This window comes from Pseudomonas sp., from assembly GCF_046581935.1.
Taxonomy (GTDB): domain Bacteria; phylum Pseudomonadota; class Gammaproteobacteria; order Pseudomonadales; family Pseudomonadaceae; genus Aquipseudomonas.
Genome location: NZ_JAYGFK010000003.1, coordinates 1 through 57,671, shown reverse-complemented (window position 1 = coordinate 57,671; position 57,671 = coordinate 1). Strand labels below are relative to the sequence as shown.

General features: G+C 58.5%; 42 protein-coding genes, 1 tRNA gene, 1 pseudogene and 1 riboswitch (1 of these 45 running past the window's edge). Of the genes and pseudogenes, 25 read left to right on the top strand and 19 right to left on the bottom strand.

Going from position 1 to position 57,671, the window contains the following annotated elements; translation table 11 throughout:
- Nucleotides 1-1,551: the 5' portion of a transketolase gene (gene tkt / locus VCA57_RS02300; protein ID WP_411183345.1), read on the bottom strand. The gene continues 450 nt to the left of window position 1, outside the view; the window shows 1,551 of its 2,001 coding nt (coding positions 1-1,551); it begins with the start codon at nucleotides 1,549-1,551; its stop codon lies off the left edge, out of view.
- 196 nt (nucleotides 1,552-1,747) lie between these two features.
- Here tkt and VCA57_RS02295 point away from each other — a divergent pair, with 196 nt between their 5' ends.
- From VCA57_RS02295 to ligB, 3 genes are all read left to right on the top strand, one after another.
- The gene (locus tag VCA57_RS02295) at nucleotides 1,748-2,779 is read left to right on the top strand and encodes an ArsR/SmtB family transcription factor (RefSeq protein WP_411183344.1); all 1,032 of its coding nucleotides are present in this window, start codon (nucleotides 1,748-1,750) and stop codon (nucleotides 2,777-2,779) included.
- Nucleotides 2,776-3,966 carry a methionine adenosyltransferase gene (gene metK / locus VCA57_RS02290; RefSeq protein WP_411183343.1) on the top strand — a complete coding sequence of 397 codons (1,191 nt, stop codon included), beginning with the start codon at nucleotides 2,776-2,778 and terminating at the stop codon, nucleotides 3,964-3,966. The genes VCA57_RS02295 and metK overlap by 4 nt, the downstream gene beginning before the upstream one ends.
- A 117-nt stretch (nucleotides 3,967-4,083) precedes the next feature.
- Nucleotides 4,084-5,745, top strand: coding sequence for an NAD-dependent DNA ligase LigB (ligB, locus tag VCA57_RS02285; RefSeq protein WP_411183342.1), 1,662 nt, complete (start codon nucleotides 4,084-4,086; stop codon nucleotides 5,743-5,745).
- 28 nt (nucleotides 5,746-5,773) lie between these two features.
- Here the strand turns inward: ligB and VCA57_RS02280 are convergent, their stop codons facing one another.
- The 6 genes and pseudogenes from VCA57_RS02280 to VCA57_RS02255 all read right to left on the bottom strand — a co-directional run bounded on the left by VCA57_RS02280 (nucleotide 5,774) and on the right by VCA57_RS02255 (nucleotide 11,386).
- Nucleotides 5,774-6,223 carry a c-type cytochrome gene (locus VCA57_RS02280; RefSeq protein WP_411183341.1) on the bottom strand — a complete coding sequence of 150 codons (450 nt, stop codon included), beginning with the start codon at nucleotides 6,221-6,223 and terminating at the stop codon, nucleotides 5,774-5,776.
- Between the two features lie 117 nt (nucleotides 6,224-6,340).
- Nucleotides 6,341-7,405, bottom strand: a complete 1,065-nt coding sequence (locus VCA57_RS02275; RefSeq protein ID WP_411183657.1) for a methyl-accepting chemotaxis protein — start codon at nucleotides 7,403-7,405, stop codon at nucleotides 6,341-6,343.
- 102 nt (nucleotides 7,406-7,507) lie between these two features.
- Nucleotides 7,508-7,798 (bottom strand): annotated as a pseudogene (locus VCA57_RS02270) (type IV pili methyl-accepting chemotaxis transducer N-terminal domain-containing protein); the annotation flags it as partial.
- A gap of 245 nt (nucleotides 7,799-8,043) precedes the next feature.
- A complete protein-coding gene (locus VCA57_RS02265; protein ID WP_411183340.1) occupies nucleotides 8,044-8,430 on the bottom strand; it encodes an MAPEG family protein in 387 nt (128 codons plus the stop codon).
- Between the two features lie 97 nt (nucleotides 8,431-8,527).
- Complete coding sequence (locus VCA57_RS02260; protein WP_411183339.1) at nucleotides 8,528-9,811, bottom strand: Zn-dependent hydrolase; 1,284 nt, start codon at nucleotides 9,809-9,811, stop codon at nucleotides 8,528-8,530.
- Nucleotides 9,812-9,898: 87 nt separating this feature from the next.
- The gene (locus VCA57_RS02255; protein WP_411183338.1) at nucleotides 9,899-11,386 is read right to left on the bottom strand and encodes an NCS1 family nucleobase:cation symporter-1; all 1,488 of its coding nucleotides are present in this window, start codon (nucleotides 11,384-11,386) and stop codon (nucleotides 9,899-9,901) included.
- 634 nt (nucleotides 11,387-12,020) lie between these two features.
- Here VCA57_RS02255 and hydA point away from each other — a divergent pair.
- The 3 genes from hydA (at nucleotide 12,021) to preA (ending at nucleotide 16,322) form a co-directional block, all read left to right on the top strand.
- Nucleotides 12,021-13,460 (top strand): dihydropyrimidinase, encoded by a 1,440-nt coding sequence (gene hydA / locus VCA57_RS02250; RefSeq protein WP_411183337.1) that lies wholly within the window; start codon nucleotides 12,021-12,023, stop codon nucleotides 13,458-13,460.
- A 219-nt stretch (nucleotides 13,461-13,679) separates the two neighbouring features.
- Nucleotides 13,680-15,047 carry an NAD(P)-dependent oxidoreductase gene (locus VCA57_RS02245; RefSeq protein ID WP_411183336.1) on the top strand — a complete coding sequence of 456 codons (1,368 nt, stop codon included), beginning with the start codon at nucleotides 13,680-13,682 and terminating at the stop codon, nucleotides 15,045-15,047.
- Entirely contained in the window at nucleotides 15,048-16,322 is a 1,275-nt protein-coding gene (gene preA, locus VCA57_RS02240) for an NAD-dependent dihydropyrimidine dehydrogenase subunit PreA (protein WP_411183335.1), read from the top strand.
- Nucleotides 16,323-16,441: 119 nt separating this feature from the next.
- Here the strand turns inward: preA and VCA57_RS02235 are convergent, their stop codons facing one another.
- The gene (locus VCA57_RS02235; protein WP_411183334.1) at nucleotides 16,442-17,062 is read right to left on the bottom strand and encodes a TetR/AcrR family transcriptional regulator; all 621 of its coding nucleotides are present in this window, start codon (nucleotides 17,060-17,062) and stop codon (nucleotides 16,442-16,444) included.
- Between the two features lie 141 nt (nucleotides 17,063-17,203).
- Nucleotides 17,204-17,299, top strand: a riboswitch (S-adenosyl-L-homocysteine riboswitch).
- A 162-nt stretch (nucleotides 17,300-17,461) separates the two neighbouring features.
- On the opposite strand from VCA57_RS02235, the gene ahcY reads away from it, so the two are divergent.
- The 4 genes from ahcY (at nucleotide 17,462) to VCA57_RS02215 (ending at nucleotide 23,565) form a co-directional block, all read left to right on the top strand.
- Entirely contained in the window at nucleotides 17,462-18,856 is a 1,395-nt protein-coding gene (gene ahcY / locus VCA57_RS02230) for an adenosylhomocysteinase (RefSeq protein WP_411183333.1), read from the top strand.
- Between the two features lie 174 nt (nucleotides 18,857-19,030).
- Complete coding sequence (metF, locus tag VCA57_RS02225; protein ID WP_411183332.1) at nucleotides 19,031-19,876, top strand: methylenetetrahydrofolate reductase [NAD(P)H]; 846 nt, start codon at nucleotides 19,031-19,033, stop codon at nucleotides 19,874-19,876.
- A 215-nt stretch (nucleotides 19,877-20,091) separates the two neighbouring features.
- A complete protein-coding gene (gene ppnN / locus VCA57_RS02220; RefSeq protein WP_411183331.1) occupies nucleotides 20,092-21,465 on the top strand; it encodes a nucleotide 5'-monophosphate nucleosidase PpnN in 1,374 nt (457 codons plus the stop codon).
- Between the two features lie 231 nt (nucleotides 21,466-21,696).
- Entirely contained in the window at nucleotides 21,697-23,565 is a 1,869-nt protein-coding gene (locus tag VCA57_RS02215) for a DEAD/DEAH box helicase (protein ID WP_411183330.1), read from the top strand.
- Between the two features lie 185 nt (nucleotides 23,566-23,750).
- Here the strand turns inward: VCA57_RS02215 and VCA57_RS02210 are convergent, their stop codons facing one another.
- Together VCA57_RS02210 and VCA57_RS02205 are read right to left on the bottom strand one after the other, a co-directional pair.
- Nucleotides 23,751-24,347 carry a YceI family protein gene (locus VCA57_RS02210; RefSeq protein WP_411183329.1) on the bottom strand — a complete coding sequence of 199 codons (597 nt, stop codon included), beginning with the start codon at nucleotides 24,345-24,347 and terminating at the stop codon, nucleotides 23,751-23,753.
- Nucleotides 24,348-24,378: 31 nt separating this feature from the next.
- On the bottom strand, nucleotides 24,379-24,930 hold the full coding sequence (locus VCA57_RS02205; RefSeq protein ID WP_411183328.1) for a cytochrome b: 552 nt from the start codon (nucleotides 24,928-24,930) through the stop codon (nucleotides 24,379-24,381).
- A gap of 282 nt (nucleotides 24,931-25,212) precedes the next feature.
- On the opposite strand from VCA57_RS02205, the gene VCA57_RS02200 reads away from it, so the two are divergent.
- Nucleotides 25,213-26,619: an adenosylmethionine--8-amino-7-oxononanoate transaminase gene (locus VCA57_RS02200; RefSeq protein ID WP_411183327.1), complete on the top strand. Its 1,407-nt coding sequence runs from the start codon at nucleotides 25,213-25,215 to the stop codon at nucleotides 26,617-26,619.
- A gap of 83 nt (nucleotides 26,620-26,702) precedes the next feature.
- On the top strand, nucleotides 26,703-27,422 hold the full coding sequence (locus VCA57_RS02195) for a 16S rRNA (uracil(1498)-N(3))-methyltransferase (protein ID WP_411183326.1): 720 nt from the start codon (nucleotides 26,703-26,705) through the stop codon (nucleotides 27,420-27,422).
- A 58-nt stretch (nucleotides 27,423-27,480) separates the two neighbouring features.
- On the opposite strand, the gene VCA57_RS02190 is transcribed toward VCA57_RS02195, so the two are convergent.
- From VCA57_RS02190 to pilG, 8 genes are all read right to left on the bottom strand, one after another.
- Nucleotides 27,481-27,951 (bottom strand): chemotaxis protein CheW, encoded by a 471-nt coding sequence (locus VCA57_RS02190; RefSeq protein ID WP_411183325.1) that lies wholly within the window; start codon nucleotides 27,949-27,951, stop codon nucleotides 27,481-27,483.
- 31 nt (nucleotides 27,952-27,982) lie between these two features.
- Entirely contained in the window at nucleotides 27,983-29,002 is a 1,020-nt protein-coding gene (locus VCA57_RS02185) for a chemotaxis protein CheB (protein WP_411183324.1), read from the bottom strand.
- Entirely contained in the window at nucleotides 28,999-36,300 is a 7,302-nt protein-coding gene (locus VCA57_RS02180) for an Hpt domain-containing protein (RefSeq protein ID WP_411183656.1), read from the bottom strand. Before VCA57_RS02180 ends, VCA57_RS02185 begins: the two co-directional genes overlap by 4 nt.
- 33 nt (nucleotides 36,301-36,333) lie before the next feature.
- On the bottom strand, nucleotides 36,334-37,191 hold the full coding sequence (locus VCA57_RS02175; RefSeq protein WP_411183655.1) for a protein-glutamate O-methyltransferase: 858 nt from the start codon (nucleotides 37,189-37,191) through the stop codon (nucleotides 36,334-36,336).
- 68 nt (nucleotides 37,192-37,259) lie between these two features.
- The gene (locus tag VCA57_RS02170; RefSeq protein ID WP_411183323.1) at nucleotides 37,260-39,305 is read right to left on the bottom strand and encodes a methyl-accepting chemotaxis protein; all 2,046 of its coding nucleotides are present in this window, start codon (nucleotides 39,303-39,305) and stop codon (nucleotides 37,260-37,262) included.
- 84 nt (nucleotides 39,306-39,389) lie between these two features.
- The gene (locus VCA57_RS02165; protein ID WP_411183322.1) at nucleotides 39,390-39,926 is read right to left on the bottom strand and encodes a chemotaxis protein CheW; all 537 of its coding nucleotides are present in this window, start codon (nucleotides 39,924-39,926) and stop codon (nucleotides 39,390-39,392) included.
- Nucleotides 39,927-39,971: 45 nt separating this feature from the next.
- Nucleotides 39,972-40,337, bottom strand: coding sequence for a twitching motility response regulator PilH (gene pilH, locus VCA57_RS02160; protein WP_411183321.1), 366 nt, complete (start codon nucleotides 40,335-40,337; stop codon nucleotides 39,972-39,974).
- A gap of 47 nt (nucleotides 40,338-40,384) precedes the next feature.
- The gene (gene pilG, locus VCA57_RS02155) at nucleotides 40,385-40,792 is read right to left on the bottom strand and encodes a twitching motility response regulator PilG (protein WP_087515271.1); all 408 of its coding nucleotides are present in this window, start codon (nucleotides 40,790-40,792) and stop codon (nucleotides 40,385-40,387) included.
- Nucleotides 40,793-41,033: 241 nt separating this feature from the next.
- On the opposite strand from pilG, the gene gshB reads away from it, so the two are divergent.
- The 9 genes from gshB to VCA57_RS02110 all read left to right on the top strand — a co-directional run bounded on the left by gshB (nucleotide 41,034) and on the right by VCA57_RS02110 (nucleotide 48,244).
- Complete coding sequence (gene gshB / locus VCA57_RS02150) at nucleotides 41,034-41,996, top strand: glutathione synthase (protein WP_411183320.1); 963 nt, start codon at nucleotides 41,034-41,036, stop codon at nucleotides 41,994-41,996.
- A 56-nt stretch (nucleotides 41,997-42,052) separates the two neighbouring features.
- Nucleotides 42,053-42,949: a TonB family protein gene (locus VCA57_RS02145; protein ID WP_411183319.1), complete on the top strand. Its 897-nt coding sequence runs from the start codon at nucleotides 42,053-42,055 to the stop codon at nucleotides 42,947-42,949.
- Between the two features lie 72 nt (nucleotides 42,950-43,021).
- Nucleotides 43,022-43,591, top strand: a complete 570-nt coding sequence (locus VCA57_RS02140) for a YqgE/AlgH family protein (protein WP_411183318.1) — start codon at nucleotides 43,022-43,024, stop codon at nucleotides 43,589-43,591.
- On the top strand, nucleotides 43,591-44,034 hold the full coding sequence (ruvX, locus tag VCA57_RS02135; RefSeq protein ID WP_411183317.1) for a Holliday junction resolvase RuvX: 444 nt from the start codon (nucleotides 43,591-43,593) through the stop codon (nucleotides 44,032-44,034). The genes VCA57_RS02140 and ruvX overlap by 1 nt, the downstream gene beginning before the upstream one ends.
- A 31-nt stretch (nucleotides 44,035-44,065) precedes the next feature.
- The gene (pyrR, locus tag VCA57_RS02130; protein ID WP_411183316.1) at nucleotides 44,066-44,572 is read left to right on the top strand and encodes a bifunctional pyr operon transcriptional regulator/uracil phosphoribosyltransferase PyrR; all 507 of its coding nucleotides are present in this window, start codon (nucleotides 44,066-44,068) and stop codon (nucleotides 44,570-44,572) included.
- 10 nt (nucleotides 44,573-44,582) lie between these two features.
- A complete protein-coding gene (locus VCA57_RS02125; RefSeq protein WP_411183315.1) occupies nucleotides 44,583-45,593 on the top strand; it encodes an aspartate carbamoyltransferase catalytic subunit in 1,011 nt (336 codons plus the stop codon).
- Nucleotides 45,593-46,864: a dihydroorotase gene (locus VCA57_RS02120; protein ID WP_411183314.1), complete on the top strand. Its 1,272-nt coding sequence runs from the start codon at nucleotides 45,593-45,595 to the stop codon at nucleotides 46,862-46,864. The genes VCA57_RS02125 and VCA57_RS02120 overlap by 1 nt, the downstream gene beginning before the upstream one ends.
- A 257-nt stretch (nucleotides 46,865-47,121) precedes the next feature.
- A tRNA-Ile gene (locus VCA57_RS02115) sits at nucleotides 47,122-47,198 on the top strand.
- A gap of 188 nt (nucleotides 47,199-47,386) precedes the next feature.
- On the top strand, nucleotides 47,387-48,244 hold the full coding sequence (locus tag VCA57_RS02110) for an alpha/beta fold hydrolase (RefSeq protein ID WP_411183313.1): 858 nt from the start codon (nucleotides 47,387-47,389) through the stop codon (nucleotides 48,242-48,244).
- A 144-nt stretch (nucleotides 48,245-48,388) separates the two neighbouring features.
- Here VCA57_RS02110 and VCA57_RS02105 read toward each other — a convergent pair whose 3' ends face one another.
- Nucleotides 48,389-50,935 (bottom strand): autotransporter domain-containing protein, encoded by a 2,547-nt coding sequence (locus tag VCA57_RS02105; protein ID WP_411183312.1) that lies wholly within the window; start codon nucleotides 50,933-50,935, stop codon nucleotides 48,389-48,391.
- Nucleotides 50,936-51,216: 281 nt separating this feature from the next.
- On the opposite strand from VCA57_RS02105, the gene VCA57_RS02100 reads away from it, so the two are divergent.
- From VCA57_RS02100 to VCA57_RS02085, 4 genes are all read left to right on the top strand, one after another.
- Nucleotides 51,217-51,873, top strand: coding sequence for a Fe2+-dependent dioxygenase (locus VCA57_RS02100; protein WP_411183311.1), 657 nt, complete (start codon nucleotides 51,217-51,219; stop codon nucleotides 51,871-51,873).
- A gap of 59 nt (nucleotides 51,874-51,932) precedes the next feature.
- Entirely contained in the window at nucleotides 51,933-53,762 is a 1,830-nt protein-coding gene (locus VCA57_RS02095; protein WP_411183310.1) for a hypothetical protein, read from the top strand.
- A gap of 290 nt (nucleotides 53,763-54,052) precedes the next feature.
- Nucleotides 54,053-54,967: an NERD domain-containing protein gene (locus VCA57_RS02090; RefSeq protein WP_411183654.1), complete on the top strand. Its 915-nt coding sequence runs from the start codon at nucleotides 54,053-54,055 to the stop codon at nucleotides 54,965-54,967.
- A 106-nt stretch (nucleotides 54,968-55,073) separates the two neighbouring features.
- The gene (locus VCA57_RS02085) at nucleotides 55,074-57,422 is read left to right on the top strand and encodes an AAA family ATPase (protein WP_411183309.1); all 2,349 of its coding nucleotides are present in this window, start codon (nucleotides 55,074-55,076) and stop codon (nucleotides 57,420-57,422) included.
- Nucleotides 57,423-57,671 lie beyond the last annotated feature (249 nt).

Genomic DNA, 57,671 nt, shown 5'->3' with positions numbered 1-57,671 from the left:
CAGTGCGCTTGGGCCGTCATTACGCTCAATGGCGTACTTCCAGGCCACCGCCGATTCCACGGCGTCACATGGGCGCCAGGTGTCGAGATTCGGCGTGCCACGCAGGCTGGCCAGTTGCTCGATTGGCTGGTGAGTCGGGCCGTCTTCGCCCAGGCCGATGGAGTCATGCGTGAAGACGAACAGCACGCGCTGCTTCATCAGCGAGGCCATACGCACGGCGTTGCGCGCGTATTCCATAAAGATCAGGAAGGTCGCGCCGTACGGCACGAAGCCGCCATGCAGAGCCACGCCGTTCATGATCGCGCTCATGCCGAACTCACGCACGCCGTAGAACATGTAGTTACCGGAAGCATCCGCAGCCGACACGCCCTTGCAGCCTTTCCACAGGGTCAGGTTGGAGCCGGCGAGGTCGGCAGAGCCACCCAGGAATTCCGGCAGCAACGGACCAAACGCGTTCAGGGTGTTCTGGCTGGCCTTGCGGCTGGCGATAGTTTCGCCTTTGGCGGCCACTTCCTGAATATAGGCAGCGGTTTTCTCGGCGAAGTCGGCTGGCAGCTCACCGGCGACACGGCGCTTGAACTCGCTGGCCAACTCGGGGAAGGCAGCAGCATAGGCAGCGAAACGCTGGTCCCACTCGGCTTCGGCAGCAGCGCCAGCCTGCTTGGCGTCCCACTCGGCGTAGATATCGGCCGGGATTTCAAACGGGCCATGGTTCCAGCCTAGGGTGGCACGGGTCAGGGCGATTTCATCGAGACCCAGCGGAGCACCGTGGCAGTCTTCTTTGCCGCCTTTATTCGGCGAACCAAAACCGATGGTGGTTTTGCAGCAAATCAGAGTCGGACGGTCATCGGTTTTACGTGCGGTTTCGATGGCGATCTTGATCTCTTCAGAGTCATGGCCGTCAACATTGCGGATAACCTGCCAGCCGTATGCCTCGAAGCGCGCCGGGGTATCGTCGGTGAACCAGCCGTCGACTTCGCCGTCGATGGAGATGCCGTTGTCGTCATAAAACGCCACCAGCTTGCCCAGGCCCAAAGTACCGGCCAGCGAGCAGACTTCATGGCTGATGCCTTCCATCATGCAGCCGTCGCCGAGGAAGGCGTAGGTGAAGTGGTCGACGATCTGGTGGCCGTCGCGGTTGAACTGCGCGCCCAGCACCTTCTCGGCGATAGCGAAGCCGACGGCGTTGGCGATGCCCTGGCCGAGCGGGCCGGTGGTGGTTTCCACACCTGGGGTGTAGCCGTATTCCGGGTGGCCCGGAGTGCGGCTGTGCAGCTGGCGGAAGTTTTTCAGGTCGTCGATGGACAGGTCGTAGCCGGTCAGGTGCAGCAGCGAGTAGATCAGCATCGAGCCGTGGCCGTTGGACAGCACAAAGCGGTCACGGTCGGCGAATTTCGGGTTGCTCGGGTTGTGCTTGAGGAAATCGCGCCACAGCACTTCGGCGATATCCGCCATACCCATCGGGGCACCTGGGTGGCCGCTGTTGGCCTTCTGCACGGCATCCATGCTTAGGGCACGAATGGCATTGGCTCGCTCACGACGGCTGGGCATCACTGAATCTCCTACGGGTTGCTTGGGCAACTGGGGGTCGAAAAAGGCGGCCATTTTCGCCCAGCGGGCCGGTCGGGGCAATGACAGATAGTCGTAAGCCTGAGCTTTTCTAGCTTTAAAGCCAGCAAGATCAATATCAAAACTTTTTGATATTGATCTTGCTGGATAAAAAATGACCGACTAGACTGCCCGACTTATGAATATGCGCGCCTCTCATTTGGCCTTTGAGCCTGTCGATGCCCTCGCTGCCCTGTGCAAGGCCAGCGGTGACGCGCTGCGCCTGAACATCCTGCGCGCACTGGCTAACGACTCGTTTGGCGTGCTGGAACTGGCGCAGATTTTTGCCACTGGTCAATCCGGCATCAGCCACCATTTGAAGGTGCTCGCTCAAGCGGGCTTGGTGGCCACCCGCCGCGAAGGCAATGCGATCTTCTACCGTCGCGCCCTGGCGCAAAGCGAACAACTGGGCAGCCAACTGCACAGCGCGCTGCTCGATGAGGTCGACCAGCTGCAGCTGCCGAGCGAAGTGCAGCAGCGCATCAGCGCCGTACACAGCCAGCGCGCGGCCGCCAGCCAGGCCTTCTTCGCCCGCAGCGCAGCGAGCTTTCAGGCGCAGCAGGATCTGATCGCCGGACTGCCGCAATACCGCGACAGCGTGCTGGCGCTGCTCGACTCCCTGGGCTTTAGCGCCAATGCCAGCGCCGTGGAAATCGGCCCCGGCGACGGCGGCTTTCTGCCGGAACTGGCGCGGCGCTTCCAGCACGTACTGGCATTGGATAACAGCGCGGCAATGCTCGAACTGGCTCGCCAACGCTGCGCAGAGGAAGGCCTGGACAATGTTGATCTACAGCTAGCCGATGCCCTGCTCGACGATTACCCGGCTGCCGATTGCCTGGTGCTGAACATGGTGTTGCACCACTTCGCCGCGCCCGCTGAAGCACTCAAACAGCTGGCACAGCGCGTGAAGCCCGGCGGCAGCTTGCTAATCACCGAGCTGTGCAGCCACAACCAAAGCTGGGCCCGCGAGGCCTGCGGCGATCTTTGGCTAGGCTTCGAACAAGAAGACTTGGCCCGCTGGGCCGCCGCCGCCGGACTACACACCTGCGAAAGCCTCTATGTAGGCTTGCGCAACGGCTTTCAGATTCAGGTACGGCACTTCGCCAAACCTTCACTAACTCATGGCCTACGGGCTGCAATTACCGGTAACCAACAGGAACCCGAACGATGAGCGAATACTCCCTCTTTACCTCCGAGTCCGTATCCGAAGGGCATCCAGATAAAATCGCCGACCAGATTTCCGATGCGGTGCTGGACGCCATCATCACCCAGGACAAACACGCCCGCGTGGCGGTGGAAACCCTGGTCAAGACCGGCGTGGCCATCGTTGCCGGCGAAGTCACCACCAGCGCCTGGGTCGACCTGGAACAGATCGTCCGCGATGTGATTTGCGATATCGGCTACACCAGCAGCGACGTTGGCTTCGACGGTGCCACCTGCGGCGTGCTGAACATCATTGGCAAGCAGTCCCCGGACATCAACCAAGGTGTCGACCGCGCCAAGCCGGAAGACCAGGGCGCCGGCGACCAAGGCCTGATGTTCGGCTACGCCAGCAACGAAACTGAAGTACTGATGCCAGCCCCGATCTGCTTCAGCCACCGCTTGGTCGAGCGTCAGGCCGAGGCGCGCAAGTCGGGCCTACTGCCGTGGCTGCGCCCGGACGCGAAATCCCAAGTCACCTGCCGTTATGAAAACGGCAAGGTCGTCGGCATCGACGCGGTGGTGTTGTCCACTCAGCACAACCCAGAAGTGAAGTACGAAGACCTGCGCGAAGGCGTGATGGAGCTGATCGTCAAACACGTGCTGCCGGCTGAGCTGCTGCACAAAGACACCCAGTTCCACATCAATCCAACTGGCCAGTTCATTATTGGTGGCCCAGTGGGCGACTGCGGCCTGACCGGGCGCAAGATCATCGTTGACTCCTACGGCGGCATGGCCCGTCACGGCGGCGGCGCTTTCTCCGGCAAGGACCCATCCAAGGTTGACCGTTCGGCGGCTTACGCCGGTCGTTACGTGGCCAAGAACATCGTCGCTGCGGGTCTGGCCGAGCGTTGCGAAATTCAAGTGTCCTACGCCATTGGCGTGGCCCAGCCGACCTCGATCTCGATCAACACCTTTGGCACCAACAAAGTGGCAGACGAGCTGATCATCAAGCTGGTGCGTGAAGTCTTCGACCTGCGCCCGTACGCCATCACCAAAATGCTCGATCTGCTGCACCCGATGTATCAGGAAACCGCCGCTTACGGCCACTTCGGCCGCCGCCCGGAGCAGAAGACTGTCGGCGATGACACCTTCACCACCTTCACCTGGGAAAAAACCGACAAGGCTGCCGACCTGCGCAGCGCCGCCGGCCTGTAACCCCGGAATAAATACTAGCCCCGCCCATGTGCGGGGCTTTTTATTGCCTGTAATTCAGCCCAATCGAACAAAAGCAGCTAGGCTCAACAAGCCATCTGCCGAGCAAGGACGCTCATGATGAAAGCTGCAATTGCCTGTTTATTGCTGTTCAGCAACCAACTTTGGGCCGCCTGCCCTGACTGGCCAATGGCACGCGCCGAACGGGAAGCCAGCGCACTGGCCGAGCAAATCGCCGCTTGGGACGACGCCTATCACCGCCAAGGACGGAGTTTGGTCGCCGACGAAATCTACGACCAGGCCAACGCCACCCTGCAACACTGGCGCAACTGCTTCCAGACCATCGACTTACCGCTGACAAACGCACTCAGCACCAGCAGCGGGCCGCTTCGTCATCCGATTGCACAAACCGGGCTGCGTAAACTACCTAACCAACGCGCTGTCGCGGCCTGGACTGCCAGCCGCGATGACCTTTGGGTTCAACCCAAGGTCGACGGCGTGGCCGTCAGCCTGATCTACCGGCAAGGTAAGCTGCAGCAAGTGATCAGTCGCGGCGACGGCCGTAGTGGCCAGGACTGGACAGCCCGCGCCCAGCAGTTACCGGCTATTCCCGCGCAACTGCCCAGCCCGCTCGATCTGCTGCTGCAGGGCGAGCTGTATTGGCGGATGCCGGGACATATCCAGCATCAAGCTGGCGGTCAAGGCGCACGCAGTAAGGTCGCCGGCTTGCTGGCCCGAGAAACCCTAACCAACGAAGAAGCCGAAAATATCGGCCTGTTTGTCTGGGACTGGCCCGACGGCCCAACCAGCATGGTCGAACGGTTGCAGCAGCTCAGCGCCATGGGTTTTTCCGATAGCCAGCAGCTCAGCCAGCCGATACGCAGCGCTGACGACGCGGCCCAATGGCGTCAGCGCTGGTACAACAGCGCCCTGCCCTTTGCCAGCGATGGCGTGGTGTTGCGCCAAGCGCAACGCCCACCTGCGGCACGCTGGCAAGCCGAACCACCGCACTGGGCCATAGCCTGGAAATACCCAGCCAGCCAAGCTTTGGCGGTGGTGCAAGCAGTGGACTTTCGCATCGGCCGCAGTGGACGCATCACGCCGGTATTGCGCGTACAACCGGTGAAGCTGGACGACCGCCGCATCGAATACGTCAGCGCCAGCTCGCTGCAACGCTGGCAGAAAATGGATATCCGCCCTGGCGATCAAGTGGTAATCCGCTTATCTGGCTTGACGATCCCGGTACTGGACAGCGTGCTCTGGCGAACTCAGGAGCGCGCCGAGCTGCAGATCCCAGACGCCAACGCTTACCACGCACTGAGTTGCTGGCACGCTACGCCGGCATGCGCCAGCCAGTTCCGCGCCCGCCTGGCGTGGCTCAGCGGTAAACAGGGGTTGGCCTTACCCGGGGTCGGCCCCGGCACTTGGGAGAAACTGCTACAAGCCAAACAGCTCGACGGCCTGCTCGACTGGCTGCACCTCAGCAGCGCCCAACTCAACAGCGTGCCAGGCCTGGGACCACGCAGCGTTGCGGCCTTACAAGAGAGCTTCGAGCTGGCGCGCCAACGACCACAAAACGCCTGGCTACGCGCCTTAGGCATGCCGGCCGATGTGCCGCTAGACGCAGACTGGGACAGCTTGGCGCAACGCAGTGCCGCCGACTGGCAACGCCAGCCCGGCATCGGCCCACAACGCGCCGCGCAACTGCAGGCGTTTTTTCAACACCCGCAGGTACAAGCTCTACGTACGCAACTGCAGCAAGCGCAGATAGCCGGTTTTTAGCGCGCCGGCCGGCACTCAGCAACAGCTATCAGAAGGCGCGAAACTCTTCATGGCACGCCTTGCAGCTGTCCTCGACACGCTGCATCGGCGCCGCCAGCGATTCAGCAGTTACTGGCTGAGCATGCGTCACGGCAACCAGCTCCGCGGTGCTGGCTTCCATCGCCCGAGCCAGCTCCTGGAAGCGTGCCTGACGCTGCCAGACATCGTCCTTGGCGCGGCTTTCACCGCCCTCTTCGCGCACTTGCGGGAAATGCTGCCAAGGCTTGCGCGCCAGCTGATCAAGCTCCGCCGCACCCTCAACAAATGACTGCTCATTAAACGCCAACCGCCCGCGCAGCATGCCGCCCAGGTTCTCGCTGACCTTAAGCATTTGTTTGAAGATGGTCTGTCGCTGACCTTGCGGTGAATTGGGATCTACACCGCCGCACGCAGTCAGGGTCAAGATAAGTAGGGGTAATAACAGGTATCGGCTTTTCATCAACAACGACCGCACAAGCTCGAAAGGAGCGGCAGTATCGCAGATAGGCGTACTTCCGCAGAGCTACAAATAGCCACAGGCTGACGAGTAGTCAGCCATTGACCTCAGACACGACATTCAGGTCTTGAAACGACTCAATTGGGCCGTGAGCCGCTGCATTTCACCATTGATCTCCGTACTGACCTGCATAACGCTTTGCGCGTCATCCCGGCTGCGCTCAGCCAGACCAGAGACCTCAACCACCCGCTGATCAATATCATGCGCAACCTGACTTTGCTGCTCTGCCGCCGTGGCGATCTGCGTATTCATCGAGCTGATGCTATCAACCGCACCAACGATGCTCTCAAGCACCGAACTGGCTTCCTGGATTTGCGCCAAGTTGCGACTCACGAGCGCCGTACTGCCCTCAATCTCACTCACCGCACGCTGCGCACCCGTTTGTAAGCGCTGAATAATCGCCTGAATTTCCCCCGTGGACTGCTGGGTTCGGCTGGCCAGGGTGCGCACTTCGTCAGCAACAACCGCAAACCCTCGCCCTGCCTCACCGGCACGCGCAGCCTCAATGGCCGCATTCAGGGCCAGCAGGTTGGTTTGCTCAGCAATTGCGGTGATCACTTCCAGCACCTTGCCAACCCCGGCCGTTTCCTCACGCAAGGCGACCAAGCCTTTGGCGTTTTGCTCCATCTGCTGCGACAACTCGAGCAACAGCTCAGCGCTGCGCTTAACCGCAACCTGGCCAGATTGAGCACAACCATCGGCACTGCGCGCCGACTCGGCGGCATGACTGGCATGCCGAGCCACTTCAGCTACGGTGGCACTCATTTCGGTCATGGCCGTGGCGACTTGGTCCAGGTTCTCATGCTGCTGGCGTGCCACATCTTGCGCCGCACCGGCTAGCGCGAGCGCCTGCTGTACATGCGCCTGAGTATGCCCGCCGGAGGCCTTGACCTCGCCAAGCAAGGCGCTTACCTCGGCCTGCATACGGTTATAGCCAGAGATAATCCGACCAACCTCATTGTCACTTTGCTCACTCTCCAGCCCCAGAGTGAAATCACCCGCACTCACCCGGGTAAGGCCGCGCTCCACCATCACCAGGTTGCCCATCAACGGTCGCAAACCAAACTGCCGCCCCAAGACCACCAACACAAGAATGCCCAATACGCAGCCGAAGGCCAGCAACATCAATATCCGCTGATGATTCTCGACATAGGCCGCCATCAGTCCTACAGCACTGTTCATTTCACGCAACAGCGTGGTGGACGCAACATCCAGCGCTGCCAGGTCAACCGCCTTATCGCCATTAGCCAACGCATCCAACTGGCCATTGAACGCCTGCCAAAGTGCGCCTACCTGGGCCATCTTGGCTTGAATCTGCGGATCTTCAATCACACTAATATTGCGTTCGAGGTTGCCCTTGAGCAGGTCTTGATGCGCTTGAGCAAACTGGGCAATCGTCGCATCAAGCACGGTTCGATTAATCGCCCCCTCGCGCAGCAACAGCGCCTCTTTGGTCATCTTCTGACTAAGCATGCGCTGCGCGCCGGCAACATTGATTGTCTGCGGCGAGACGGACATGCTCAGATACAGCGCCACAGAGGCGATCAGTGCCAACAGGAACATCAACGCATAAGAGAAAAGAAACTGCTGGTTCAACGTGCGCAGACCAATAGCACGTAGCAGTCGATCAAAAACTTGAGTAGCAGACATGAGGCTCCCTCCCGTCGAGTTGCAGCGCCATTGCGCCGCAATTTAGGAGACTAGCCCTCCCCGCCGAGCACGCAAGCAGCGGGCCTCTTATGCACACGAATTTGTCCAAGCCGTCAGGCTGAGACTACAAACAAGCTAACGATCAGCCCCATACCGACGAACCACACCAGTGAGCGAATTACCCCCCAATTGGCCAGGTAGCAAAGGAAGTACAGCAGCCGGCTGACCACAAAGGCAATCGCCAACTGATCCAGCAACACCTGCTCAGCGCCGCCTGCCAGGTGGGCGATGATCACCGCGGCGGCGAACGCCGGGGTCACCTCGAAGCCGTTGAGCTGAGCGTTGTTGGCGCGCTTGCGCCAACCCTCCAACCCTGAGAGGAAGGCACGTGGGTCACTATTAGCGCGCGGACCATAACCGGCACCAAAAAACTTGGCCCCGCCAGTAGCCAGATAAGGCAGGACAATGGCGATCAACACACACCAGTAAGCAAGGGTCATAGAGGCTCCGCAATTCGATAATGGAATGCGCAGCTTGTCCCGAGCCCAAACGGGCGTCCATGACCGTCACCGCCGAAGTCGACGGCGATTCGGTCAATTATGCCGCCAGCTTGCCCGCTGCCAGTGCGGCAGAAGCCGCGAGCATGGCGCGCAGCAGTACAGCACAGCCGGCGGCAAGATCATCCGGCGCGGCATTCTCGATCTCGTTGTGGCTGATACCGCCCTCGCACGGCACAAAGATCATCCCGGCCGGCCCCAGCTCTGCGAGAAAGATCGCGTCATGCCCGGCGCCGCTGACAATATCCATATGCGACAACCCGAGCCCGGCCGCTGCAGCACGCACCGCCTCGACGCAGCCCTGATCGAAATACAGTGGAGGGAAGTCTGCGGTCGGCGTCAGCTCAAAACTCAGGCCATGCTTGGCACAGGTCTCATCAATCACCCCACGCACTTCTTCGATCATTGAATCCAGCCGCGCTGGCTCCAGGTGACGGAAGTCCAACGTCATGCGCACCTCGCCAGGAATCACGTTGCGCGAGCCGGGGTAGGCCTGCAGACAACCGACCGTGCCACAGGCATGCGGCTGATGCTCCAGCGCCACCCGATTAACCGCCGCGACCACGGCAGCAGCGCCGACCAGCGCATCTTTGCGCAGGTGCATCGGCGTAGGGCCGGCATGCGCTTCAACGCCCTTGAGCGTGAGGTCAAACCACTTCTGCCCGAGCGCGCCGAGCACCACGCCGATGGTCTTGCCCTGGTCTTCGAGAATCGGCCCCTGCTCGATATGCGCCTCGAAATACGCGCCGACCGCATGCCCGGTTACCGCACGGGTGCCGGCATAGCCGATGGCATTCAATGCCTCACCGACGCTGATACCTTCGGCATCGCGCTTGGCCAGGGTTTCTTCCAGGGTGAATTTCTCAGCAAATACTCCGGAGCCCATCATGCAGGGGGCAAAGCGCGAACCCTCCTCGTTGGTCCACACCACCACTTCCAGAGGCGCTTCGGTCTGCACGCCCAGATCATTCAAGGTACGCAGCACTTCGACGCCGGCCAATACGCCAAAGCAACCGTCGAACTTGCCGCCAGTGGGCTGAGTATCGATATGACTGCCGGTCATTACCGGAGGCAGTGCCGCATTACGCCCGGGGCGGCGGGCAAAGATATTGCCAACCCCATCAACCGTCACGGTACAGCCGGCGTCCTCGCACCAGCGCGAAAACAGGTCGCGCGCTTGGCGGTCGAGGTCAGTCAGCGCCAACCGGCAAACGCCACCTTTGACGGTGGCACCCAGCTGTGCCAACTCCATCAATGATTGCCACAAGCGCGTGCTGTTGACGTGCGGATGGCTGGATTGCAGGACCTCAATGGCAGTATTCATGGTTATCTCCTCACCCTTTCTAGTTGTCTGTGACACGCCCAGCGCATCGGGCGCATCTGCTGAACCACGTCGCGGACAAGCCCGCTGTTACACCGATGCTTTGGCCGCCACCGGCTGTGTGCTGCGCACGCTGCACAGCCCGAAATAGATCAGCCCGCCGAGGAAGGAGCCGGTAAACCAGCCGTAGTCGTAGAACCAGCTAAAGGCGCTGCTGCCCAGCGACAGCAGGGTCAGCGCTACAGGTACCGCGAAGGCGACAAAACCGATCCAGTTCCACGCGGGGTACACGTCATCGCGATACAGGCCAGCCAAATCGAGGCGCTGCTTTTTGATCAGGAAATAGTCCACCACCATGATCCCGGCAATTGGCCCGAGCAGACTGGAGTAGCCCAGCAACCAGTTGGAATAGACGCTTTCCAGGCTCAGGTCGGAGACCAGCAGGCCGAGCTTCTTCAGCAGCTCGTGAGCCATCAGCCCGAGGCCGATTAGGCCGGTGAGCATCACCGCCTTGGTGCGGTTGATCAGCTTGGGGGCAAGGTTCTGAAAATCATTGGTTGGCGAAACGATATTCGCCGCTGTGTTGGTCGACAGGGTGGCGACAATGATCAATGCCATGGCCAGGGCAACCCAGCCCGGGCTCTGGATATGACCAATCAGGCTGACCGGATCAGACACTGTTTCGCCGACCAGCGAGGCCGACGCTGCAGTCATCACCACGCCGAGGGAGGCGAACAGGAACATGGTCAGCGGCAGGCCAATAACCTGGCCGATGATCTGATCCTTCTGGCTCTTGGCGTAACGGCTGAAGTCCGGAATGTTCAACGACAAGGTAGCCCAGAAACCAACCATGGCCGTCAGCCCAGCCAGGAAGTAACCCGTCACGCTAGCGCCCTCAGGACGATTGGCCGGCTGCGCCAGCAGCTCGCTCATCGACACATTGGGCAGCGCCCACACCAACAGGCCCGCACCGACCAGCACCAGCAGCGGTGCAGACAGGGTTTCCAGCCACTTGATCGACTCAGCACCGCGCAGCACCACCCACAGGTTGAGGGTCCAGAAAACCATAAAGCCAATCACTTCACCGGTGCCGCCGAGGCTTTTCCAGCCTTCGAAGATCGAACCGAGAAACAGGTGAATGGCCAGGCCGCCGAACATGGTTTGAATACCGAACCAGCCACACGCCACCACGGCGCGAATCAAACAGGGCACGTTGGAACCGATAACCCCGAAAGACGAACGCAGCAAAACCGGAAAGGGGATGCCGTACTTGGTGCCTGGGAAGGCGTTCAGCGTCAGCGGAATCAATACGATGATGTTCGCCAGCAGGATAGCCAGCAGCGCCTCCCCCACGGACAAACCGAAGTAGGCGGTCAGTACGCCACCCAGGGTGTAGGTCGGCACGCAGATCGACATACCGACCCACAGCGCGGTGATATGCCATTTGTTCCAGGTGCGCTCATGCACCTGAGTCGGGGCAATGTCGTGGTTATAGCGTGGGCTGTCGAGTACGTCGGGGCCAGCGGCCAGTTCGTACAAGCCATCGCGCTCAGTCACTTGCGATCTGCTCTGTTGCATGGGCCTCTCCAGTCATTGTTTTGATTATTTGCTCATCGGGATTACCAGCTGCCTGGCAGGGGTTACAGCCAAGCGGCCGTTCGCGATGGCCGGAGTTCTTTTCCATCTCAGGGCCGGCCAGCTCGGTAGCGACGGCTATCAATAAGCGTGCCGGGAACCTCTTCAGTTGCTTTATCGCTCACGGTATAAGCAGATAAATAACTGATTTACATAAGCTTTATAAAATCTCCTGATTTTCTTGCGGTGCCTTAAAACTTCTCTTTTATCGTGGCAAACAAGCCTGTCTGCCCAGTCAGGATTCAAAGTGGTGCAGGCAAATATTTTTTGCTCCAGCAGCGTCTACCCACAGCCGGACTCAAGCGCCTGATTTTGCATAGGAAATCTTGCTCATATTTGGTTCTTGTCAAGTGCGTCAAAATGGTGAGGCACTGCACCATTTTGCTTATTTCTATATTTTTTACTTAAAAATCAATAATTTATAATCATAAAAACAGGCTAAAAAATATTCTTGATCAATTCATGAGCAGCGACTAGATTCAATTCCTGTCACGGCTGACAGGAATAAAATCCTCTCGCCTGACAGGCCATAACACCAAGAACCGGCACGCACCGGTCAGCCTGAGAGGAACTCGCTATGTCGCTGTTGATCCGTGGTGCCACCCTGGTTACTCATGAGGAAAGCTACCGCGCTGATGTGCTGTGTGCCGACGGCCTGATCCAGGCCATTGGCGACAACCTCGACGCCCCCGCCGGTTGCCAAGTACTCGACGGCAGCGGTCAGTACCTGATGCCCGGCGGCATCGATCCGCACACCCATATGCAACTGCCGTTCATGGGCACCGTGGCCAGCGAAGACTTCTTCAGCGGCACGGCTGCAGGGCTCGCCGGCGGCACCACCTCGATCATCGACTTCGTTATTCCCAACCCGCAGCAATCGCTGCTCGAAGCCTTCCACACCTGGCGCGGCTGGGCGGAGAAGTCCGCCTCCGACTACGGCTTCCATGTCGCCATCACCTGGTGGAGCGAGCAGGTTGCCGCCGAGATGGGCGAGCTGGTGAGCAAATTCGGGGTCAACAGCTTCAAGCACTTTATGGCCTACAAAAACGCCATCATGGCCGCTGACGACACCCTGGTCGCCAGCTTCGAGCGCTGCCTGCAACTCGGCGCAGTGCCCACCGTGCACGCGGAAAACGGCGAGCTGGTCTACCACCTGCAACAAAAACTGCTGGCCCAAGGCTTGACCGGGCCAGAAGCACACCCACTGTCACGGCCTTCACAGGTCGAAGGCGAAGCCGCCAGCCGCGCCATCCGCATTGCCGAAACCCTGGGTACGCCGTTGTATCTGGTGCATGTTTCCACCCAGGAAGCCCTGGATGAAATCACCTATGCCCGTGCCAAAGGCCAGCCTGTGTATGGCGAAGTATTAGCCGGCCACCTGCTGCTCGATGACAGCGTCTATCGCCACCCCGATTGGCAGACCGCCGCCGGTTACGTGATGAGCCCGCCATTCCGCCCCAGAGAGCATCAAGCAGCGCTATGGCGCGGCCTGCAGTCGGGCAACCTGCACACCACCGCCACCGACCACTGCTGTTTCTGCGCCGAGCAAAAAGCCGCCGGTCGTGACGATTTCAGCAAAATCCCCAACGGCACTGCCGGCATTGAAGACCGTATGGCCGTGCTATGGGACGAAGGGGTGAACAGCGGCAAGCTGTCGATCAACGACTTCGTCGCGCTGACCAGCACCAATACGGCAAAAATCTTCAACCTGTTCCCGCGCAAAGGCGCGCTACGTGTGGGTGCCGATGCCGACCTGGTGCTCTGGGACCCACAGGGCACGCGCACCATTTCTGCGAAGACCCACCACCAGCAGGTCGACTTCAACATCTTCGAAGGCAAGACCGTGCGCGGCATCCCCAGCCACACCATCAGCCAGGGCAAGCTGGTCTGGGTCGATGGCGACCTGCGCGCCGAGCGTGGCGCCGGCCGCTATGTCGAGCGACCGGCCTACCCGGCGGTATTCGATCTGCTCAGCAAGCGCGCCGAAAAGAATCGCCCGACCGCCGTCGAGCGCTGAGTAAGGAGCGCAGAAGAACCTGTAGGAGCGGACTTGTCCGCGAGGGATGTGGAACGCCTGAGATTTCGCGGCTAAAGCGGAACGCCGCCCGGCCCCTCCCACAAAGCCCCATCAACTTGAGTAACACCCTGTTCCGCCGCACCGACCCACAGAGGTCGGACGGCTGCTTATCAGCTGTTAACTGCCCAATAAAAGCCACAAAACCGTGAGGCAATAACCGTGATAGACACCCTCAGCCATTTGCCACGACCGGATGCCGACGCGGCCGAACTGGCCGATCGTTTCAGCGATCTGGCCCCGCCGCTCAACGCCCGCCAGGCCGCACTGGAAAGCGCCCGTTGCCTGTACTGCTACGACGCGCCCTGCATCAATGCTTGCCCCAGCGAGATCGACATTCCCTCGTTTATTCGCAATATCAGCCATGAAAACGTCCAGGGTGCCGCCGAGAAAATTCTCTCGGCGAATATCCTCGGCGGCAGCTGCGCCCGCGTTTGCCCTACGGAAATCCTTTGTCAGCAGGCCTGCGTGCGCAACAACGCACAGGAGTGCGCGCCAGTGCTGATCGGCCTGCTGCAGCGCTACGCCATCGACAACGCGCAGTTCAGCGAGTACCCGTTTAAACGCGCCCCGGCCAGCGGCAAACGCATCGCCGCGGTTGGTGCCGGGCCTGCAGGTTTGTCCTGCGCCCATCGCCTGGCTATGCATGGTCACGATGTAGTGATCTTCGAGGCGCGCGAGAAAGCCGGCGGCCTCAACGAATACGGCATCGCCGCTTACAAGCTGGTGGACGATTTCGCTCAACGCGAAGTGGACTTTCTCCTGCAGATCGGCGGCATCGAGATCCGCCACGGGCACAAGCTGGGCGACGACCTCAGCTTGAGCGACCTGCACCAGCAGTTCGACGCGGTGTTCCTCGGCATCGGCCTGGCGGCCAGCAAGCGCCTCGGCCTGCCGGGCGAAGATGCGCCGGGGCTGCTGGCTGCCACCGACTACATTCGCGAACTGCGCCAGAGCGATGACCTGACCCAACTACCCGTAGCCGAGCGCTGTATCGTCCTCGGGGCCGGCAATACCGCGATCGACATGGCGGTGCAAATGAGCAAGCTCGGCGCACGCGACGTTAACCTAGTGTACCGCCGTGGTTTCGAGGAAATGGGCGCCACCGAGCACGAACAGGACATCGCCAAAGCCAATCAGGTGCGCCTGCTGACCTGGGCACAGCCGCAAGACGTGCTGCTCAATGAACAGGGCCAAGTACGCGGCATGCGCTTCGCCCGCACCCGCTTGGAGAACGGCCGTCTGCAGAACACCGGGCAAACCTTCGAGCTGGCCGCCGACGCCATCTTCAGCGCCATCGGCCAGGCCTTTGACGGCCAAGCCCTGAGTGACCCGCTGGCCGGCGAGCTGAAGCGCGAGGGCGAACGCATCTGGGTCGATGCCCAGCAGCAAACCAGCGTGCCCGGCATCTATGCCGGCGGCGACTGCACCGCCCTGGGTCAGGACCTCACCGTACAAGCAGTGCAGCACGGCAAGCTGGCCGCCGAGGCCATCCACTCTCATCTGATGCTCAATGTGGAGGCCGCATAAATGGCCGATCTATCCATCGAATTTGCCGGTATCAAGGCACCCAATCCGTTCTGGCTGGCCAGCGCGCCGCCGACCGACAAAGCCTATAACGTGGTCCGCGCCTTCGAAGCGGGCTGGGGCGGCGTGGTGTGGAAAACCCTTGGCGAAGACCCGGCAGCGGTCAACGTGTCGTCGCGCTACTCGGCACACTTCGGCCCGAACCGCCAAGTGCAGGGCATCAATAACATCGAACTGATCACCGACCGCTCCCTGGAAATCAACCTGCGCGAAATTACCCAGGTGAAGAAGGACTGGCCGGACCGCGCGCTGATCGTCTCGCTGATGGTGCCCTGCGTTGAGGAGTCCTGGAAAGCCATTCTGCCGTTGGTGGAAGCCACCGGCTGCGACGGCATCGAACTGAACTTCGGCTGCCCCCACGGCATGCCCGAGCGCGGCATGGGCGCAGCGGTCGGCCAGGTGCCGGAATACGTGGAGATGGTCACCCGCTGGTGCAAGACTTACAGCTCGCTGCCAGTGATCGTGAAACTAACGCCGAACATCACCGACGTGCGCCTATCCGCCCGCGCCGCCCATCGTGGTGGCGCGGACGCGGTGTCGCTGATCAACACCATCAACTCAATCACCAGCGTCGACCTCGATCGCATGGTCGCCCACCCCATCGTCGGCACGCAGAGCACCCACGGCGGTTATTGCGGTTCGGCGGTCAAACCCATTGCGCTGAACATGGTCGCGGAAATTGCCCGAGACCCGGAAACCCAAGGCTTGCCGATCTGCGGTATCGGCGGCATCGGCAGCTGGCGCGATGCGGCGGAGTTCATCGCATTGGGCTGCGGCGCGGTACAGGTATGCACAGCGGCCATGCTGCATGGCTTTCGCATCGTCGAGGAGATGAAAGACGGCCTGTCACGCTGGATGGACAGCCAGGGCTACGACAGCCTGGCAGACTTCTCAGGCCGTGCGGTAGGCAACACCACCGACTGGAAGTACCTGGACATCAACTATCAGGTGATCGCCAAGATCGATCAGGACGCCTGTATCGGCTGCGGCCGCTGCCACATCGCCTGCGAAGACACCTCGCACCAAGCCATCGCCAGCCTGACCCAGGCCGACGGTACGCATAAATACGAAGTGATCGACGAAGAGTGCGTGGGCTGCAACCTGTGCCAGATCACCTGCCCGGTGGAAAACTGCATCGAGATGGTGACTCAGGACACCGGCAAGCCCTTCCTCGACTGGAACCACGACCCACGCAATCCCTATCGCGTGGCGTCGTAACCACACCATTCCATCAAATATATCGCGGGCAAGAAATAGGCGTCCCCGCCGCTCCTACGGATTCAGCGTTGTTGTAGGAGCGGGCTTGCCCGCGATCAACTACCCCGCGATCACAGCCGTTAAGGCTCCAGGCCAATCCCACGCAATATCACACTGGTCACTGTCTGTACTGCGCGCTCGAACTGCAGCTCGGACAGCGCTTGGTGGTCGTTCAGCACGCTGACCTGATGGCTGAAGTCAGCATAGTGCTGAGTCGAAGCCCAAATCATATACAGCAAAGCGGACGGCTCGACGGCCAGGATGCGTTTGTCGTCGACCCATTGGCGGATCTTCGCCTCCTTCATCTTGGCCCAGCTGTAGAGGCTGTCGTCGAGGGAATCACCGAGCATCGGCGCACCATGGATGATCTCGTTGGCCCAGACCTTGGAGCCGTGCGGGCGGGTGCGCGAGTGATTCATCTTGGCGCGGATATAGGTACTGAGCACCACCCGTGGATCGTCATACATCTCGAAGCACAGCGCGTCCTGCTTCCACACCTCAAGCAGGCCAAGTAGCACCGCTCGGTATAAATCGTCCTTGGTGCTGAAGTAATAGTGCAGGTTGGAACGCGGCAGGCCGACTTCTTCGGCGATGTCGCCCATGGCAGTGCCGCCGTGGCCTTTCTCGGCGAAGACCTTTTCCGCGGCTAGCAGAATCTTCTCAACGTTACGCCGGCGAATCTCGATTTTGTGATTGCCCATGACAGGTCCATGACTACGCAATGCCGCAAGGCTATCACCCGCGCCGAGTTGGGGCGACGGAAAGCCTTTGGCTAAATCCTCAGCATGGCTATAATCACCACCGCTTCACGCGACCAGCACAGTTCTGGTCGCTCCCGCCACCCGTCCGAGGGGCGCTGCAGCAGGTCGAGCCAAAGGCTCTCTCCTGTCAGGCTCGGATGGGGCGTTAACCATACGCATCAACGGCGCTCAATCAGACTGTGTGAAAACGTAGCGAGCGAAGGTCAGGCAAGGCAAAAACAGGCGAGGAAGCGGAGTTTACAGCTGTAAATGAGCATTCCGAGCCGGTTTTTAACGCAGCATGGCCGAGCGCAGTAGTTTTCACACTGTCTGATCGCAGACAACGAATGGAGAACTCATATGAGCGCCGCTTTTAACGATTTCAAAGTCGCTGACATTTCCCTGGCAGCCTGGGGCCGTCGCGAAACCATCATCGCTGAATCCGAAATGCCTGCCCTGATGGGCCTGCGCCGCAAGTACGCCGGTGAGCAACCGCTGAAAGGCGCGAAGATCATCGGCTGCATTCACATGACCATCCAGACCGCCGTACTGATCGAAACCCTGACCGCTCTGGGTGCCGAAGTACGCTGGTCGTCGTGCAACATCTTCTCGACTCAGGATCAGGCCGCTGCCGCTATCGCTGCTGCCGGTATTCCGGTGTTCGCCTGGAAAGGTGAAACCGAAGCCGAGTACGAATGGTGCATCGAGCAGACCATCCTCAAGGATGGCCAGCCATGGGATGCCAACATGATTCTCGACGACGGCGGCGACCTGACCGAAATCATCCACAAGAAATACCCAGCGATGCTTGAACGCATCCACGGCGTCACTGAAGAAACCACCACCGGCGTGCATCGCCTGCTGGACATGCTGGCCAAGGGCGAGCTGAAGATCCCGGCAATCAACGTCAACGACTCGGTAACCAAGAGCAAGAACGACAACAAGTACGGCTGCCGTCACAGCCTCAACGACGCCATCAAGCGCGGCACCGACCACCTGTTGTCCGGCAAACAAGCGCTGGTCATCGGTTACGGTGACGTGGGCAAGGGCTCGGCTCAGTCGCTGCGTCAGGAAGGCATGATCGTGCGCGTCACTGAAGTCGATCCGATCTGCGCCATGCAAGCCTGCATGGATGGCTACGAAGTGGTTTCGCCATTCAAAGACGGCATCAATGACGGCAGCGAAGCCTGCATCGACGCACAGCTGCTGGGCAAGATCGACCTGATCGTGACCACTACCGGCAACGTCAACGTGTGCAACGCCAACATGCTTAAAGCCCTGAAAAAGCGTGCTGTGGTGTGCAACATCGGTCACTTCGATAACGAAATCGACACCGCCTTCATGCGCAAAAACTGGGCATGGGAAGAGGTCAAGCCACAGGTGCACAAGATTCACCGCACCGGCGCTGGCAGCTTCGACGCCTACAACGATGACTACCTGATCCTGCTGGCTGAAGGTCGCCTGGTAAACTTGGGCAACGCCACTGGCCACCCAAGTCGGATCATGGACGGCTCGTTTGCTAACCAGGTGCTGGCGCAGATCTTCCTGTTCGACCAGAAGTACGCCGACCTGTCGCCAGCACAGAAAGCCGAGCGCCTGACCGTGGAAGTGCTGCCGAAGAAGCTCGACGAAGAAGTAGCCCTGGAAATGGTCAAAGGCTTCGGCGGCGTAGTAACGCAGCTGACCAAGACCCAGGCCGACTACATCGGCGTAACCGTGGAAGGCCCGTTCAAGCCGGACGCTTACCGCTACTAACCGCAGACCGTAGGGTGGGTTAGCCGCGCAGCGGCGTAACCCACCACCGATGCCGACATACTTTACCGTCGGCCCGGCGACTGCTCGGTGGGTTACGCGCCGCGCAAAAACCGTTGTGCACATTGCAGCAGCGGCAAGCGTCGCTAGCCCACCCTACCCACCTGGAAACGCTTTATGAGCCAAGACCGCCGTTACAGCTTCGAGTTCTTCCCCACCAAGACCGAAGCCGGGCACGAAAAACTGATGAATGTGGCGCGCCAACTGGCGACCTACAAACCCGATTTCTTCTCCTGCACCTACGGTGCTGGTGGCTCCACCCGCGACCGCACGCTGAACACCGTGCTGCAACTCGATGGCGAGATCAAAGTGCCGGCCGCGCCGCACCTGTCCTGCGTCGGTGACAGCAAGGCCGAGCTGCGCGAACTGCTCACGCTGTACAAAAACGCCGGGATCAAGCGCATTGTCGCCCTGCGTGGCGACCTGCCATCCGGCATGGGCATGGCCAGTGGCGAGCTGCGTTACGCCAACGAACTGGTCAGCTTTATCCGCGAGGAAACCGCTGACCACTTCCATATCGAAGTGGCCGCCTACCCGGAAATGCACCCGCAGGCACGCAACTTCGAGGACGATATCGCCAACTTCGTGCGCAAGGCCAAGGCCGGCGCCGACAGCGCGATCACCCAGTACTTCTTCAACGCCGACTGCTATTTCTACTTTGTCGAGCGTGTGCGCAAGCTGGGTGTGGATATCCCCGTGGTGCCGGGCATTATGCCGATCACCAACTACAGCAAGCTGGCGCGTTTCTCCGACGCCTGCGGTGCGGAAATCCCGCGCTGGGTGCGCAAGCAACTGGAAGCCTACGGTGACGACAGCGACAGCATCCGAGCGTATGGCGAGCAGGTCATCACTGAAATGTGCGAGCGCCTGCTGCAAGGCGGTGCCCCAGGCTTGCACTTCTACAGCATGAACCAGGCTGAACCGAGCCTGGCGATCTGGAACAACCTCAAACTGCCACGCTAAACCCTGACGACAGCGCATCGGCATCCGTGGATGCCGATAGCTCTACCACGGCCATGCACCACAGCGGTTGCACCACTTACCCGGCAAACCACGGTAGCCTTGGGCAACGCCCGAGCGGGTCACGGCACAGGCCAAACTCCTCAGCCGCGACCCTACTTTCAGCACGCGTCTAGCCATGTAGGGCTTACGCAGCATCACAATCATGGAGCGCCGCAATGGCAGCACGACAAAAGACCAACGCCTCAGTCACACCTAAAGGCAGCCTGGAAACCCTCTCGCAGCGCGAAGTGCAGCAATTACGCGAGACCGGTTCCGGTGGTGTCTATGCGCTGTTCCGCCAGTGCGCCCTGGCGATCCTCAATACCGGCTCGCACAGCGACAACGCCAAGACCATTTTGGAAGCCTACCCGGACTTCGAAATCCGCATCCTGCAGCAAGATCGCGGCATCCGCCTGGAGCTGTTCAATGCGCCGGCCGATGCGTTCGTCGATGGCGAGATGATCGCCAGCACCCGGGAGATGCTGTTCAGCGCCCTGCGCGACATCGTCTATACGCAGAGCGAGCTGGAGAACCATAGGGTCGATTTCAGCAGCTCGCAGGGCATCACCGACTACGTTTTCCACCTACTGCGCAATGCTTACACCCTGCGCGCCGGTGTCGAACCGAAGATTGTCGTGTGCTGGGGCGGCCACTCAATCAGCACCGAAGAATACAAATACACCAAGAAAGTCGGCCATGAACTGGGCCTGCGCGGTCTGGATATCTGCACCGGCTGCGGCCCTGGCGTGATGAAAGGGCCGATGAAAGGCGCGACCATTTCCCACGCCAAGCAGCGCAACGTGCAAGGCCGCTACCTGGGCCTGACCGAGCCGGGGATTATCGCCGCCGAGGCGCCAAACCCGATCGTCAATGAGCTGGTGATTCTGCCGGATATCGAGAAGCGCCTGGAAGCCTTTGTACGGGTCGGGCACGGCATCATTATCTTCCCCGGCGGCGCAGGCACAGCTGAGGAGCTGCTGTATTTCCTCGGCATTCTGATGCACCCGGACAACCAGAACATTCCGTTCCCCTTGATCATGACGGGCCCACGTAGCGCGGCGGCGTACTTCGAGCAGCTACATGAGTTCATTGGCGCGACCTTGGGTGAAGCGGCGCAGCAGCGCTACAGCATCATTATCGATGACCCAGCCAAGGTCGCCCGGGAAATGGCCGAAGGGATCAAAACGGTCAAACAGTTCCGCCGGGAACACAACGACGCGTTCCACTTCAACTGGCTATTGAAGATCGACGAAAGCTTCCAGCACCCCTTCGAGCCAACCCACGCCAACATGGCCAGCCTGAAGCTGACGCGCAACCAGCCGGTGCACGAACTGGCGGCCCACCTGCGCCGTGCGTTCTCCGGGATTGTCGCGGGCAACGTCAAGGACAAAGGTATTCGCTTAATCGAGCAAAACGGCCCTTACGAAATTACCGGCGACCGCGACATCATGCAGCAGCTCGATCAGCTGCTGCAGGCCTTCGTTGAGCAACACCGGATGAAACTCCCCGGTAACAGTGCCTATGTACCGTGCTACAAAGTGCTCACCTGATCGGCTGCAACCCGCGTCGCTGCTAGCCTAGCAGCGACGCGGCAACCATCGAGCAGGCGGACACTCGCACAGACCTGAAGCTCTGTTATACTCGGGCCTTCCCGCCAGGCTTGCGCCCGGATGCTAGCCCCCAGAGGCAAGCAGTACCGGTCGGGATTGCGCCCCCCAAGCGCGATTCAAGCCAGGCAATACACCCCATAGGGCCTACGCCCTCACTAGACAGGATTACACATGTCCTTTGCCTCCCTCGGTCTCTCCGAGGCTTTAGTCCGGGCGGTCGAATCCGCCGGCTACACCCAACCCACTCCGGTGCAACAGCGGGCTATCCCCGCCGCGTTGCAAGGTCGTGACCTGATGGTTGCAGCCCAGACGGGTACAGGTAAGACAGGCGGTTTTGCCCTGCCGATCCTCGAGCGACTGTTCCCCAACGGTCATCCGGATCGCGAACAGCGTCACGGCCCGAAACAACCGCGCGTCCTGGTCCTGACCCCGACCCGCGAACTGGCCGCCCAGGTGCATGACAGCTTCAAGCTGTATGCCCGCGATTTGAAATTCGTCAGCGCCTGCATTTTCGGTGGCGTTGGCATGAACCCGCAGATTCAGGCCCTGGCCAAGGGCGTCGACGTACTGGTGGCTTGCCCCGGTCGCCTGCTCGACCTGGCTAACCAGCGCGCCATCGATCTGTCGCATGTAGAAATTCTCGTCCTCGACGAAGCCGACCGCATGCTCGACATGGGCTTTATCCATGACGTGAAGAAAGTCCTCGCCAAGCTGCCGAGCCAACGGCAGAACCTGCTGTTCTCGGCGACCTTCTCGAAAGACATCACCGACCTGGCCGGCAAGCTTCTGCATAACCCGGAACGCATCGAAGTCACGCCGCCGAACACCACGGTTGAGCGCATCGAACAACGCGTATTCCGCCTGCAAGCCAGCCACAAGCGCGCCCTCCTCGCCCACCTGATTACCGCAGGCGCCTGGGAACAGGTGCTGGTGTTTACCCGTACCAAGCACGGCGCCAACCGCCTGGCCGAATACCTGGACAAACACGGCCTGCCCGCGGTGGCGATCCACGGTAACAAGAGCCAGAACGCACGCACCAAAGCCCTGGCTGACTTCAAGGCCGGCAATATGCGCATCCTCGTAGCCACCGATATCGCCGCCCGCGGCCTGGATATCGACCAGCTGCCGCACGTGGTCAACTTCGAGCTGCCCAACGTCGAAGAAGACTATGTGCACCGTATCGGCCGTACCGGCCGTGCCGGGCGCAGCGGTGAAGCAATCTCCCTGGTGGCTCCGGACGAGGAAAAACTGCTGAAGGGCATCGAACGGATGACCAAGCAGAAAATCCCGGATGGCGATCTGCTCGGCTTTGATGCCAGCACCGTCGAGGCCGAGCGCCCAGAAGTGCGCGAGCCGCAGAAGCCGCGCCCACCGCGCGGGGCCAAGCCAGAAGGCGATCGCCACGGCGCTGGCCGTAAGGACAAGGGTAAGGACAGCGGCCGCGACAACAACCGTGGCAAGCCGCAAGGCGGTCGCTCGCAACAGCCGCGCGGTGCGGCTCGCGCCGCCACACCGGCCATACCCGCATTACCTCCGGACCGCGCGCCGGACGAGTTCCGCGATGATGAAATCGATAATTTCGGCAACCGTGCCGACTATGTAAGTCCAAACCAGAACAAGCAGCAGAACCGTGGCCGTCGGCCCGGCGCGCCTGCTTCCGGTCCGAGCGCCAGCAATGGCGTAGGTCAAGCTGCTCGCCCAGCTAAAGGCCCACGCAATAACGCTGGCGGCGCAGCTGGCAAAGGTGCTGGCAGCGGAACTCAAGGCCGTCGCCAAGGTGCTGGTGCTGGTGCTCAAGGTCGTAATGGCTCTGGCCGTGCACGTCCACCGCGCGACACCCGCACCACATCGCTGAACCGTGATGAGCTGCCACGCCGCGAAGGTGCGGCGAAGGCACCAAGCGACAAGCAGCCGGTGATCATGCACAAAGGCTCGCGCCTGGACCGTTTCCCGACGCCAGAGCAGCTCGACGAACTGGCGAGCGCACGCCCACGGGGTGAAAAACCAGCCCTGCTGACGCGCAACCGCGAAGAGTCATAGTCCGCTAGCCGCACACAAAAACGCCGCCCAATGGGCGGCGTTTTTGTTTATCCCTGGGCAGCCTTAGCGCCAGCGAACAATGAGGCGGCTTTCTACGCGCCACGCTAGCCACATACAGATATCTGAGCCCATAAAAAACGCCCCGGAGCATAACGATCCGAGGCGTTTTTGTACGGCAGGCGAAATTACTTCGCTTTAACACCTTCAAATGTCACGTACAGCTCAACCATGTTGGACGCTGGGCCCAGATCCATCTGCTTGCCGAAGTCCTGACGATTGATGGTGGTGGTGCCTTCGAAACCGGCGCGGTAGCCACCCCACGGATCTTTGCCTTCACCCAGGAAGGTGGCCTTGACCACAACCGGCTTGGTCACACCGAGGATGGTCAGATCACCGCTCACGTCAGCCATTTGCTTGCCATCAGCAGTCTTGCCGGTTGGCTTGACGCTGGTGGAGACGAACTTAGCGTCGGCAAACTCGCTCACGTTCAGGAAGTCTTTGCTGGAGATGTGCTTGTCACGTTCTGCGTGGTTGGTGAACACACTGGCAGTACGCACGTTAACTTCGATTTTGGCGTCTTGCGGCTTGGCAGCGTCAAAGCTGAACGTACCGTCCAAATCCTTGAAAGTACCGGTGATAAAGCTGTAACCCAAGTGGCTGACTTTGAAATCAACGAAGGCGTGCTGGCCTTGTTTGTCGATCACGTAATCAGCGGCCATGACCTGACCAGCAGTCAGCAGTGCAGAACCGATTGCCAGAGCAGCGAGTGTCTTTTTCAGCATGATTTCTATTCCTTAGAGTCGAGGTTGAACATCAGGTATTGCGACCGAGCATACGAGTCAGGGTCGCATCACGGTCAATAAAGTGGTGTTTCAGTGCTGCCAAGCCATGGATACCGGCAAATACCACCAGTCCCCAGGCCAAGTACAAATGCACATCACCGGCTATCTCTGCCTGATCCGGCAGACCAGAAACCAGCGCGGGAATTTCAAACAGACCAAACACCGGGATACCAACACCTTCGGCAGTGGAAATCAGGTAACCGGCGACCATTACCGCAAACAGCACCACGTACAAAAAGGCGTGTCCGAGCTTGGCACCCAGACGGGTCAACCGTCCGTGACTGGCCGGAGCTGGCGGCGGCGGGCTGATAAATCGCCACAGCACGCGTAGCAGCATGACCGCGAACAACGTGATGCCTATGCTCTTGTGCAGGTCCGGCGCATCTTTACGCCAGGCACTGTAGTAATCCAAACCGACCATCCACAGCCCGAGTGCGAATAGGCCAAACACCACCAGTGCGACAGCCCAGTGCAGCAGCACACTGACCCAGCCGTAGCGAGAAGAAGAATTACGTAGCTGCATGGAAAATCCCTAAATGACTGCGCCCAAGACTATCGAATTATCCATCGAATTAAAGCGGAAAAAACGGCTTAGATATATCAACGAAATCGATCAGATGCGCATTGATCGTATTAGACCAGCATCAAGCGAAATCAGCAGGCGAAGAAACCAAAAGTAACACTTGCCCTGCACGCAGCATCAAAGGCAAAGGACGACACAATAGGTTGTTCCTAATCAGCGCATTGCATAGGCTGCGCGATTGTTTGCCTGCGCATGTCGCAAGCGGTTTCGAGGAGAGTACTCATGAGCCTGAATAATCAGTGGATGCAACGTGACTTAGCGGTGCTGTGGCACCCCTGTACTCAGATGAAAGATCACGAGCATCTGCCACTGGTGCCAATTCGTCGCGGCGAAGGTGTCTGGCTGGAAGACTTCGACGGCAAGCGCTACATCGATGCGGTCAGCTCCTGGTGGGTCAACGTGTTCGGTCATGCCAATCCGCGCATCAATCAACGCATAAAAGATCAAGTTGACCAGTTGGAGCACGTAATTCTTGCCGGCTTTAGCCACCAACCAGTAATTGAGTTATCAGAGCGCCTAGTAAAGCTGACACCCGCCGGCCTGGACCGGGTGTTCTATGCCGACAATGGCTCGTCGTGCATCGAAGTCGCGCTGAAGATGAGCTTTCACTACTGGCTCAACGTCGGAAAACCGGCGAAGAAACGCTTCGTCACCCTGAGCAACAGCTACCACGGCGAAACCATCGCAGCGATGTCAGTGGGCGATGTCGCCCTGTTCACCGATACCTACAAAGCGCTGCTCCTCGACACCATCAAAGTGCCCAGCCCAGACTGCTACCACCGCCCAGAAGGTATGAGCTGGGAAGCGCATTCACGCGCCATGTTCGCCCATATGGAGCAGACCCTGGCGGAGCACGGCCATGAAGTGGCTGCCGTGATTGTCGAACCGCTGATCCAGGGTGCCGGTGGCATGCGCATGTATCACCCGATCTACCTCAAGTTACTGCGCGAGGCCTGTGATCGTTACGGCGTACACCTGATCCACGACGAAATTGCCGTCGGTTTCGGCCGCACCGGGACGATGTTCGCCTGCGAACAGGCCGGCATTCGCCCGGACTTCCTCTGTTTGTCGAAAGCCCTCACCGGTGGCTACCTACCGTTGGCGGCGTGCTTGACCACCAACGAGGTGTACCAGGCGTTTTATGACGACTACTCAACCCTGCGCGCCTTCCTCCACTCACACAGCTACACCGGCAACCCGCTGGCCTGCGCGGCCGCCCTGGCGACCCTGGACATCTTCGAACAGGACAATGTGATCGAGGCCAACAAGGCCCTGGCCGCACGCATGGCCAGCGCCACCGCACACCTAGTCGACCACCCACAAGTGGCCGAGGTGCGCCAGACCGGCATGGCCCTGGCCATCGAAATGGTGCAGGACAAGGCGAGCAAGACCGCCTACCCCTGGCAGGAACGCCGTGGCCTCAAAGTATTCCAGCACGCCCTTGAGCGTGGCGCGTTACTGCGGCCACTGGGCAGCGTGGTGTATTTCCTGCCACCTTATGTGATCACTCCCGAGCAGATCGATTTTCTCGCAGAAGTGGCCAGCGAAGGCATCGATATCGCCACCCGCACCTCGGTCAGCGTGGCAATGGGCAATAGCAATTACCCCGGCTTTCGCGACCCGGGCTAAATCTTCGCCATTGATCGGCTGTAAGCGGCACGGCGGAGGCGTTAAGCTTGCGCCCTCAACTGTGCCGCAGCAGCGATCAATCCATGCGCCTATCTCGTTTCTTTATCGATGCCCCCTTATCTCTCGGTCAACACGAACTGCCAGAAGCCCAGGCGCACTATATCGGCCGCGTCTTACGGCATAGCGTTGGTGATGCGCTGCAACTGTTTGACGGCAGCGGCCAGGAGTACCTGGGCGAGCTGATAGAGGTCGGCAAGAAAAGCGTACGCGTCGAGTTGCGCGAAGCGTTCGCCGGCCAGGCCGAATCACCGCTGCATATTCACCTCGGCCAGGGCTTGTCACGCGGCGAGCGCATGGACTGGGCGATTCAGAAAGCCACCGAGCTGGGTGCCAATGAAATCAGCCTGATCATCAGCGAGCGCTGCGAAGTGCGCCTCAAGGATGAACGCGCCGACAAGCGCATGGCGCACTGGCGGCAGGTGGCAATCAGTGCCTGTGAACAATGCGGCCGCTCGGTGCTGCCGATCATTCACCCGCCGATTAGCCTGAGCGACTGGCTAAACCAAGCATCCGCCGATTTGAAGTTGGTGCTGCACCCGGTTGCCGAACCCTGGGCCAGCCATCCACAACCTGAATCGCTGGCCTTTCTGATCGGCCCGGAAGGCGGTTTGACCGATAACGAAGTCGCCCAAGCCAACAATCATGGTTTCCACGCCGCCCGCCTTGGTCCACGCGTACTGCGCACGGAAACCGCGCCGGTAGTGGCGCTGAGCGTCGCACAGCAGTTGTGGGGCGATTTCTAAACTCGACGTCCACGCCATAAAAAAGCCCGCAAAACGCGGGCTTTTCGTGCAGTTCGACTCAGATCAATCCGGCGTCTGCCAGCTTCTGCTCCAGACCAATCAGGTCGGGAATCTTCAACACGGCTTCACCAAACTGCACGGCATCCAGCTCCAACGGCGACAGCGCGACATCGGCCCGAGCCAGATCGGCGCTGACCTTAATCGAGCGCGGAATGCCCTGCACCAGCACAGCAATGAACTTGACTGCAGCTCTACCGCCAAGGGCATTGATTACCGCCACCCGCGAGCCAGCAGCCACACTAGCCTGGCCATCCGAAGCGGCCTCAAACGACAGCAGCGGCAAGCGCAGATCACGCCAGGCAATCTGCCCCAGAAACCAGCTGGGCATGCCATCACTGACCTGCGGTGCGCGATAGGGAATCAGCTCAGCGACCGCGACGTTAGGCAGCAGCAGAGTACGATCAGTCAGCGGCATCAACAGGCCGGTCAGGCTACTGGCGTTGTTCTGGGTGGCGACGGCTTGGCTCATGAAATATTCCTGTTCAGGGCAGCGCCCCGGATTAACTGCACTGCTCGGCCAAGTGATTGACCAGCGACTCGGCCAGCTCACGCGGATCGCCGCTTAGGCTGCTGTAGCCGCCCTCACGCAGACTGTCAGGCATGCTTGGGGAGGCACAACTGTCAGCGCGCTGGGTCCAAATCAAGCCACCTTGGCGGCGCACATAGGCGGCCGCGGCGCTGCCATCACTGCCCATGCCACTGAAGACGATCACGCCACTCATCGCGCCAAAATGCTGGGCCAAATTGAGCATCATCTGGTCGATCGATGGGCTGTAAGGCTCCGGCCAGCCGCGCTCGGCAATCTGCATGGTGCCGTCATCGGCGAAGCCCAGTTCATGGCTAATTGGCACAACGATGACTTCACCGCAACGCACCGTATCGCCGTGCCGCGCCGGATTGACATGCCACTGACTATGCCGTCCAACAGCTTGTGGTAGCGCGCTCTCGAAACTGGCGTCGATGTGCTGGGCGTAAACAAAACCAATCGGCAAGCCGCCCGGCAAGGCATCGAGAAAGGCTTTTACAGCAGCTGGCCCACCAAGGGATGCAGCCAGCAGCCATACCTGACGCGCCGGCTCACCGGCTACCAGTGGGGTATCCGCCAGCGCAGCCGGCAGATCCAGACGCGATGGCCGCTGCGCTTCAGCCAGCAGAGCGTCCAGGCTAGGGCCAACGGCCTGTGAGGGATCACCCACCAGCTTCTTTAGCTTGCCGAACAGGCGGCGCTCCCAGCGCGGGTAGTTTTCCGAGTGACGCTCAGGCGCATGACCTTCACCAAACAGCACCGGGGCCGAGGCACTTTCCATCAGACTGTCGACCAGCGGCAAATCTTCTGACTGCGCCAGGTCAACCAGCCATAGGTCGGTTTCGCAGGTATTCAGGGTTTCCTGATCAAGGCGCGCCGGATCGCTGTTCATCACCACCTGATAGCCGCTACCAGTCAACGCCTGCTGCAGCACATGGCGCTGCAACGAGGTATCGGCGATAACCGCAATACGGGCTGCAGTTTTCTCGGTCATGTGCGGTTTACCGGGTGGCGGCCCACCAATTGCTGAATAGTTTCAAGCAGCAAGGACTCCTGATAAGGCTTACCCAGGTACTCGTTGACGCCAATGCTCATGGCCCGCTCCCGGTGTTTTTCACCGGTACGTGAGGTGATCATGATGATCGGTAGGTCTTTCAAACCTTCATCGTGGCGCACCAGGGTGGCGACTTCAAAACCGTCCATGCGTGGCATTTCGATGTCCAGCAGCATGATGTCGGGCTTGCGCTCCTGCAGCTGCGAGATGGCATCCACACCATCCTTAGCCGTCAATACGTTCATGCCGTTACGCTCCAGCAAGCGGCTGGTGACCTTACGCACGGTAACTGAATCGTCGACTACCATGACCAGCGTCGGCCGATCTGCTTCGATCTCGGCGGCAGTGGCCGACTGCTTGAGCTGGCGAGGCTGCATATGCGTGAGCAGATGGGCATGCAGCGCGCGGATGGTTGCCAGCAGATCGAGAATCACCACCACACGACCGTCACCAAGGATGGTCGCGCCGGAAATCCCGTGTACGCCAGCAAACTGCGGACCGAGGCTCTTCACCACGATCTCACGGGAGCCCGCAAGCGAGTCGACCTGCACTGCCATGGCGTGCTCGTTAGAGCGCACCAAAATCACCGGTAGCGGCAGGCTCTGCCCCACCAGTTTTGGTTGCTGGCCGTTGTTCAGCAGATCCCCCAGGTAGCGCAACTCATAGCTCTGACCAGCGTACTCAAAGCGCGGTGCATCCGGCGCGTAATAGGCCTCCAGCTCATACGGGGAAACCCGCACGATACCTTCGATGGTGTTCAGCGGAATGGCATACAGGTCTTCACCAGACAGCACCATCAGCGCACGGTTAACCGATACGGTAAACGGCAGGCGGATGGTGAACGTAGTGCCCGTGCCCGGAACCGACTCGATACTCATCGAGCCGCCCAACTGTTTGACCTCGGAGTGGACCACGTCCATACCGACGCCACGCCCGGAAATTTGTGTGACCTTCTCTGCCGTGGAGAAACCGGCTTCGAGAATAAACTGCAGGACCTCGTAATCGCTCAGGTCGGCGTCAGCGTCCATCAAACCGCGCTCGATGGCCTTACGCTTGACCGCATCCAGACGAATACCGCCGCCGTCGTCGGCCAACGTCAGAACGATATCACCGCCCTCACGCCCCAGCGCCAGGCGAATCGTGCCTTGCGCCGGTTTACCTGCAGCGCTGCGCACATCTGCGGCCTCGATGCCGTGGTCCACGGCATTGCGCAGCATGTGCTCCAACGGGGCCACAATGCGCTCAAGCACCGTACGGTCCATCTCACCGTCGGCATTGCCGACCAGGAAATCGACCTGCTTGCCTAGCTCGCCAGCAATCTGCCGCACGATACGCCGCAGACGCGGCACCAAGCGGTCGAACGGCACCATGCGCGTGCGCATCAGGCCTTCCTGCAACTCGGAGTTGACCCGTGCCTGTTGCAACAGCAGGGTTTCCGCGTCGCGGTTACGCGCCGCCAAGGTTTCCTTCAAATCAAGCAAGTCGGAAGCTGACTCGAACAACGCACGCGAGAGTTGCTGCAACTGCGAGTGACGGTCCATCTCCAGAGGATCGAAGTCCTCATAACCAACCCGCTCGGCCTCCGCCTGTATACGGCTGAGAATTTGCGCCTGGGTTTCAGTATCCAGACGCCGCAGCTGATCGCGCACGCGGTCGATGGTCGCGTCCATCTCGCTAAGCGTGAAGCCGAAGTCGCTGACTTGCTGTTCAACACGACCACGGAAGATCGACGTTTCCCCAGCCAGGTTAACCAAACCCTCAAGCAACTCGGCAGGAACCTTGACCAGCTCTTGCGGGGCTCGCCGCGAGGCTGCCTCTAGCGCGGCCTCTTCAGCGCGGCGCACGAACGGCAGCACCTTGGCTACCAGCTCCTGTGCCGGCATACCGCTGGCCGCGACAATCGGAGAAGTCAATTCTGGTAAGCGTGTGCCTTGCTCTGCGGCTGGCGCAGCAACTTGCGTGCTCGCCGCGTCAGCGACCAGGCTGTCATTCAAGCGCTGACGCAGAACGTCGAGCTCTTGCTGCAAACCTTCAAAACCCGATTGCACATCAACAAACAGACTCTGCGGCCAAGGCGCACCTTGCGTTTGAGCATCAGTCAGGTGCTGTTCAAGGTTATGCGTGAGATCGCCCAGGCGCTTCTGCCCAGCCAGCCGCGCACCACCTTTAAGGGTGTGCAGGATGCGCAGCATGTCGTCGATGGCAGCGCCGTCTTCACGATCAGCCTCCCAGCGGCCGATAGCCACCTCCATGGCCTCCAGCAGGTCGTCACCTTCCTCAAGGAAGATGTCGAGAATATCGGCTTCAGCATCGTCATCTTGCTGACTCTCCGCAGCCTTGAGGGCAACTGCGGACGGCATGCTCAGTTGCTCATCCGGATTGGCGCGGAAACGTTTAATGGTTTCAATCAGCGCATCGCCATTCGGCACAGCGCGCTTATCGCGCACCGCCTCAAGCATCTCGGCCAGACTGTCGTGGCAGCTCTGCAGCAAGGTGAACAGGTCCTGACTAGGCCGCAATCGGCCTTGACCAAGGCCTTCATAAAGGAACTCAAGCTCGTGGGCCAGATCACCAATTTCACGGATCTCGGCCATCCGTGCACCACCCTTGAGGGTATGCAGGTCACGTTGCAGTGACTCCAGCTCCAGGCTGTTGTTAACGTCGTCCATCCAGCGCTGCAGCGCTGCACCCGCGCTGTCGATGATGTCGAAACCTTCCTCAAGGAAGATTTCCACCAATTCCGGATCACGATCATCATCCAGCACAGCAGGGGCAGAAGGCGAGCCTGCAGTTGTTAGCGAATCGGGCTCGCTATCCACAACCTCAGGCCATTCGAGATCCTCCGAGTCTTCCAGCGTAACGGGAGGTTGCTCGTCCACCTCGACAGTTGACGGCTGGGTCTCATCGACTTGTTCAAGCTCGTCCTCAGGCGACTCGGTGTTGATTTCTGGCGGCGTTGCATCCGCAAGAATGCCGAAGTCGATTTCCTCCTCAACCTCAGGTAACTCCACCTCAACCTGCGGTAGTGATTCAGTCTCCGGCTCAGGGCTGGCAGCAATAACCGGCACACTTTGTCCGCCGCTTTGGCGGAAACTACGAATGGCTTCGATCAGTTGCTCGGGCGACTGCATGGTGGATCGCGCTTGCAGTTGCTCAAGCAAATGCGCCAATTGGTCATGGCTCTGCTGCAGCAAACCGGCTAGCTCTGGCGAGAAACTGTAACGACGATCAACCAAGCCCTCGTACAAGGACTCAAGCTCATGGGCGAGATCACCAATCGGGCTAATCTCGGCCATCCGAGCACCACCCTTGAGGGTGTGCAAATCACGTTGCAGAGACGACAGAGCGGCCTTGTTGTCGGGGTCTGCCAACCAGCGCTCTAGAGCCTGACCGGCACTGTCGAGAATATCCACGGCCTCTTCGAGGAAGATCGACACCATTTCTTCATCGAGCGTCTCGTACACAGATGCAGCGGGCAGCTCGGGGGCTAGCTCTGCCTGCTCTGCAACCTCTTCCACCTCAAGCTCTTGGGGCTCCGTCAGACTCAGCGACTCGAGTGCCGCAGTAGCGTCAGCCAACTCGACGACGTCAATACCGGACTCACCGTTATTGGACAGCAACGCCAACGTATTGGGGTCCAATGCCTCTGCAAGTAGGTCACGCAGCGCCATAACACGCTCAGGTGCCGCGCTGACCTGCAACGCTGCTGCCACCTGGTCCATCATGCCAATCAAGGCTTCGTGGGCTGCTTCGGCCTCGCTGAAGAAGCGGTCACTAACGGCTAAGCTGCCCTCTTCCACAGCACCATAAAGATCCAGCAGGGCTTCACACAGTTCGTCGATCTGCGGTAAATCAGCCATCTCGGCACCACGTCCGAGGGTGGTCAGCTCCTCCAGCAGTGCACTCAGCTCCTGGCGCTCGGACGGATGCTCACGCCAGCGACGCAGTAGGTCTTCGGCATCAAGCAAGATGTCCATGCCTTCAGCCAGGAAGATGCTGAGCATCTGCGGATCGCGCTTCTCGCCCGGCTCACCCTGACGATTGCTTTCGGCGTGTTCCAAGCGGTCGCTGTGCAACTTCTGCACACGTTCAAGGAACTCGCTGGCACCTGGCAAGGGATCAAGTGGGTTTGTTTCAAGCTGCTCAAGGCCAAGGCGGAATAACTTTTCGGCACGGCTCAACAGCTCAGCTTCGGCCAAGTCCATCTGAATCAGGTTGGTTTTGAATTCTTTGACCAGCTTCTCCAAGGGCGCGGCGATCTCCGCCACAGGCTGAATACCAGCCATCGAGGCACTGCCCTTGAGCGTGTGCAATGCACGCTGCAGGTCGTCCGTAACGGGCTGCGGCAACTCCTGAGCACAGTCGGCAAGGAAGCCAACCAGCGTGTCGAGGTGCATTTCCGCTTCATTGCGGAAGATCTCCAGCAGTTGCGGATCAAGCCCTTCCTCATCCTCGACTGGCGCTACGACCTGCGATTCAACTTCGGTGGTAGCCGCTGAACTGCCCTCGGCCTCTGCTACCAGATTCACCGGGGCATCAGCTTTTGGGAGGCTTCGGCCTTTGGCCAGAGCGTGTGCCGTGGCAGCCAACAGGTCGACATCATCACGCTGGCGCTGCGCCTTGTTGGCAAACTCATCGACCAGGGCTGGCATCAGTGCAACCACATCGGCGATCACTTGCTGCACTTCAGCGCCAGGCTGAATGCTGCGGTCAAGGACACGGTTGAGCAGGTTTTCAATAGACCAGCCCAGCTCGCCGATCACCAGGGCTCGTACCATCCGGCCGCTACCCTTGAGCGTGTGAAAGGCACGGCGGATTTCGCTTAGGGCATCTTTGTTGTCAGTGTCGGCGCACCACTGTGGGAAGTACTCGCTAATAGTTTCGAGTACTTCACCAACCTCTTCGATAAAGACCTCTAGCAGTTCTTCATCAATGGGCTCTTCATCAGCGGGGGGCGGCAGTAAGCTCGGCGGCACATCGTGCGCAGGCGGGTTGATCGCCAGCACCGGCGCGGCCATTACATCGGCCATCGACAGGGCTTTCTCAGCAACCGACTGCTCGGCTTCTGCCGTCAGCGGGGCGCTAGGCAGGTCAACCTCTGGCAGCTCAAGCGCTGCCAGTTCATCTTCATTCCAGTTGGCCGGGCTGTCGCTTTCATCCAGCTCAAAGCTACCGAGTTGCAGCTCTTCGTCAGTAAGTGGCTGCTCCTGCTGAACCTCAGCCAATGGCATTGGCTCGGCATCGGCCAGGTCAAGATTGAAATCGATTAGCTCAAGATCAGCAGGCGGAGAGTCACTGGCCCACTCAGGCTGCGATGGTGCGTCAGCCGCAGCCGAGTCGAGATCAGCAAACTCAGCACTGAAGTCGTCTGATAGATCCAATCTCAACGGTTCTTCGGCAACAGCTTGCGGGCTCTGCTCTTGCTCAGCCGGAAGATCGGAATCGAGCTCCGGCTCGACCTCGGCACTTAGCACTTCCATTTCGTCCAGAGGATCGGCCAGTGGTGCAAAGGACTCTACAGGCGGCTCGACACGATCAAGAATCGACGGCTTTTCTTTCAGCGGGTAGCCCAAGTTCTCCAGACTTTCCTCGGCGACGTCGAGAATCAGATCACCCTGACTCGCGTGGTCTTCGCTCAGGCGTTCGAGGTAGTACTCGACGCTGGTGATAGCATCCGCCAGGGTGTCGAGGTTCTGCCAGTTCGGCACAGCCTTACGCGCCAGTAATTGTTCCTGAATATAGCGATTGCAGGCGTTTAGCAGATCGGCAGCGCGCTGCAGCGGAATCATCGCCAAGCCACCACGCACCTGGGTCAATAAATCGGGAACGCGCGCCAGGTGCTCGTGGTTCCACTGCGAGGCAATAAACTCAATGATCGCGTCCTTGGCTTGCTCTAGGCCAGTACGCGCTTCCTTGATAACCAGTTGATGAATCTGCACCACATCAGTGGTCGGTAGATGGCTTTCTTCACGGCCACCCTCCTGCGCCGGGCCAACCATGCCAGCCAAGGTGGCTTCAACATAGAGCAAGGCACCAGCAACATCCATCAACACCGCATCACTTGGCTCGCCCTGGCCCTTGGCCAAGTTGCTGACCACTTCGAGCTGATCGACGATTACTTTGCGCGGCTGGGCAAAACCCAGAACAGCCAGGGTGTCGGCAATTTGTTTGAGTGGCGCGACGAGGCTATCCAAATCTGCGACCTGACTACGGTCACTGCGTACAAACAGGTCGAGACTGTCCTTGACCCGCACCAACTCTTCGCACAGAGCCGCCACCACCGAACGCATAGCATCGCGATCAGGCCCGGCCAGACGGGCACGCTCTTCGTCGACCACATCGTTGTTAGGCAACGCATCGTCTAGACGGTACTGCTCGCGCAACGCGCTGACACGCGGCGATTGTGCCGACGATTTGGCAACGTAGAACAAAAGATTCTTGTTCAGCTCATCAGGCGCTGACTGGTTAAGACCATCCACACCTTGCTCAAGTAGACGCTTGAGCTCCTTATCGACCTGACGCAACAAGGTACGAATCGACGAGCCATTGGCGACGCTGCCGTTAGCCAAACCTTCGACCACACCTGAAGCGATCTGCCACAGCGAGCCGAGCGGTGAATCCTTACAGAGGTTCTCCAGGCGGGCGAACACTCGCGCCATGTAACCGAGGTTGGTCGGCATATCCTGGTTGCGAATCACTCCAACCAGCGCCACTTGCAGCATTTGCCGCAGCTTGCGCAGCAGTACCGGCAATTCGGCAGTACGCAGCTGGTCAATCGACTCGCTTGACAACGCAGGAGCACGCACGGACATATCCGGCGCAAACAGGCTGGTTTCCGAGAGCAGTTTTTCTCCACGCGCGGCGCGCAGATCGTTGAGCAGAGGCAACACGACCATCGGCAGGTCGCGGCGCGCAGTCTGGATACGGTCAAGATATACCGGCAACTGCAGAATCGACTGCATCAGCACTTCCAGGGCTTCACCCTGGTTGGTCACTTTGCCTTCGATCAAGGCACCGGCTAGCTGCTCCATTTCTTCCGCGAGCAGCGCCGCACCGAAAAACTCGACCATCTGCAAGGTGCCAAGCACCTGATGCACATAGGTCTGGCAGAAACGCATGCGCGTAGCATCCTGGGGGTTCTCAACGAACGCCTCCAGCGCCTGACGCGCCTGTTTCAGGGTTTCCGCGATCTCGCCTTTAACCCATTCCAGGGCGACATAATCGTGCCGATCACCCATAGCCACTCCACTCATAAACTTGGCTCTTCTGCCTTATCCCTTGCGGGTAAACGCCAGCACTCGCTCGTCGGCAACCGGGATCAACTCCGGATGCTGCCAACCTGCTACTTCGCCCACTCCAACCACCAGCAATCCTCCAGGTGCCAGGCGCTCGGCGAGGCGGCTGAGGATCTCGCGGCGGCGCCAGCGACGAAAATAGATCAACAAGTTCTGACAAAAAATAACGTCCATACCGGACATCGGTGCCTTGGCCAGTTCCAGCACATTCAGCCGCGCGCAACACACACGTGCAGCCAAAGTCGGCACCACTTTAAAACGTCCATCGCTCTGGGCCAGGAAGTAACGCTGACGCAGATCGCTATCCAACTGCTCTAGGCGACGCGCACCATACTGGCCATCACGCGCCTTACTCAAAGCATTCAGGCTTATATCGGTACCTGTTACCCCGAAATAATCCGCATGTTCACTTTCGCGCAGTACCTCGGAGGCACTAATGGCCAGCGAATAAGGCTCTTCACCGCTGGCACAACCAACACTCCAAAGCTCCCAAGGCTGCGTGAGGCCCTGCTGCAAACGCTTATGCAAATAGCTCTCAAGCACGTCAAAGGATGGGCGATGCCGGAAGAATCGAGTTTCCTGCACAGTCAGTCGATCCAACAGGGTCGACCACTCCACTGCGCCACGCGGTCCATCGGTTACCTGCTGGTAGTACTCGGCGTAGTCCATAACGCCCAACTCACGCATCCGCGCACTCAGATTGGTTTGCAGAAACGCCCGCCGCTGCTCATTGAGAACAACTCCGGTACGCTCCTCAAGCAACACCTGCCAGTCACGGAATTCCGTGGCCGTCATATCTACCAGAGGCTGCAAGGCCCAGACGCCTGACTGCATGTCGTGCCCCTCGCTCACGGCATAGACCTTTATGCAGCGGGCCTCTCAGCCCACCACACAGTGCGACCTTAAGCCTGTTCCCCATCCGGCAAAGTAAAGCCAGATACCGACTTACGCATCTCACTGGCCATTTTGGCCAGGTTACCAATGCTCTTGGCGGTCGCCGTAGTACCGGACGAGGTTTGCGAGGTAATTTCCTGAATCACGTTCATCGTGTTGGAAATATGACCGGCGGAAGAGGCCTGCTGGCGGGCGGCGTTGGAGATGTTCTGGATCAAAGCCGCGAGGGTCTTGGATACCTTTTCAATCTCTTCCAGAGCCACACCGGCGTCTTGTGCCAGACGAGCACCGCGCACCACTTCAGAGGTCGTTTGCTCCATGGAGATAACGGCTTCGTTGGTGTCGGTCTGAATCGTCTTAACCAGCGCTTCAATCTGCTTGGTTGCAGCAGAAGAACGTTCTGCGAGGCGTTGTACTTCGTCCGCTACCACGGCGAAGCCTCGACCGGCGTCACCCGCCATGGAGGCCTGGATCGCGGCGTTCAATGCAAGGATATTGGTCTGGTCAGCAATGTCGTTAATCAGGCTAACGATGTCACCGATCTCCTGGGACGACTCACCGAGGCGCTTGATCCGCTTCGAGGTGTCCTGGATCTGCTCACGGATGTTATCCATGCCGGTGATGGTGTTGTGTACGACTTCGTTGCCCTTGTTAGCGATGGCTACGGAACGCTCCGCTACCGCAGAAGACTCCGAGGCGTTCGCCGATACCTGGTCAATCGACACGGCCATTTCGTTGATTGCCGCAGAAGCACCGGCAATTTCCTGAGCCTGATGCTCGGAGGCTTCAGCCAGGTGCATCGCCGTGGCCTGAGTTTCCTGGGCAGCGCCAGCTACCTGAACGGCGGTCAGGTTGATCGTGGCTACCAGATCACGCAACTGGTCGATGGAGTAGTTGATGGAGTCAGCGATGGCACCGGTAAAGTCTTCGGTTACTGTCGCGGCCACCGTCAAGTCACCGTCTGCGAGGTCAGCGATTTCGTCGAGCAGTCGCAGAATCGCCGTTTGGTTACGCTCGTTCTTCTCGGCAGTAGATGCCAGACGACTGTTGGTTTCACGCACCATCACCAAACCGATGAGGATGATCGAGCCAAGCGCCAAAGCAGCCAGCACGTAACCAATCAGCGTGTTAACGGCACGACCAGCAGCCATGCCGTCAAAGCCAGCAGCGAGACTTGAAGCCTTATCAAGCAGGGTCTGCGATACGCTGAAAATAACGTTGGCCGACTCACGTACCTGGAACAGCTCTGGCGAGGTTTCAAGAATCTCGTCTACCGAACCGGAAACGAACTCGAACAGCTCGGAAATCTCCGCTAGGCGCTCAAGCGCTTCGTCGTCGGTTACCTTGGTGATCTCCATGGCCGCGTTGCCTTCCAGCATCGCCGACAGTACACGACCAAACAGACTGGCGTCGCGACCGAACATATCAGCCGCTTGTACTGAATCCTGGTCACCGGCCAGTACCTTGTTCACCGAACCAAGAATACGTTCAGCAAGCAGCGACTGACGCTGAGCAACCGCAACCTGGGCAGCAGGCGCACCGCTCTCCAGCAAGATATCGACCACTTCCTCGTACTCGACTTGTAGCTGCGGAATGGTTTCCGCCAAGGTGGCGGCTACCTGATGCAGCGACAATACGGTTTGTTCGTTAGCCAGAATGGCGTCGGTGTTCTGCCGCAGGGTATCCCAATCCTGCTGCACCACCGCCATCTGCGGCTGCAGAGACTCAGGTGCCGCCGGCAACCCGGTAGACTCGTCGCCACCGGTGAGGTAACCCCAACGCGCCTGGAAATCGTTGCGCGCATCACGCAGCAAACCGAAAGCTTCCGGCGTACCGGCCGCCGCCTCAGTGGAGTTCTTTGCAATACGCTGGGAGAGAACGCGCAGCTCACCGGCGTGGCCGATGTACTCCGTGTCGTAGTTGGATTGCGTGTTGATGTAGGCGAAGTTGGCGAACAACAGCACAATCGAAACGATCAGGACAATAAACAGCCCCGCAATCAATGTGCTACTGCGCGTACCTGCTAACAAATTACCTGCATTTAGTTTTTTCATTTACTGGCCCCCGCCTGGACCGACCGCACTACGGTTCCCATGTAACGCCAAAAGGCCGGCAATGCCGGCCCCACCGATAATTTGCTAATACGCCACGTCGAGAAAACCCGGGTTCTGGGCCAGCGCGTGTGGGCTGAACACCAGCCAGGGCTGTTCACGTTGAAAGACTCCGTGGATAAAGGGTGACATGGCCGCCTCGAGGGGCGGCAGCTGCTCAGTGAAGGTATCCACAGGAAAATGCTGCATACCAAACACTTCGTCGACCGTCAGACCAGCAAAGACTTCCTGATGGTCCACCACTAGAACGCGACGTTTCTTACGCAGCGGCGACAGCTCATTGCCGAAAAAGCTGCACAAGTCCATTACTGGCAACAGGCGACCACGCACGTTGGCCACACCCTTGACCCAGCTTTTTACGCCGGGCAACAAGGTGTAACGCGGCTCATGCAGAACCTCACCGACCTCACCCATCGGCGCGACAAAAAAGCGCTCGCCCATACGAAAGCCGATACCACTCCAGGTCTGCACTACGGCCTGCTGCGAAGGCAGGCCAGCAGCGAGCGAGCGACAGAGACTGTCGATATCCTGAAGCGTCTGAAAAGGTGTTTGCGCGTCCGACATGCCAGCTGCGGCCTTATTTTTTTCTAATTGCGGACAAACCAGGTGTTAACCGGCCAATACCGCATTTAAGGTTTTAACCAAGGTTTCTTCGTCGACAGGTTTGGTCAGGTAATCCTTCGCACCCTGGCGCTTGCCCCAGACTTTGTCAGTTTCCTGATCCTTAGTCGTAACGATGATGACCGGGATATGGTTGGTGTCAGCATCTTTAGTCAGCTGACGGGTTGCCTGGAAACCATTAAGACCCGGCATAACAATATCCATCAGCACAGCATCAGGCTTTTCCTGGCGAGCCAATGCGACGCCATCGGCACCGTTTTCCGCTTTGAGCACCTGATGTCCATGCTTTTCCAGCATGGCAGTCAGCTTGTACATTTCAGTCGGCGAGTCATCAACAATCAGAATTCGAGCCATGGTGTTTCCCAATACTTTTAAAAGGCGCTCAGCTATTCAGCTAAGCGTCAGGACGCTTGTTCAACCGGCATAAAGTCAGGCACATGAGCTTTGATCGCACCGAGCAACTCTTCCTTACTGAAGGGCTTGGTCAGGTATTGATCAGAGCCGACAATGCGCCCCTTGGCTTTATCGAACAGGCCATCCTTGGAGGACAGCATGATCACCGGAGTGGATTTGAAAGCGCTGTTGTTCTTGATCAAGGCACAGGTTTGATAGCCATCGAGCCGCGGCATCATGATGTCGACAAAGATGATGTTCGGATGGGTATCGGCAATCTTTGCCAAAGCATCGAAGCCATCAACTGCGGTAATTACATCGCAACCCACCTTTTTCAGCAGGGTTTCCGCGGTACGACGAATCGTTTTCGAATCGTCGATCACCATTACCCTCAAACCCTCGGAATGCTGTTCCATGTTTGCCCTACCATCGCCTCGGTGAGTCGTTATTTTTGCGTTATAGCAGTGCGCCTGAGGCCCTATCACCGACGGGCTACGACCCAGTCGTCGGGCCTTTTTAGCACACTCTCCTGATGCAATCTATAAGCCGCTCAGCGCCAAGGTTTTTCCTTGACCACCCGAGCGACCAGCGCCACCCTGAACGCCACATCACGCTCGCAGCACACTTGAAACGCTGCCTTTTACGGAGAACACCGCCATGAGCGTCCGCCTCGGCATTGTCATGGACCCCATTACCCAAATCAGTTTCAAAAAGGACAGTTCACTGGCCATGCTGCTTGCTGCACAAGCGCGAGGCTGGTCGCTCTTCTATATGGAGCAGAAAGACCTTTACCAAGCCAAGGGTGAAGCACGCGCTCGACTTTCAGAGCTTAGCGTATTCAACGACCCGCAGCGCTGGTTCGAGCTTGGTGCCGAGCAAGATGTCGCGCTGAGCGAGCTGGATGTGATCCTGATGCGTAAGGACCCACCCTTCGACAACGAGTTCGTTTACTCCACCTACCTACTGGAACAAGCAGAACAAGCCGGCGTGCTAGTGGTTAACCGACCACAGAGCCTGCGCGACTGCAATGAAAAATACTTTGCCACCCAATTCAATCAATACACGCCGCCGACCGTAGTCAGCCGCAGGGCCGACATTCTGCGCGAGTTTGCCAAAGAACAGCGTGACATCATTCTCAAACCCCTCGATGGTATGGGCGGATCGATGATATTTCGCCATCGAGAGGGTGATCCCAACCTCTCGGTGATTCTCGAAACGCTAACCAACCACGGCCAGCAACAGATTATGGCGCAGGGCTACCTACCCGCGATCAAGGATGGCGACAAGCGCATCCTGATGATTGATGGCGAACCGGTGCCTTATTGCCTGGCGCGCATTCCGGCTGCAGGCGAAACCCGTGGCAACCTTGCCGCCGGTGGTCGCGGTGAAGCCCGCCCGCTAAGCGAACGCGACCGCGAAATCGCCGCTGCCGTAGGCCCGACCTTGCGCGAGAAAGGCCTGTTGTTTGTCGGTTTGGACGTGATTGGCGAGCACCTGACCGAGATCAACGTCACCAGCCCAACCTGCATCCGCGAGATCGACGCTGCATTCGATACGCGCATCGGCGACCGCCTGATGGACAAGATCGCCGAGAAGCTCAATGCGCGCAGTGCTTCATAGACTTTTCCATGCGCGCTCGGCAGACTGCGCGGCAACCTGAGCAGACCTGATATGCGATGAACGCTGCAGCCCAACCACCTGAACAACCCAGCGCCGGCGTACAACCGGCGGATCGCCTGGGCTTCACCCTGTTCCTCGCTGCGCTGTTGCATGCTGCGCTGATCCTCGGCCTGGGTTTTACCCTGGCCGAGCCCAGCCAAGTCAGCAAAACACTGGAAATCACCCTGTCCACGTTCAAAAGCGAAGAGAAGCCCAAAGAAGCTGACTTCCTCGCCCAGAACAACCAGCAAGGCAGCGGCACGCTGGAACACAAGGCAGCGCCGAAAACCACCGAGCAGGCGCTGTTTCAAGACAGCGAAGTCAAACGCGTTACGCCGCCCGCCGCGCCTCAGCAACCTGCCGTACGCCAGCAAGCGCCCAAAGCAGCGGTCGCCACCCGCGCCCCACAGCAGCAAAAAACCCCAGTCAAACAAGAAGCAGCCAAGCCCACCCCACAAGCCCGGCCAGCCCCGGTATTTGATAGCGCGCAACTGTCTTCGGAAATTGCCAGCCTGGAAGCCGAACTGGCCCAGGAAGTTCAGCAATACGCCAAACGCCCGAAGATCGTCCGCCTCAACGCCGCCTCCACCATGCGCGACAAAGGTGCTTGGTATAAGGATGAATGGCGCAAAAAAGTCGAGCGCGTCGGCAATCTCAACTATCCCGACGAGGCCCGTCGCCAGGGGATTTACGGCCACCTGCGCCTGTTGGTATCGATCAACCGCGACGGCACCCTGTACGAAGTTCAGGTACTGGAATCCTCCGGGCAGCGCTTGCTAGATCAAGCGGCGCTGCGCATCGTCCGCCTGGCCGCGCCGTTCGCCCCCTTTACTGGCGACCTGGCCGACGCCGACCGCCTGGAAATTATCCGCACCTGGCGTTTTGAGCGCGGCGACCGCCTGTCGAGCAACTAACTACCCTGACTTTTCCCGGCCAATTCAGCGCAGCGCTTGAAGCCAATGGCCCGAGGCCTGAAACTAACGCCCATGAAAGACGCCAGCCCTACCTACCTCAAGCACCACCTATTGATTGCCATGCCACACATGGCCGATACGCATTTTGCGCAAACCGTGACCTACCTGATCGACCATAACGAACATGGTGCGATGGGCTTGGTGATCAACAAACCCAACGGCCTTAACTTGGCCGACGTACTCGAACAGCTGCGCCCGGACGCCGAGCCACCCGCGCTCTGCCAGAGCCTGCCCATATTCAGTGGCGGCCCGGTGCAAACTGATCGCGGCTTTGTGCTGCACCCCAGTGGCCCGCAGTTCCAAGCGACTCTGGAGTTGGGCGAGCTGGGCTTGTCGACCTCGCAAGACGTGCTCTTCGCCATCGCCGATGGCAACGGCCCAGACAAATACCTGATCACCCTCGGTTACGCCGGCTGGGACGCCGGACAGCTTGAAGCCGAGCTGGTCGACAACGCCTGGTTAACCTGCCCAGCCGACAACAACATTCTCTTTGACCTGCCCTACGACCAGCGCCTGAACGCCGCCGCCGCGCGCCTGGGCATCAACCTCAGCTTGCTCACCTCGCAAGCCGGGCACGCCTGATGAGCGAAGCGAAAGTAAAACCGCTGCGCCTACTATTGGGTTTCGACTACGGCAGCAAACAGATTGGCGTCGCCGTCGGCCAAGTCATCACCGGCCAGGCCCGCGAGCTGTGCATTCTCAAAGCACAGAACGGCGTGCCGGACTGGCAGAAAGTCGAAGCACTGATCAAGGAATGGCAACCCGACGCCATCGTCGTTGGCCTGCCGCTGAACATGGACGGCACGAAAAGCGAGATGAGTGACCGCGCGGAGAAATTCGCCCGCCGCCTCAACGGCCGCTTCAACCTGCCCGTGCACACCCACGACGAACGCCTGACCACCTATGAAGCCAAAGGCCAACGCCTACAACAGGGGCAAAACAGCGGTTACCGCGAACGCCCGGTCGACGCCCTCGCTGCTGCACTCTTATTGCAGGGCTGGCTTGAAGAAAATTGCCTGGGCTAACGCCCACTAAGATTCCATTTGGAGTGTTGCCATGAGCTTACCCAACCCGACCGAACTGCTACCGCAGATGGCCGCCGCCCTGACCAGCCACTTAAATAAGCGGCAGATCAGCCAACCGCGCTTTATCGGCATCCGTACGGGTGGCGTTTGGGTAGCCCAAGCCTTACTCGAAGCCTTGGGCCGTGATGATGCACTGGGCATTCTCGACGTGTCGTTCTACCGCGACGACTTCACTCAGAACGGCCTACACCCGCAAGTACAACCTTCCGAGTTGCCCTTCGAAATCGAAGGCCAGCATCTAGTACTGATTGACGACGTGCTGATGAGCGGCCGCACCATCCGTGCTGCGCTTAACGAGCTGTTCGATTACGGCCGCCCGGCCAGCGTAACCCTGGTCAGCCTGCTTGACCTGGATGCGCGCGAGCTGCCGATCCGCCCGGATGTGGTTGGTGCAACCCTGTCACTGACAGCAGACCAGCGGGTAAAATTGACCGGCCCTACGCCGCTCACCCTCGAACTCCAGACGCTTGCCAACTGAGACTCGCCAGATGCCGACCATAGCCGCCAAGCGCCCGCTGCAGCTGAATGACCAAGGCCAACTGCGCCACTTCCTGTCCATCGACGGCCTGCCGCGCGAGCTGTTGACCGAAATCCTCGACACCGCCGACTCGTTCCTCGAAGTCGGTGCGCGCGCGGTAAAGAAGGTTCCGCTGCTGCGCGGCAAGACCGTGTGCAACGTGTTCTTCGAGAACTCCACCCGCACCCGCACCACCTTCGAGCTGGCCGCTCAGCGCCTGTCGGCTGACGTCATCAGCCTGAACGTGTCGACCAGCTCGACCAGCAAGGGCGAAACCCTGTTCGACACCCTGCGCAACCTGGAAGCCATGGCCGCCGACATCTTCGTCGTGCGCCATGCTGACTCCGGCGCCGCGCACTTTATCGCCGAGCACGTCTGCCCGAACCTGGCGATCATCAACGGTGGCGACGGCCGCCACGCGCACCCGACTCAAGGCATGCTCGACATGCTGACCATTCGCCGCCACAAAGGCAGCTTCGAGAACCTCTCGGTAGCCATCGTCGGCGACATTCTGCATTCACGAGTGGCGCGCTCGAACATGCTCGCGCTGAAAACCCTCGGCTGCCCGGACATCCGCGTGATTGCGCCGAAGACCCTGCTGCCGGTTGGCATTGAGCAATATGGCGTCACCGTCTATAGCGACATGGCCAAAGGCCTCAAAGATGTCGACGTGGTGATCATGCTACGCCTGCAGCGTGAACGCATGAGCGGCGGCCTACTGCCCAGCGAAGGCGAGTTCTACCGCCTATTCGGCTTGACTGAACAACGCCTAAAGCTGGCCAAACCAGACGCCCTGGTTATGCACCCCGGACCGATAAACCGTGGCGTGGAGATTGAATCGGCAGTAGCCGACGGCCCGCAATCGGTGATTCTCAACCAGGTGACCTACGGCATCGCCATCCGTATGGCCGTGCTGTCCATGACCATGAGCGGCCAGAACGCACAACGCCAACTCAATCAAGATGCCGAGGAGCAAAACTGATGCGTATCCGTATCCTCGGAGCCCGTGTTATCGACCCCAGCAGCGGCTTTGATCAGGTAGCTGATCTGTTCAGCGAAGGCGGCAAACTGGTCGCCATTGGCCAAGCGCCGGCTGGCTTCGTCGCGGAGCAAACGATCGACGCCCAAGGCTTGGTCGCCGCACCCGGCCTGGTCGACCTTAACGTCGCCCTGCGCGAGCCGGGTTACAGCCGCAAAGGCAGCATCGCCACGGAAACCCTGGCCGCTGCCGCTGGCGGCGTCACCAGCCTGTGCTGCCCCCCCTTTACCAAGCCAGTGCTGGATACCTCAGCGGTGGCCGAACTGATCCTCGACCGCGCCCGTGAAGCTGGCCATACCAAAGTGTTCCCGATTGGCGCGCTGAGCAAAGGCCTGGAAGGCGAACAGCTGGCCGAGCTGGTTGCACTGCGTGATGCCGGTTGCGTGGCCTTCGGCAATGGCCTGGACAGCTTCCGCAATAACCGCACCCTGCGCCGCGCTCTGGAGTACGCCGCCACATTCGACCTGACGGTGATCCTCCAGTCTCAGGACCATGACTTAGCCGAAGGCGGCCTGGCCCATGAAGGCGCCACCGCCAGCTTCCTCGGCTTGCCGGGCATTCCGGAAAGCGCTGAAACCGTGGCCCTGGCCCGCGATCTGCTGCTGGTCGAGCAAACCGGTGTGCGCGCGCACTTTAGCCAACTGACCAGCGCACGCGGCGCGCAACTGATTGCCGAAGCCCAGGCCCGTGGCCTGCCGGTAACCGCCGATGTCGCGTTGTATCAGCTGATTCTTACCGATGAAGCGCTGAGTGATTTCTCCAGCCTGTATCACGTGCAACCGCCACTGCGCACAGCCTTTGATCGTGACGGCCTGCGCGCCGCCGTTAAAAGCGGGGTGATTTCAGCCATCGCCAGCCACCACCAACCGCATGAGCGCGACGCCAAGCTGGCCCCATTCGGTGCTACCGAGCCCGGCATCAGCAGCGTGCAACTGCTGCTGCCACTGGCCATGAGCCTGGTACAGGACGGCTTGCTTGACCTGCCGACTCTGCTCGCCCGCCTGAGCAGCGGCCCGGCGCAAGCGCTGCGTCTACCAGCCGGAAAACTGAGTGTGGGCGCACCTGCCGACCTGCTGCTGTTCGACCCACAAGCCTCAACCCTGGCCGGGGAAAGCTGGTATTCGAAAGGTGCCAACTGCCCATTTATCGGCCACTGCCTGCCGGGTGCCGTACGCTACACCTTGGTTGATGGGCGCATCAGCTATCAAGCTTGAGACTTATCAACCGCGCAAACCGCCGAACATCAGCGCAATACTCAGGCTGGTGAACGGCGGACGCGCAGGCGAGACAGCTAAACAGATACCCCACGCTGACCAACGATGCATCCAAGGCACTACCAATAGCGCCTCACAGAGACAAAACCGCATCACTCATCGCGTGATACACCGCCGCCTTCGCACAAAATCGCCCCACTCTGCGCCATTCGCTTGGCGCTACCGAGAAGGCACCGGTATAATCCGCCCGCTTCTGAGGGCCTATAGCTCAGTTGGTTAGAGCACTCGACTCATAATCGATTGGTCGCAGGTTCAAGTCCTGCTGGGCCCACCAATTCAAAGCCGCGCACCGCGCGGCTTTTTTGTGCCGGTAGGAAAATCGCCAGCAGCACTTAGCACGCCTATAGCAGTCTGACGCTAAGCCGGATAAAACACATAAATGAGCCTGCTTGGTTTATCGGTAATTGATCTGGATACTGATGCCCGCAGTTCTCAATCACCAGCACGGGCGTGGTTCGCTTCATGACCTCGAATTACTTCATACACGCGGGGCGCAGCGCTGCCTTTTTACTACTCGTACTGTTATTGAGTGCCTGTACAGCGGCGCGACTACAAGAGCGACAAGCCGATTCAGCCTTGATAGCCAGCGAAGCGGGCTGGCAGCCACTCAAGCTGGATACCGGCACCTTTGTCCTGACCGCCTTCGTACCGCCAGGGCTGCAACAGACCACGACGCTGACCATCTATATAGAAGGCGATGGTTTGGCCTGGATAAACGCCTCAACCCCCTCACGCGATCCAACCCCCTTGAATCCGCTAGGGTTGCAGCTGGCACTACGCGACCCTTCTGGCACTGCCGTTTACCTGGCTCGCCCTTGCCAATTTGTCGACGAGCATGACAAGCGCAGCTGCCAGCGCAGGCATTGGACGAATCAACGTTTCTCGCCCGAGGTAATAGCCGCCAGCCTTAATGCGATCCAGCAGCTCAAGCAACGCTTTGCCGCCCAACGCTTAGTGCTGATTGGTTACTCGGGCGGTGCTGCGGTGGCGAGCTTGGTGGCGGCCCAGCGCCCAGATGTCGATCAGTTGATCACGGTTGCCGGCAATCTCGATCACAAGACCTGGACCCAGACACATCATTTATCGCCCCTGGACGGCTCGCTCAACCCTGCAGATGCCTGGATGCAGTTACAAACACTGAGGCAAACACACTTTGTCGGAGGCCAAGACAGCAACATCGGGCCGACCATTACCCGCGCTTACGCCGCACGCTTCCCGCCAAGCACGCCGCTGACCATCAAAACGATTGAGGCTTTCGACCATCACTGCTGCTGGGTCGAACAATGGCCCGAGTTACTAAAAGAACTCGGACACGAGTGATTTACCGATAGCGCGCCGTTCAATAAACCCAGCAACTGACACTGCAAACCGGCAGGTAAAGGAATACCAGCGGTATTTCCCGCGCAATAAAAACCCCCACCGCAATCAAACACGGCAGGGGTTTTGGGTGACGCAAAAAAGAGCTTAGATATCCCAGCGCAACTTCACAGATGCGGTTTGGTTAAGGAAGCCCTCACTGTGCTCGGCGTCATAGCGCAGCGACACTTCTACGCCGCTTGCAGTGCCGTGGCTCAACCCAAGACCAGCACGCTGAGACCATGGGCTCGAATCAAGCCCGCGAGTGGTGAAGCTTGTACCAGGCTCAGCCGCGAAGGCAGAGGTGATGCTGGTATTGTTGTTCAAGACGTCATAACCCACACCCAGGTTAGCTACCACGCTAGTCCCCGGCATGAATTCATGACTCAACTTGCCATCCAAACCGACGATCATTTGATCGGTGGTTTGCGAGTCGACTTTGAGGTTGGCGCTGGAGCCTTTCTCGGTATAGCTCTCGTCTTTAATCCAGGTGTAGTCGGTGCGAACAGACGGCGTGAACGCGGTTTTTTCGCTCAGCTCGAACGTACGCGCCAGGCCAATACCGGCAGTGGCCAAGCGGCTGCTGTAATCAGACTTGGCGGTTTCGCCCAGGAAGCGAATCTCGCGCTTACCTTGCGTATTGTTTTGGCCAATACCGACCTGGAAATTCAACTCGGTATTCTGATCCAGGCTATGGCTGCCATAACCGAGCAACTGATACATATCGACATCGGCGCTATTGGGCGCGGCGTCAGAATTGCCATCGACATTTGAGTTGGCATAGGCAAACGCCACGCCGACACGCGTGCTGTCAGACACGGTGCCGTCAGCACCCAGCACAATGCCGGAGGTATTGGCATCAAAGCCTGATACACCGCCACGGTCATCCTGCTCAGCCCATGAGCCAAACGGCTTCAGCCAAACTTTACGATCACCATAAAACTCGTCGCCTGACGACATGCCGCGATTGGATGCCATACGCGACTCAATCACCCGGCTGATACCGCCAAGGGCTGCGCGCGAAGCGAGGACGGTATTCGCGGCGAGCAGTGGCGTGGTCTGAGAAACGGCATTAGAAACTTCCTGACTTGTGCCTAGCTTCCCCAGTTCATCGATGAGTTTCTGCATGTCCGCGTTAGTGGTACCACGGTCAATGATCTTGTCGAGTGCGCCTGCCGCGCCGCGACCACTTGGATTGTTATTGCTGTTAACCGCCTCGACGGCGGTTAACGCCTTGACCAGCTTGAAGTCGATATAACCGTCTTCGCCTTCAGTAGCAACGCTTTGGAAGTTGAACAGCGCACTGTTGTCTTCAACCTGAGCAAAGTTGCCGGTGAGCTCAAATGCACTGACCACCCGGCTCAGCGTCTGCCCCACAGCTAATGTATTGATTTCCGTCACATCAACATACGCCTTACCGGCGATGCTGGCAGTGCCGCCGACGGACACTTGGCTGTATTCGTCTTCGCCTGCGCCCGAGGCCATAAGGCGCAGCACGCCGGAGTCGGTCTGGGTAAAGTCCCCGGCGACATAAGCAGACTGAGACGACATCGGCAAATCGATGGTCCCGGCGTTGGTTACGCTTACAGCACTTCCGTTAACAAAAAGCGCGCCACGCAGTACCCCGCCGGCCATGTTATTGATGGCACCACTGCCCTCAGAACTTGAAGCCAAAATCGAGTAGCCCTGAGCACCACTATCACTGGATACACTGCCGGCAATCGTGCCGTAGTTATTAATCACACCATCCGTGATCATCCCCTGAATCGTAACGCCACCTACCTGGGTATAACCGGTAAGGCCAACACCGGTCACGTCAGCAGTAATGGAGCCATGGTTGTTCAGCGTGCCAGAGAAACCCGTAGTCAATAGGCCTGCCGCAACGCCATAGCCGCTTGATGAGGAGATGGTAGCGCTTGCGTTGATCAACCCAGCATTTTCCAGCGTGCCGGAGAAATCCTGCGAATACACGCCTACCGCAGCGGCCAAGGCACCGGTAGCTGTGGCGGTGATCTCACCGCCGAGCTGGTTATCGATCAACGCATCCGCAGCGACCGACTGATTGATGTAGACACCAAGGGCATACGCACCACCCTGCAAGGCAGTGCTTTCGGCACTAATTGTGCCGCGGTTGACCAGCGAGCCCTCCATTCGAGGAGTGCCCCACTCCACGACACCGAACGCGGAACTGTATCCTGAAGAGGATTGGTTGTCCGATGTGGCGCTGATCAGGCCGTTGTTAGTCAAGTCACCCAGCAGCTCGCCGTTAATCTGCACGCCTGCAACGGTATAGTCGCTAACGACAAAACCAGATTCAGATTCAGAGTCATAGTTATCCTCACCAAAGCCCGTGGAAATGATGCTGCCGTTGTTGGTCAGGCTGCCAACAATCGGGTCTCCCACCTCGGAGCCGCCTAGGTCGCCGGTATACAGCACAGCAGGTGCCTCGGACGCACTGACGGTAACGCCCTCCGCAATGGTCACGATTTGCGTACTATAGGGCGTGCACTGCCCCTGGTTTTCACTGACGTTCGGGCCACATGCTGGCGAAGCAAGCACCTGCCCGACAAACAGGCCGTTGGCGCACAGGGCAGCAATAGCACTGTGCAATGCGGTGGTTTGCCACTGTGGGCGGGACGACTGACGGTTTGGCATAAAGGTGCGCTCTTTATTGAAAATTGTTGTGGATGGCAGTGCTGCGGATAGTATCGTTGCGCCAGTACAGCCACCATCGTTTTTTTGATGGCGGCTGAAAGCGCTCAACTACCGCTGAACTCTAGCCGAGCCAGCGCCATATGCAGCGTAAAATGCACGCCCGGTTAAAGGCTTGTCATCGTGACGTTTGAAGCGGGCGCATGCCCAGTCTCGTCACACGATCGTCTGGCAAGCGGCAGCTAGACGCCCCATGCCGTTCCACTCCACTACAGGCTATCGCTGTGAACTACCTGATTATCGAAAACGCTCTACCAGCCGAGCTTATTCAAACGATTACTGCCTCCATCCAGGCTGGCCCATTCGAGAGCGGCAAGCTCACGGCGCAGGGGATGGCCAAGGCAGCCAAGAGTAATTTACAGCTATCCAGTACTGCCCACGCGCAGTTGCTCGACAGTATTAGGCAGGCACTCTACGTGCACCCTGTTGTGCAGGCCTTCGCCATACCGCGCATGATCGGCCGCACGATTATCAATCGCTACGAGGTCGGCATGGAGTACGGCATGCACTCCGATGCCGCCTACATCCAAGATGTACGCACCGATGTGTCGTTCACTCTGTTCCTCGATGACCCCGCCACTTACCAAGGTGGCGAACTGGTCATCGCAACAACGGCGCAAACCTTTACCTTCAAACTACCGGCAGGCAGCATGCTGCTCTACCCCTCGGGCGAGCTGCATCGGGTGGCGCCGGTCACCCAGGGCGTGCGTCACGCCGTAGTGGGCTGGCTGCAGAGCCGTATACGCAATGCCCATCAACGTGAACTCATCGCCAAGCTTAGCCTCGTGCCCCGCACGCTGCGCCAAGACCCGCAATATTCGGCGCTGGCCACGCAATCCGAGCAGTGCGTTCAAGAGTTGATCCGTATGTGGGGCGACTGAGAGCCTGGCCGTTCAGGGCGCTGTTTTCTTAATATTGTTTAACGGATCGATAGCGGCGTATGACTCAGCCTTTCTTCCCCACAGCAGGCTTTTACGGCCGCTTACGCCAGCCAGAACAGACCCTGCGCCTAAAGTTGAGCCATTGCCCGGCGGCCATTGACTGGACGGCGCTGGATAACTGGCTAAGCGACAAGCTCGGCCTTGCCTTGCAATGCCCGGCGCACAGAGCGCTCAGCTCAGATCAAGAGCAGAGCGCCGATGCAGCTGCGGTGTTCTGGCGGATTATCCAAGTGGCCGCCGAGCTGCAGCGGGTTGCAAACATTCCGGTGTTCGAGCCGGGGATACTCCTCACCGTGCAGGCCGACGCAGCGCACCCGGGTAGCTGGCTGGCCGAGGCCTGTGTCGCACATATCGATTACATGCCCGAGCACATCACACGCTTGGTCTACGACGCGGCAACGCTGCTGGTGCTAGGTTTGGCGGCCGCCCCAGCAAACTTCGTAGAGACTGAACCGCTCTACCAGCAACTAGAACTCAAGGTGCTGCAACCGCTGCGTTTGGTGATGCGCGTGGGCAAGTCGACACTGCCGCTGTTGGCCTGCGCCCATGAACGCCGCATCCCTTGGCGTCACTTAGGCGCTGGCGTGTTTCAGTTGGGCTGGGGCGCGCAGAGCCTGCGCATGCAAAACAGCAAGGTCGGCTCCGACTCGGCCCTCGGCGTCGCGGTGGCGCAGAACAAATGGGTCGCCGCCGAATGGATGCGCCGCGCCGGTCTCCCCGCCCCGCACAACCGCCTGGCCACGAACGAGCAAGAAGCGCTCGCCGCGCAAGTGGCCTTAGGCTGGCCGCTGGTGGTAAAGCCTGCGGACCGTGACCGTGGCGAAGGCGTGGTGGTCGACATCACCAGCGAAGCGCAGCTACTCAACGCCTTCCGGCAAGCGCTAAAACTAAGCACGCAAATTCTCATAGAACGCCAGGCCAAGGGCGTATGCCACCGCGTGCTGGTAGTGCGCAGCAAGGTGGTCTATGCCGTCAAGCGGCTACCCATCGCCGTGTGCGGCGACGGCAGGCAAACCATTGAACAACTGATAAATACCGCCAACCAGCAGCAACTGGCACTAGCAAGCTGGGCTAGAGCACCGCTGTACCCGTGCGATGAGCTGACCAAAGCCTGTTTGCAACAAGCCGGCCTTGACCTCACCTCAGTGCTGCTGGCCGGCGCTTGGGCACAGCTGAGGCCGATCGAATCGACCAACTGGGGCGGCCTGGATGAAGATTACTCAACCCGCCTGCACCCAGATAACGCCGCCCTCGCCTGTCGCGCCGCCGCGCTCTTCGGCCTCGACGTGGCGGGTATCGACATCATCACGCCAGACATCACCCAACCCTGGCACACAACCGCCGCCATTATTAATGAGGTCAACTCGGCACCGGTCCTCGGCCAAAGCGACAGCTCCAGGCGGACTCTGCCGGACGTGTTAACGCATCTGCTGCCAGCGCACGGGCGCATCCACATAACGGCCTACGTTGGCGCAGATCAGGCGCGCGAAATGGCACAAGCGCAGCAACAGGCATGGCAAGCCAAGGGCATTGCCTGCTACCTCACCAGCCATGACATCACCCTCACGCCGTCAGGAAGCGTGATGCACATGGCCCAGCACGGCCTGTTTACCCGCTGCCAGGCATTGCTCACCGACACACACGTCGAAGCCATCGTGCTGCTGGTGCAAACAGACGAACTGCTGCAAAGCGGCCTGCCTGTGGATGCCCTACATAAATTTATAAACAGTGGCGAACCACTGCTCTCGTCTCAGCAAAGCGGCGCGTTTGCCACAGGCGACAGTACAAACAAGGTCATAGCCCTGCTCGAAGGCCTCGCTATAGGCTGAGGGCTCGATCCATACCAGGCCGTGGCCAAAGTTTCGCAAGCGACGGCCACTCGCTATCCGGCTAATGAGCGGGCGAACGGGCAAACCAGCGAAGCCCCTGAATAGACGCTGCAGCAGCGGCCCAACCAACCGGCCGACCGCTGATGCAGCATTAGCAATTAGTCGTGAACCCTTGAGCTAGCTTAGGCAATTGGCCATTATCCAGACCTGTGCCCGGTTTTGGGATTGTGGGCACGTCTGCTCGCTCGGTTCACGGGCGTAACCCAGCGGCCTTGCTCAAGGAAGAAGGCATGGACTACAGCGTCATCCTCCGCCCCGCCATCGATATGCTGGCCTGGCTGATTCCAGCGGCACTACTGGCCGGCCTGTTGAAGTCGCCCTGGGCCAAGGGCCAGATTGGCGAACTCTTGGTACGGCTGTTTGCCCATTGGCAGCTGGATAAGCAGACCTACCGTCGCCTGCATAACGTCACCCTGAACACGCCAGACGGCACCACGCAGATCGACCACGTATTCCTCTCGCCTTACGGCATCTTCGTGCTGGAAACGAAGAACATGAGCGGCTGGATCTTCGCCAGCGAGAAGCAGGCGCAGTGGACGCAGAAGCTCTACAAGCGCACCTTCAAATTCCAGAACCCGCTGCGGCAGAACTACAAACACCTTAAAGCGCTGGAAGCCACCCTTGGCGTAAACAGGCCGCTGGAAAGCGTAGGCGAGGCAGGCAAAACAAGGCAAAAACAGGCGAGGAAGCGGAGTTTACGTGCTGTAAATGAGCATTCCGAGCCTGTTTTTAACGCAGCTTTGCCAACGCAGGTAGCTTTGCAGCGGCCTGTTGACCCGGAGCACCTGCACTCGGTCATAACCTTTGTCGGCGGCAGCACCTTCAAAACCGAGATGCCGGCCAACGTGACCCAAGGCATCGGCTTTATCCGCTATATCAAGTCATTTCAGCAGCTGGTGTTTAGCGAGGCGGAAGTCGACGCCATGCTGCACGCCCTGCAAACAGGCCGCCGCGCTCCGACCCTCGCCACCCACCGCGAGCATGTGCAAAACCTTAAGCGACGTAGTGATCCGACAGCTGAGCGGCAGTGTCCGAAATGTGGCAATGCTCTGCTGATTCGTACGGTTAAATCTGGGGCGAAAGCGGGGCAGCAGTTTTGGGGGTGTTCGACTTTCCCTAAGTGTCGAGCGATGCAGAATCTTTGAGAGGTAGAACAATGAAACGATCAAAAAGTGTTCGGGCAGAAAATAAATCTGTCCCCTTTTTTCCTGTCCCCTTTTTTCGTATAAAAATCTCATAAGGAATATGTAGATGCTTAAGCGTATATCAAAAATACAAAATATCGGTAAATTCAGAAACTGTAATGCAGCGCCATCTGAACTAGGTAAGCTCAGCATAATTTACGGATTGAACACATACGGAAAATCCACTCTAACCGACATATTTAAAAGCCTTAAAGATAACGACAACACGGCAATCAAGAAAAGACTGTCAATACCGCTAGACAAAGCCGCACAGGAAATAACCCTAAGCTTCCTTATAGATGGCAAAGAAACAGCGATTAAGTATCAAGGTGACGCATGGAGCAAAAATCTTGAAGAAGGGTTAAAAATCCACATATTTGATGAAGACTTTTATCATCAAAACTTATTTTCTTCGCGAGAGTTCACACGAGCTACAAAGGAACAGTTCAGTGCATTCGTGCTTGGAAAAAAGGGAGTTGATAAAGCAAATGCAATCTCAGAGAAAAACAAGAAAAAAGGTGATTTAACCAGAGAAAGAACCAAGCTTGTTAAAGATGCGTTCTCCGGAATAACCGATCTCAAGAGCTTTTTAGCTCTGCCTACTGATAAAAGCATGGCAGAACTGGAGGCTGAACGTGACCGCCTGAGAGAAATGTGGGCAAAAAAAAGCAAGCAATATAAAGAACTCCAAGCCATCCTTGGACGACCAACATTCAAATCCGTAGAGCCGACTACAGACTTTAACACGCCTGCATCCACTTTAAATGAAGCACTAAAGAGTACTTTCACAGCAGAAGACAAAAATGCAAGACGCGAGCTTGATGAGCACATAGAGAAATGTTTCACCACGAAAGAAAATGCTGAGTCATGGATTAGACAAGGGCTGGAACAGAACAACGGTCAGACATGTCAATTTTGCGGGCAGGGGCTTAGCGAACAGGCGCTTCACTTGCTAGAGCAATATAGAAAAAGTTTTGATACTTCATTCCAGAATTTTAAGTCACAGACGCTTATCACTGTTCAGCAAAACGAACAACTGGCATTACAAGCACTGCCGACTCAAGATACTATCACCATCATTACCGAAAATTCAAAGCTGGCCTTAATATATAGTGATTTCAGTTCTCCAGAACTACAAGAGTCATATGAAAAGCTAGAACAGCTAGGAAGTGACCTGACTCAACTACAAGAACTTATCAATGATGAGGCGGAGGTATTCAAGAACACCACCACATCGCTGATACAAAAAAAAATTCAGTCTCCAGAGCATGCAACGAACGAGATAGAAGCCGCTACATTAAGCTCACTCATAAACAACTACAACAGCGCAATTGAAGAATACAAAAACTCAGGGAGTGAGTTAAATTCGGTATACAGAGGCATCAAAGACGAGCTCAAATCAACAGATTATGCAAAAGAGCTTGCCGAACTAACGACTCTTGGAGAACGTCAAAACGCAGTTATAAAGAGGCTTGAAGTAGACAACCAATGTCAGGAGCTCATAAAGAGCGACGGAGAGATAGAACAGCTAGAAAAAGAAATACCAGTTTTAATGGCAGAATTGCAAAAAGAACAAAGCAAATACTTAGATCAATTCTTCACAAGCCTCAACCAAAACTTCCAGAAATTTGGGAGCAGAGACTTTGAGCTGACTAGAGGGATAAATAGACAGGGTAACACTCCTATTTACCACTTGAAGGTTAGCTTCAGAAATAAAGAAATTTCCGAGTCGAACATAGACAGAATATTTAGTGAGTCTGACAGGCGAGCTTTAGCACTAGCTGTTTATTGGACAGCGCTTAGCAACCAAAGTAATGAAGATCTTGAAAAATCGATTGTAATACTGGACGACCCAGTGACGTCATTCGATATGAATAGACGACAAGCAGTACACAAAGAAATAACTGACATACTAGATAAAACACGACAAATAATAATACTTAGCCACTTCGAGCCAGCAATAGTAGACATACTCAACAAACACAGAAGAAACATAAAAATCAACTTCTGCGAAATAGTAAAAGACAATGATAACTCGACAATTAAAGCCGGTGATATTGACGAATTCTGTAGAAGCGAGCATGAAAGCAAAAGAGCTAAAATACTAGCATTTATCGCAGGTACAGCTCCACTTCATGACAGCAGCTGCCTAAGAGTTTTTCTGGAGTACGAGATTGACTCAAGATTTGCCAAACAAATAATATCAAATAACTTAGCTGCTCTTCAGCTCAGCGATAAGATACAAAAGCTTCATGAACACGGTGTTATTGGAGAGGACACTAGAAAAACTGCTGATTCATGGCGGGTTGAGTTAAATCCCGAGCACCACCGATGGAGTGACGCTAATGAGGAAGAGCGACGTCAGCTAGCACATGACTTCTTTGAATTCGTTTACAAAGACCTACGTACCGCATAAAGAAATCGAAATATTCGGGGACAGACCACGGTTTACTGAGTCGTTAATCGTGGACTGCTCCTTATTATTGATATTCAGAAATAACCAAGTAAGAAGGTGAGCAAGGATGCTAAGGATGCTCTGAAGTAGCCCTGTATTTCCGGTCGACTTCAGCCCTTGCTGATTTTTAAAACGGCAACTGACCAAAAAACGATCAGTATCTCGCATATTTCAGTGTTTTTAGCCGCTGCGAACGCTTCGCAGCGGCTA

Bases quoted from the DNA above. Each gene is read 5' to 3' on its own strand.
- VCA57_RS02295 (WP_411183344.1), top strand. From the start codon at position 1,748: ATGAATATGCGCGCCTCTCATTTGGCCTTTGAGCCTGTCGATGCCCTC.
- metK (WP_411183343.1), top strand. From the start codon at position 2,776: ATGAGCGAATACTCCCTCTTTACCTCCGAGTCCGTATCCGAAGGGCAT.
- ligB (WP_411183342.1), top strand. From the start codon at position 4,084: ATGAAAGCTGCAATTGCCTGTTTATTGCTGTTCAGCAACCAACTTTGG.
- VCA57_RS02280 (WP_411183341.1), bottom strand. From the start codon at position 6,223: ATGAAAAGCCGATACCTGTTATTACCCCTACTTATCTTGACCCTGACT.
- VCA57_RS02275 (WP_411183657.1), bottom strand. From the start codon at position 7,405: ATGTTGCTGGCCTTCGGCTGCGTATTGGGCATTCTTGTGTTGGTGGTC.
- VCA57_RS02265 (WP_411183340.1), bottom strand. From the start codon at position 8,430: ATGACCCTTGCTTACTGGTGTGTGTTGATCGCCATTGTCCTGCCTTAT.
- VCA57_RS02260 (WP_411183339.1), bottom strand. From the start codon at position 9,811: ATGAATACTGCCATTGAGGTCCTGCAATCCAGCCATCCGCACGTCAAC.
- VCA57_RS02255 (WP_411183338.1), bottom strand. From the start codon at position 11,386: ATGCAACAGAGCAGATCGCAAGTGACTGAGCGCGATGGCTTGTACGAA.
- hydA (WP_411183337.1), top strand. From the start codon at position 12,021: ATGTCGCTGTTGATCCGTGGTGCCACCCTGGTTACTCATGAGGAAAGC.
- preA (WP_411183335.1), top strand. From the start codon at position 15,048: ATGGCCGATCTATCCATCGAATTTGCCGGTATCAAGGCACCCAATCCG.
- VCA57_RS02235 (WP_411183334.1), bottom strand. From the start codon at position 17,062: ATGGGCAATCACAAAATCGAGATTCGCCGGCGTAACGTTGAGAAGATT.
- ahcY (WP_411183333.1), top strand. From the start codon at position 17,462: ATGAGCGCCGCTTTTAACGATTTCAAAGTCGCTGACATTTCCCTGGCA.
- metF (WP_411183332.1), top strand. From the start codon at position 19,031: ATGAGCCAAGACCGCCGTTACAGCTTCGAGTTCTTCCCCACCAAGACC.
- ppnN (WP_411183331.1), top strand. From the start codon at position 20,092: ATGGCAGCACGACAAAAGACCAACGCCTCAGTCACACCTAAAGGCAGC.
- VCA57_RS02215 (WP_411183330.1), top strand. From the start codon at position 21,697: ATGTCCTTTGCCTCCCTCGGTCTCTCCGAGGCTTTAGTCCGGGCGGTC.
- VCA57_RS02210 (WP_411183329.1), bottom strand. From the start codon at position 24,347: ATGCTGAAAAAGACACTCGCTGCTCTGGCAATCGGTTCTGCACTGCTG.
- VCA57_RS02205 (WP_411183328.1), bottom strand. From the start codon at position 24,930: ATGCAGCTACGTAATTCTTCTTCTCGCTACGGCTGGGTCAGTGTGCTG.
- VCA57_RS02200 (WP_411183327.1), top strand. From the start codon at position 25,213: ATGAGCCTGAATAATCAGTGGATGCAACGTGACTTAGCGGTGCTGTGG.
- VCA57_RS02195 (WP_411183326.1), top strand. From the start codon at position 26,703: ATGCGCCTATCTCGTTTCTTTATCGATGCCCCCTTATCTCTCGGTCAA.
- VCA57_RS02190 (WP_411183325.1), bottom strand. From the start codon at position 27,951: ATGAGCCAAGCCGTCGCCACCCAGAACAACGCCAGTAGCCTGACCGGC.
- VCA57_RS02185 (WP_411183324.1), bottom strand. From the start codon at position 29,002: ATGACCGAGAAAACTGCAGCCCGTATTGCGGTTATCGCCGATACCTCG.
- VCA57_RS02180 (WP_411183656.1), bottom strand. From the start codon at position 36,300: ATGGGTGATCGGCACGATTATGTCGCCCTGGAATGGGTTAAAGGCGAG.
- VCA57_RS02175 (WP_411183655.1), bottom strand. From the start codon at position 37,191: ATGCAGTCAGGCGTCTGGGCCTTGCAGCCTCTGGTAGATATGACGGCC.
- VCA57_RS02170 (WP_411183323.1), bottom strand. From the start codon at position 39,305: ATGAAAAAACTAAATGCAGGTAATTTGTTAGCAGGTACGCGCAGTAGC.
- VCA57_RS02165 (WP_411183322.1), bottom strand. From the start codon at position 39,926: ATGTCGGACGCGCAAACACCTTTTCAGACGCTTCAGGATATCGACAGT.
- pilH (WP_411183321.1), bottom strand. From the start codon at position 40,337: ATGGCTCGAATTCTGATTGTTGATGACTCGCCGACTGAAATGTACAAG.
- pilG (WP_087515271.1), bottom strand. From the start codon at position 40,792: ATGGAACAGCATTCCGAGGGTTTGAGGGTAATGGTGATCGACGATTCG.
- gshB (WP_411183320.1), top strand. From the start codon at position 41,034: ATGAGCGTCCGCCTCGGCATTGTCATGGACCCCATTACCCAAATCAGT.
- VCA57_RS02145 (WP_411183319.1), top strand. From the start codon at position 42,053: ATGAACGCTGCAGCCCAACCACCTGAACAACCCAGCGCCGGCGTACAA.
- VCA57_RS02140 (WP_411183318.1), top strand. From the start codon at position 43,022: ATGAAAGACGCCAGCCCTACCTACCTCAAGCACCACCTATTGATTGCC.
- ruvX (WP_411183317.1), top strand. From the start codon at position 43,591: ATGAGCGAAGCGAAAGTAAAACCGCTGCGCCTACTATTGGGTTTCGAC.
- pyrR (WP_411183316.1), top strand. From the start codon at position 44,066: ATGAGCTTACCCAACCCGACCGAACTGCTACCGCAGATGGCCGCCGCC.
- VCA57_RS02125 (WP_411183315.1), top strand. From the start codon at position 44,583: ATGCCGACCATAGCCGCCAAGCGCCCGCTGCAGCTGAATGACCAAGGC.
- VCA57_RS02120 (WP_411183314.1), top strand. From the start codon at position 45,593: ATGCGTATCCGTATCCTCGGAGCCCGTGTTATCGACCCCAGCAGCGGC.
- VCA57_RS02110 (WP_411183313.1), top strand. From the start codon at position 47,387: ATGACCTCGAATTACTTCATACACGCGGGGCGCAGCGCTGCCTTTTTA.
- VCA57_RS02105 (WP_411183312.1), bottom strand. From the start codon at position 50,935: ATGCCAAACCGTCAGTCGTCCCGCCCACAGTGGCAAACCACCGCATTG.
- VCA57_RS02095 (WP_411183310.1), top strand. From the start codon at position 51,933: ATGACTCAGCCTTTCTTCCCCACAGCAGGCTTTTACGGCCGCTTACGC.
- VCA57_RS02090 (WP_411183654.1), top strand. From the start codon at position 54,053: ATGGACTACAGCGTCATCCTCCGCCCCGCCATCGATATGCTGGCCTGG.
- VCA57_RS02085 (WP_411183309.1), top strand. From the start codon at position 55,074: ATGCTTAAGCGTATATCAAAAATACAAAATATCGGTAAATTCAGAAAC.